General features: G+C 72.4%; 19 protein-coding genes. 15 read left to right on the top strand and 4 right to left on the bottom strand.

The features are described 5' to 3' along the window. On the bottom strand, positions 1–204 hold a 204-nt coding region (locus AB0I77_RS48660), incomplete at its 3' end, for a hypothetical protein (protein ID WP_363289414.1). A 123-nt stretch (positions 205–327) separates the two neighbouring features. Between AB0I77_RS48660 and AB0I77_RS48655 the strand changes: the two genes are divergently transcribed. The 4 genes from AB0I77_RS48655 (at position 328) to AB0I77_RS48640 (ending at position 24,856) form a co-directional block, all read left to right on the top strand. Beyond that, positions 328–18,318 (top strand): SDR family NAD(P)-dependent oxidoreductase, encoded by a 17,991-nt coding sequence (locus AB0I77_RS48655; protein WP_363289413.1) that lies wholly within the window; start codon positions 328–330, stop codon positions 18,316–18,318. Positions 18,319–18,446: 128 nt separating this feature from the next. Beyond that, on the top strand, positions 18,447–20,420 hold the full coding sequence (locus tag AB0I77_RS48650; RefSeq protein WP_363289412.1) for an ABC transporter ATP-binding protein/permease: 1,974 nt from the start codon (positions 18,447–18,449) through the stop codon (positions 20,418–20,420). 312 nt (positions 20,421–20,732) lie between these two features. Next, positions 20,733–23,429 carry a BTAD domain-containing putative transcriptional regulator gene (locus AB0I77_RS48645; protein ID WP_363289411.1) on the top strand — a complete coding sequence of 899 codons (2,697 nt, stop codon included), beginning with the start codon at positions 20,733–20,735 and terminating at the stop codon, positions 23,427–23,429. Between the two features lie 107 nt (positions 23,430–23,536). Beyond that, positions 23,537–24,856 carry a multidrug effflux MFS transporter gene (locus AB0I77_RS48640; RefSeq protein ID WP_363289410.1) on the top strand — a complete coding sequence of 440 codons (1,320 nt, stop codon included), beginning with the start codon at positions 23,537–23,539 and terminating at the stop codon, positions 24,854–24,856. Positions 24,857–25,010: 154 nt separating this feature from the next. On the opposite strand, the gene AB0I77_RS48635 is transcribed toward AB0I77_RS48640, so the two are convergent. The 3 genes from AB0I77_RS48635 to AB0I77_RS48625 are packed head-to-tail and all read right to left on the bottom strand — an operon-like array spanning position 25,011 to position 32,641. Next, positions 25,011–26,705, bottom strand: coding sequence for an AMP-binding protein (locus AB0I77_RS48635; RefSeq protein ID WP_363289409.1), 1,695 nt, complete (start codon positions 26,703–26,705; stop codon positions 25,011–25,013). After that, a complete protein-coding gene (locus AB0I77_RS48630) occupies positions 26,702–30,583 on the bottom strand; it encodes a beta-ketoacyl synthase N-terminal-like domain-containing protein (RefSeq protein WP_363289408.1) in 3,882 nt (1,293 codons plus the stop codon). The genes AB0I77_RS48635 and AB0I77_RS48630 overlap by 4 nt, the downstream gene beginning before the upstream one ends. 12 nt (positions 30,584–30,595) lie before the next feature. After that, positions 30,596–32,641: an FAD-dependent monooxygenase gene (locus AB0I77_RS48625; RefSeq protein ID WP_363289407.1), complete on the bottom strand. Its 2,046-nt coding sequence runs from the start codon at positions 32,639–32,641 to the stop codon at positions 30,596–30,598. 229 nt (positions 32,642–32,870) lie between these two features. Between AB0I77_RS48625 and AB0I77_RS48620 the strand changes: the two genes are divergently transcribed. From AB0I77_RS48620 to AB0I77_RS48570, 11 genes are all read left to right on the top strand, one after another. Next, positions 32,871–34,808, top strand: coding sequence for a CoA transferase (locus AB0I77_RS48620; protein WP_363289406.1), 1,938 nt, complete (start codon positions 32,871–32,873; stop codon positions 34,806–34,808). Between the two features lie 130 nt (positions 34,809–34,938). Continuing rightward, positions 34,939–36,033, top strand: a complete 1,095-nt coding sequence (locus tag AB0I77_RS48615; protein ID WP_363289405.1) for a glycosyltransferase — start codon at positions 34,939–34,941, stop codon at positions 36,031–36,033. A 519-nt stretch (positions 36,034–36,552) separates the two neighbouring features. Continuing rightward, complete coding sequence (locus tag AB0I77_RS48610) at positions 36,553–37,827, top strand: glycosyltransferase (protein WP_363289404.1); 1,275 nt, start codon at positions 36,553–36,555, stop codon at positions 37,825–37,827. Positions 37,828–37,853: 26 nt separating this feature from the next. Then, a complete protein-coding gene (locus AB0I77_RS48605; protein WP_363289403.1) occupies positions 37,854–38,516 on the top strand; it encodes a class I SAM-dependent methyltransferase in 663 nt (220 codons plus the stop codon). A 43-nt stretch (positions 38,517–38,559) separates the two neighbouring features. Continuing rightward, positions 38,560–39,762 carry a DegT/DnrJ/EryC1/StrS family aminotransferase gene (locus AB0I77_RS48600; RefSeq protein WP_363289402.1) on the top strand — a complete coding sequence of 401 codons (1,203 nt, stop codon included), beginning with the start codon at positions 38,560–38,562 and terminating at the stop codon, positions 39,760–39,762. 83 nt (positions 39,763–39,845) lie between these two features. Beyond that, positions 39,846–41,309 (top strand): FAD-dependent oxidoreductase, encoded by a 1,464-nt coding sequence (locus AB0I77_RS48595; RefSeq protein WP_363289401.1) that lies wholly within the window; start codon positions 39,846–39,848, stop codon positions 41,307–41,309. 59 nt (positions 41,310–41,368) lie between these two features. Beyond that, positions 41,369–42,907 (top strand): GMC oxidoreductase, encoded by a 1,539-nt coding sequence (locus AB0I77_RS48590; protein ID WP_363289400.1) that lies wholly within the window; start codon positions 41,369–41,371, stop codon positions 42,905–42,907. A 35-nt stretch (positions 42,908–42,942) separates the two neighbouring features. Continuing rightward, the gene (locus AB0I77_RS48585) at positions 42,943–44,259 is read left to right on the top strand and encodes a UDP-glucose/GDP-mannose dehydrogenase family protein (RefSeq protein ID WP_363289399.1); all 1,317 of its coding nucleotides are present in this window, start codon (positions 42,943–42,945) and stop codon (positions 44,257–44,259) included. Positions 44,260–44,310: 51 nt separating this feature from the next. Next, entirely contained in the window at positions 44,311–45,519 is a 1,209-nt protein-coding gene (locus AB0I77_RS48580; protein ID WP_363289398.1) for a glycosyltransferase, read from the top strand. 471 nt (positions 45,520–45,990) lie between these two features. Next, on the top strand, positions 45,991–46,278 hold the full coding sequence (locus AB0I77_RS48575; RefSeq protein WP_363289397.1) for a hypothetical protein: 288 nt from the start codon (positions 45,991–45,993) through the stop codon (positions 46,276–46,278). A gap of 80 nt (positions 46,279–46,358) precedes the next feature. Further along, a partial coding sequence (locus AB0I77_RS48570; RefSeq protein ID WP_363289396.1) for a type I polyketide synthase occupies positions 46,359–55,075 on the top strand: 8,717 nt, incomplete at its 3' end.

Genomic DNA, 55,075 nt, shown 5'->3' with positions numbered 1-55,075 from the left:
CGCGACACGGTCCGCTTCGCCGACGGCATCCGCACCCTCACCGGCCAGGGCGTCACCCGCTTCCTGGAGATCGGCCCGGACAGCACCCTCACCGCCCTCATCGAGCAGACAGCACCCGAAGACACCGTCATCGCCCCGCTCCTGCGCAAGAACCGGCCCGAAGAGACCGCCGCCCTCACCGCCCTCGCCCACCTCTTCACCCACGGCGCACCCGTCGACTGGCCCTCCCTCTTCACCGGCACCGGCGCCTGCCTCACCGACGCCCCCACCTACCCCTTCCAACGCCAGAACTACTGGCCCGCCGTCACCGCCTCCCTCCAGGACGCCGTGGCACTGGGCCTGACCCCTGTCGGGCACCCCCTGCTCGGCGCGGTCGTGCCCTTGGTGGAGTCCGAGGGGGTGGTTCTCGCAGGCCGCCTCTCGGCAGGTACGCAGACCTGGCTCGCCGACCACGAGTTGCACGGCAACGTCCTGCTGCCGGCAACCGCCTTCCTGGACCTGGTGCTGCGTGCGGGTGACGAGGTCGGATGCGGCCGCGTCGAGGAACTGTCCCTCAGCATGCCCCTGATCCTCTGCCCGCGTGAGGCCGTACGGATTCAGATCGCCGTGGGTGCCGCGGACGAGTACGGCCGGTGCTCCGTCGGTGTCCACTCCCGCCGCGACACGGCTGACGACGACCTGCCTTGGACCCGGCACGCCTCCGGGACGCTGGCTCCGCAGGAGCGCGCCCCGCAGATGCTCGACGTGTCGGAGTGGCCGCCCGCCGAGGCGCGGCCGCTGGATCTAGATGGTTTCTACCAGGCGCGGGCCGAGGACGGTTTCGCGTACGGGCCGGTGTTCCAGGGCCTGCGCGCCGTATGGCGCCGTGGCGATGAGGTGTTCGTCGAGGCCGAGTTGCCCGAGCATGTTCCGACCGGCGGATTTGGGCTGCACCCTGCTCTCCTGGACGCCGTGCTCCACGCCGCCGCCTTCACAGGAGGGGACGCCGAGGAGGCGGGCAGCCTGCTCCCGTTCGCCTGGGAAGGCGTGTCCCTGCACGCGACCGGCGCCTCCACGGTGCGGGCCAAACTCGTGCGCACCGGAACCGGCACCGGCACCGGCAGCATCGCCGTGACCGTGGCCGACGAGGACGGCAACCCGGTCGCGTCGGTGAGCCGTCTGGCCGTCCGCCCGGCCGACGACCGTCTCTCACCGGGCCGGACGAGCAGCGACCTGTACCGGATCGCGTGGACGCAGGTCGCCGCGACGGAGCACTACAGCGGTCCTCTCGCCGTTGTGGGCGGCGACGAAGCCGCCCGGCTCGCCGAGACATCGGGCGCCACCGCGTACGCCGATCTCGCCTCTGTCCCCGATTCGTTCCCCGGTGCCGTCCTCGCCCTCGTGGCAGCCGGCACCGCCGCTGACGACGATGTCGTCACAGCCACGCATGACGCAACGACCCGTGTTCTTCAGCTTGTTCAGGAGTGGCTCGACCAGGAGAGGCACCCTGACGCCCGCCTCGTCGTGACCACCACAGGCATGTCCGAACCGACCCTCGGTGCGGTACGAGGCCTCCTGCGCACGATGCAGAACGAACACCCCGGGCGTGTCGTCCTGTTGTCCTGGCCCGCCGAGGACGCGATCGAGACGGACCGGCTGCGCCGGGCGCTGACCCTCGACGAGCCCGAAACAGCAGTACACGAAGACCGATGCGAGGTCCCGAGGGTCGTGCGGGCCCCCGCGCCCGCCGACTCGGCCGGCCCTTGGACGGACGCCGGCCCGGTCCTGGTGACCGGCGGTACCGGCGGTCTCGGTGCGGTCCTGGCCCGGCATCTCGTGCGATCTCATGGTGTACGCGAGCTGGTGCTGCTGTCGCGGCGCGGTGCGGACGCGCCAGGGGCTGCCGAACTCGCTGCCGAGTTGGAGGAGTGGGGGGCGGACCGGGTCGACGCGGTGGCCTGCGACGTCGCCGACCGTGACGCGCTGGCCGATGCCCTGGCCGGGCGGCGGATCTCGGCCGTCGTCCATGCCGCGGGCGTACTCGACGACGGACTCGTCGGCGGCCTGACCCCCGAGCGACTGCACGCCGTACTCGCCCCGAAGGCCGACGCGGCCTGGTACCTGCACGAACTCCTGCCCGACGTCCAGGCCTTCGTCCTCGTCTCCTCGGCCGCCGGCACCTTCGGCGGCACCGGACAGGCCAACTACGCCGCCGCCAACGCCTTCCTGGACGCCCTCGCCGAGCACCGACGCAGCCTCGGTCTGCCCGCCGTATCCCTCGTGTGGGGGCCGTGGGATCTCGGCGGCACCGGTATGACGGGCGATCTCGCCCCCGCCGAACGCGAACGTCTCGCCCGCACCGGTTTCCCCGCCGTGACCCGCGAGCAAGGGCTCACGCTCTTCGACGCCGCCATGGCCCACGACGAGGCCGTCGTCCTTCCCATCCCGATGGACCTGCGCACGATCCGCGAACGCGGTGCCGTACCCGCGATGCTGCGCGGGTTGGTGCGGTCGCGTCGTCGGGTGGTCGCGTCGGGCGGCCTGCTCCAGCGGCTCACCGGTCTGGACGAGGTGGAGCGGCGTGAGGTGCTGCTGGACCTCGTGCGGGGGCAGGTGGCGCTGGTCCTGGGCCATGAGAGCCCGGCCGGCCTCGACGACTCGCGGTCCTTCCGCGACTTGGGCTTCGACTCACTGCTCGCTGTCGAACTGCGCAACGGATTGCAGTCGGTGACAGGGCTGCGGCTGCCCGCGACGCTGGTGTTCGACTATCCGACCGTGCACGCGCTCGCCGGGTTCCTGCTGGACGAGGTGCTCGGGTCGCGTGCGGCGGTCCCGGTTGCTCCGGTGGCGTCGGTGGCCGACGACCCGGTGGTGGTCGTGGGCATGGCCTGCCGGTTCCCGGGCGACGTGTCGTCACCGGAGCATCTGTGGCGGCTGGTGTCCCAGGGCGGGGACGCGGTGTCCGGGTTCCCGGAGGACCGTGGCTGGGACCTGGACCGGCTCTACCACCCCGACCCGGAGCACACGGGCACTTCGTCCGCCCGCGAGGGCGGCTTCCTGAACGCCGTCGGCGGGTTCGATCCCGAGTTCTTCGGGATGAGTCCGCGGGAGGCGTTGGCGACGGATGCGCAGCAGCGGCTGTTGCTGGAGTCCGGGTGGGAGGCGATCGAGCGGGCGGGCATAGACCCGACGTCACTGCGCGGCAGCCAGACCGGCGTCTTCGCGGGCGTCATGTACAACGACTACGCCAACCTGCTGGCCGGCCCCGAATTCGAGGGCTTCCGCGGCAACGCCAGCTCCCCGAGCGTCGTCTCCGGCCGCGTCGCTTACACCCTCGGCCTGGAAGGACCATCCGTCTCGATCGATACGGCGTGTTCGTCGTCGTTGGTGGCGGTGCATTTGGCTGCGCAGGCGTTGCGGTCGGGTGAGTGTTCGTTGGCGTTGGCCGGTGGTGTGACGGTGATGTCGACGCCGACGACGTTTGTGGAGTTCTCCCGGCAGGGTGGGTTGGCGCCGGACGGTCGGTGCAAGGCGTTCTCGGATGCGGCCGACGGGGTTGGCTGGGCCGAGGGTGTGGGTGTGCTGCTGTTGGAGCGGCGGTCGGATGCGGTGCGTAAGGGTCACCGGATTCTGGCGGTGGTCAAGGGGTCGGCGGTCAATCAGGATGGTGCGTCGAACGGGCTGACGGCGCCGAACGGTCCTTCGCAGCAGCGGGTGATCCGGCAGGCGCTGGCTGCTTCCGGGCTGAGTGCCCGGGACGTCGATGTGGTCGAGGCGCACGGAACCGGCACGACTCTCGGTGATCCGATCGAGGCGCAGGCGCTGCTCGCGACGTACGGTCAGGATCGTGAACGGCCGCTGTTGCTGGGCTCGGTGAAGTCCAACCTCGGTCACACCCAGGCCGCCGCCGGTGTCGCCGGTCTGATCAAGTCGATCCTGGCGATGCGGCACGGCATGGTCCCGCGCACCCTGCACGTGGATGCTCCGTCGTCGCATGTGGACTGGTCGGCTGGTGCGGTGGAGCTGGTCCGGGAGCCGGTGTCCTGGCCGCAGACCGGGCAGCCGCGTCGGGTCGGGGTGTCTTCCTTCGGTCTCAGTGGCACTAACGCGCACGTCATCCTGGAGGCGGGACCGGAACTCCAACCGACGTCGGTGTCGGGTGAGTTCGGCGTTCTGCCGTTGGTGGTGTCGGCTCGGTCGGAGCAGGCGCTGGATGCGCAGGTCGAGCTGTTGCGGGTGGGCGAGCCGTCGGTGGACGTCGCCTACACGCTGGCGGGCGGCCGTGCACGGTTCGCGCACCGGGCGGTGCTGTTGGCGTCCACGGAGGGTGTCACTGAGGCGGCCAGGGGAGTGGCGGCCGAGGGCCCGACGGCGTTCGTGTTCTCCGGTCAGGGTGCTCAACACCTCAATATGGGGCGGGAGTTGTATGCCCGTTTCCCGGTGTTCGCTCAGGCGCTGGATGAGGTCCTGGCCGAGCTGGACCCTGCCCTGCGGGACGTGATGTGGGGTGAGGACGAGGAGGCCCTGAACCGTACGGAGTTCACGCAGCCCGCGCTCTTCGCGATCGAGGTGGCGCTGTACCGGCTGGTGACCTCCCTCGGTGTCGTCCCGAAGTACCTGGCGGGCCATTCCGTGGGTGAGATCGCCGCCGCGCATGTCGCAGGTGTGCTGTCGTTGGTGGACGCGTGTGTGCTGGTGTCGGCGCGGGCGCGGTTGATGCGGGCGCTGCCCGAAGGCGGGCTCATGCTCGCGGTCGAGGCCACGGAGGACGAGGTCACGCCGTATCTCACCGATGAGGTGTCCATCGCTGCGGTCAACGGGCCCTCCGCGATTGTGCTCTCCGGTGTGGAGGAGGCCGTTCTCGCGGTCGCCGCCGCCCTGCCCGGCGGCCGGCGCACGACCCGGCTGCGGGTCTCGCACGCCTTCCACTCACCCCTGATGGACCCGATGCTGGAGGAGTTCCGCGCGGCGATCTCGGATCTCCACTTCCACTCACCGCGCATCCCGCTCGTGTCGAATCTCACCGGAGATCTCGTCGCTGCGGACACGGCGGACTACTGGGTCCAGCACGTCCGCGACACCGTCCGCTTCGCCGACGGCATCCGCACCCTCACCGACCAGGGCGTCACCCGCTTCCTGGAAATCGGCCCCGACAGCACCCTCACCGCCCTCATCGAGCAGACAGCACCCGAAGACACCGTCATCGCCCCGCTCCTGCGCAAGAACCGGCCCGAAGAGCCCGCCGCCCTCACCGCCCTCGCCCACCTCTTCACCCACGGCGCACCCGTCGACTGGCCCTCCCTCTTCACCGGCACCGGCGCCCGCCCCGCCGACGTACCGACGTACCCCTTCCAGCGTCGGCGTTTCTGGCCGGAGCCCTCGCCGTCGATCAAGGACGCCGTCGCCCTGGGCCTGGAACCCGTCGGACACGCGCTGCTCGGCGCGGCCGTACCCCTGGCCGGTTCCGACGGCATCGTCCTGACCGGTCGGCTGTCGCTCGCCACGCATCCCTGGCTCGCCGACCACACGGTGCACGGGCGTTCCCTGCTTCCCGGCGCCGCCGTGGCCGAAATGGCGTTGCGTGCCGGTGCGGAGTACGGCTGTCGCCGTCTCGCCGAGCTGACTCTGGGCACGCCGCTGGTGGCGCCCACTGAGGGTGCCGTACGACTTCAGGTCACAGTCGGCCCGGCCGACGCGGACGGGCGCCGGGCGGTCACCGTGCGGTCCCGTCCGGAGGGCGACGCGGAGGCGCCGTGGACCGCCCATGCGACCGGGCTGCTGGACAGCGAGCAGGAAGTACTCGCACCGGAACGGGAGTTGGCGGCCTGGCCGCCGACCGGTGCCGAGCCCGTCGCGCTCGACACCTTCTACGCCGACCGGGCGTCGACCGGGTTCGGATACGGCCCCGCCTTCCAAGGGTTGCGCGCCGCCTGGCGGCGCGGTGACGAGGTCTTCGTCGAGGCCGAGCTGCCCGAAGGGACCGGGCCGCGTGGCTTCGCTGTACACCCCGCCTTGTTCGACGCCGCTCTGCAAGGCACTTCACTGCTGGTCGGGGACGGTGTGGTGCCGTTCTCCTGGGAAGGCGTCACGCTGCACGCCGAAGGCGCCACGGCGGTGCGGGCGCGGCTGGCCCTCGTCGCGCCCGGCCGCGTCCGGGTGACCCTCGCCGACCCGACGGGGCAGCCCGTGGCCGGTGCCGACGCGCTCGCGGTCCGTGCCGTCACCGCGGAACAGTTGAACGTGGCGGCCACGGCCGGGTCGCTCTATCGCGTCGAGTGGGTGCCCGCCGCGGAGGCGGCCCGCAGCCCCGGCACACTGTGCGTCCGCGGGGACGACGACGGCACGCTCAGCGCGGCGTTGCGAGACGCGGGCCTCGTCGTGACCGAGGACGGCGCGGAGGCCGAGGTCCTGGTGCTGCCGCCGGCCGGGCCGGAAGCGCGATCCGCCGTTACGAAGGCCCTGGCGCTGCTCCAGGGTGCCCTCGCTCAAGAGCCCGGGCGCCGACTGGTCCTGGTCACGCGGGACACCGACGATCCCGCCGTCGCCGCCGTGCGCGGACTGCTGAGGTCGGCCGCGGCCGAGCACCCCGGCCGACTGGCCGTGCTCGCCGTCACCGATCCGGCACCGCGGGCGCTGCACAGCGCGCTCGGCCTGCTCCTGGACGATGCCGAGCCCGAGGTCGCCGTGCGGGGCGGGGACGTGCTGGTGCCCAGGCTGGTCCGGGTGACGGCCGGTGAAGGGCGGTCGCCGGCCTGGGACCGGGGCAGCGTCCTGGTCACCGGCGGCACCGGAGGACTCGGTGCCGCCGTGGCCCGGCATCTCGTCGAGCGGCATGGTGTGCGGGACCTGCTGCTGGTCTCGCGCCGTGGCCCTCACGCGCCGGGCGCCGCCGACCTGGTCGCCGAGCTGACGCGGGCCGGTGCCCGTGCCGAGGTCGCCGCCTGTGACGTGGCCGACCGCGACGCGCTGGCAGGGCTGCTGGCCGGGCGGACCCTCGGTGGTGTGGTGCACACGGCCGGGGTGCTCGACGACGGGGTGGTCACCGCGCTGAGCGAGGAGCGGGTGGCGGCCGTGCTGCGGCCTAAGGCGGAGGCCGCCCGCCATCTGCACGAACTCGTGGATACCGACGTGCCGTTCGTGGTGTTCTCGTCGGCCGCCGGTGTGCTCGGCAGCGCGGGACAGGGCAACTACGCCGCCGCCAATGCCTGCCTGGACGCCCTCGTACGCGAGCGGCGTGCCGCGGGGCTGCCGGGGCTGTCCCTGGCCTGGGGCCCCTGGGAGGCCTCCGCCGGGATGACGCGGCACCTCACCGACGCCGACCGTGCCCGCATGACCCGCACCGGGCTGCTGCCCCTGCCGTCGGCGACGGCACTCGCCCGCTTCGACGCCGCCCTGGCCGGCGACGAACCCGTCGTGCTGCCCCTGAGCCTCGACACACAGGCACTGAGCGCCGCCGGGTCCGCCGCACCCGCGGTGCTGCGCGGGCTCGTCCGCGACCGGCGCCGTACCGCCGCAGCGCCGTCCGTGCCCGGTGGTGAGGGGATCGGGGCGGCACTGGGCCGACTCGGGCCCGAGGAACAGCGGCGCGAGCTGCTCGGCCTGGTGCGGGGGCAGGTCGCCCGCGTCCTGGGACATCGCCGTGCCGACGCCGTCGATCCCAGGCGGCCCTTCCGCGATCTGGGATTCGACTCGCTGACCGCCATCGAGCTGCGCAACGGCCTCGCCGCCGCCACCGGCCTGCGGCTGTCCGCGACCCTCGTCTTCGACCACCCGACGGCCGCCGACCTCGCCGCGCACCTGCACGAGCGGCTGACCGGCGGCCCGGCCCCGGCCGCCGCGGAACCGGCCGCCCGGAGCGCAGCCACCGACGGCGACCTCGTGGCGATCGTGGGCATGGCCTGCCGCTTCCCCGGCGGCGTCGGCTCCCCGGACGACCTGTGGCGGCTGGTGACCGACGGCGTCGACGCGATCGGCGACGTACCCGCCGAGCGCGGCTGGGAGGAGACCAGGCGCGGCGGATTCCTCACCGATGCCGGCGACTTCGACGCCGACTTCTTCGGCATGAGCCCGCGCGAGGCACTCGCCACGGACGCGCAGCAGCGACTCCTCCTGGAGGTCTCCTGGGAGGCCGTCGAGGACGCGGGCATCGACCCGGTGTCGCTGCGGGGCAGCCGTACCGGCGTCTTCGCCGGCGTCATGTACGGCGACTACGGCACGCTCCTCACCGGTGAGCGCTACGCCGGCCTGCGTGGCGCCGGCAGTGCCCACAGCGTGGCCTCCGGCCGGGTGGCGTACACCCTCGGCCTGGAGGGACCGGCCGTCTCCGTCGACACCGCCTGTTCCTCCTCACTCGTGGCCCTGCACCTGGCCGCCCAAGCACTGCGCGGCGGCGAGTGCGCCCTCGCCCTGGCCGGCGGCGTGACGGTGATGGCGACCCCCTCGACCTACGTCGAGTTCGACCGCCAGGGCGGGCTCGCCGCAGACGGCCGCTGCAAGGCGTACTCCGACGAGGCCGACGGCGTCGGCTGGGCCGAAGGTGTCGGCCTGGTCGTGCTGGAGCGCCTGTCCGACGCCCGCCGTAACGGGCACCCGGTGCTGGCTGTCCTGCGCGGCTCCGCCGTCAACCAGGACGGCGCCTCGAACGGCCTGACCGCCCCCCACGGACCCGCCCAACAGCGCGTCATACGCCAGGCCTTGGCCGCCGCCGGACTGTCCCCGGCCGACGTGGACGCCGTCGAGGGCCACGGCACCGGCACCCGGCTCGGCGACCCGATCGAGGCGCAGGCCCTGCTCGCGACGTACGGTCAGGATCGCGAACGGCCCCTGCTGCTGGGCTCGATCAAGTCCAACATCGGGCACACGCAGGCCGCGGCGGGTGTCGCCGGCGTCATCAAGTCGGTGCTGGCCCTGCGCCACGGGGTCGTGCCGCGCACCCTGCACGCCGAGAGCCCGTCCACGCACGTGGACTGGGCGTCGGGCGCCGTACGCCCCGTGGGCGAAGACACACCGTGGCCCGAGACGGACCGGCCGCGCCGGGCCGCCGTGTCCTCCTTCGGCTTCAGCGGCACCAACGCCCACCTCATCCTGGAGGCGGCCCCGCCCCAGGAGGACGAGCCCGAGCGGGACTCCGTGGCCGTGACGCCGGGAGTGGTCCCGTGGGTGCTGTCCGCCCGCACCGCAGCCGCCCTCGACGCCCGTACCGTCCAACTCGCCTCCCGCGACGACGTCCTGGACGCCGGCTTCACCCTCGCGGCCACCGCTCGCACCGCCTTCCCCCACCGCGCCGTAGCCCTCGCCACCGACACCGGCACCGGCAGCCCCGTGGAGATTGCCCGGGGAGTGGCCGCCGAACCCGGCCCGACGGCCTTCCTCTTCTCCGGCCAGGGCGCCCAACGCCTTGGCGCCGGACGCGAGTTGTACGACCGCTTCCCGGTGTTCCGGGCCGCCCTCGACGAGACGCTGGCCCTGCTCGACCCCGGTCTGCGCGAGGTGCTGTGGGGCACCGACGAAGCCGCGCTGAACCGCACCGGCGCGGCCCAGCCCGCCAAATTCGCCGTCGCGGTCGCCCTGTACCGGCTGCTGGAGTCCCTCGGACTGCGCCCCGACGTGGTGGCCGGGCATTCCGTCGGCGAGATCGCCGCCGCGCACGTCGCCGGGGTCCTGACGCTGCCCGACGCGTGCCGCCTGGTGACCGCACGGGCCACGCTGATGGACGCCCTGCCGGAGGGCGGGGTCATGGTCGCCGTCGAGGCCGACGAGGACGACGTACGGCCGCACCTCACGGCCGGGGCGGCCCTCGCCGCCGTCAACGGGCCCGCCGCCGTGGTCGTCTCCGGCGACCTGGCCGCCGTCGAGGCCACCCTCGCCGCGCTCCCCGGCCGGCGCACCACCCGCCTCCCGGTCAGCCACGCCTTCCACTCGGCACACATGGATCCCATGCTGTCCGCCTTCCGGGAGGCGCTGGACGGCCTGGACTTCCAGCCGCCACGCCTGCCCGTCGTCTCCACCGTGACCGGAACCGCCGCGAGGGAAGGCGAGTTGACCGACCCGGGCCACTGGGTGCGGCAGGTGCGCGAGACCGTCCGCTTCGGCGACGCCGTCCGCACGCTGGCCGGCACCGGCGTGCGGGCCTACGTCGAGGTCGGCCCCACCGCCGCGCTCACGGCGCTCGTCGAGTCGATCCTGCCCGAGGACGCCGACGCCCTCGCCGTGCCGCTGCTGCGCTCGGGCCGCCCCGAGGAGAGCACGCTGGTCACCGCGCTGGCCCGGCTGTTCACCACCGGTGTGCCCATCGACTGGCCCGCGCTCTTCGCCGGCACCGGCGCCCGCCGCACGCGACTGCCCGCCTACCCCTTCCAGCACCGCCGCTACTGGCCGGCCGCCGGGGCCGCCCGCGGTGACGTCCGGGGCTCCGGACTGACCGCCGTGCACCACCCGCTGCTGGGCGCGGCGGTCCGCCTCGCCGACACCGACGCCGCCCTGTTCACCGGCCGCGTCTCGACCGCGACCCACCCCTGGACCACGGGCCACCGCGTCGCCGGCCGGGTCGTGCTGCCCGGCACCGCGCTCGCCGAAGTCGTCGCCCGAGCCGGCGCCGAACTCGGCCACGGGCACATCACCGAACTGACCCTCGCCCAGCCCCTGGATCTGCCCGACGGCGACGCCGTGACCCTCCAGGTGTCCGTCGCCGAGCCCGACGACTTGGGCCTGCGCCCCGTCACCGTCTCCTCCCGGCCCGGCGACGACCCCGACGCCCCCTGGCTGCGCCACGCGGCCGGTCTGCTCGCCGCCACCGCCGAGGCCCCCGAGTCCGGCGCGGCCGTCCCGTGGCCGCCGGGCGACGCGGAGCCGGTCGACCTCGACGGCTTCTACGCCGAACTGGCCGACACGGGCCTCACCTATGCCCCGCCGTTCGGGGCGCTCACCGCCGTGAGGCGGCGCGGCGCCGAGGTGTTCGCCGAGGCCGCCCTGCCGGACGACACGGACACCGACGGCTTCGGCCCGCACCCCGCCCTGCTCGACTCCCTGCTGCACGCCGCCGTCTTCACCGGCGGCACGCCGGGACTGCCGTTCGCCTGGCAGAACCTGGACCTGCACGGCGGCACGGGCGCACGCGTGCTGCGCGCCCACATCGTCCGCGACCCGGCCAAGGACACCGTCCGCCTCACCGTCACCGATCCCGCGGGAACACCGGTGGCCTCCGTCGGCTCCCTCGTCACCCGGCCGCCGTCCGAGACCCCTACGACGGTCCCCAACGCGCTGTTCCGGCGCACCTGGGCGCCGGTGCCGGATCTCGAAGCGGCGCCGGCCGCTCGTACGGCCGTACTCACCACGGGTTCGGCCCCGCCCTGGGCGCCCCAGGGCGCCGAGATCCTGCACGCCCTGGACGGCACCACAACGGCACCCAGCCCAGTGCCCCGACAGGCAACGTTCGCCCCGTCGCGACGCCCGGCACGCCCTCTCGCCGCACCGGCCGAAAGCCCAAGTACGTCCAGTACGAGAGCTTCCGGCCGGCACGCCGAGAGCACGCACCGAACGCCGCTCCTCAACGGGCAAACGTTGCTTGCCGGGGCACTCGTCCTCACCGAGATCACCGCCGACGACCTGCACACCACGCTCCGGCACACCCTGGACCTCCTCCACACCTGGCTCGCGGCCCCGGCATACGCCACGTCCCGCCTGGTCGTCGTCACCGCCGACGACGACAACCCCGTCCTCGAAGCCGTCCGCGGCCTCGTCCGCTCGGCGGCGAACGAACACCCCGGCCGCCTGGCCCTGCTCACCCGCGACCCGGGCACGCCACACCTCCCGCCCCCGGCCCGGCTTCTCGCCGCCTACGACACGGGCGGCGAGTCGGAGATCGCCGTCCGCGGTACGGAGCTGCTCGCACCGCGCCTGACCCGTCACGAGCCCGGCACCACGCAGGCCCGGGACAGCTGGACGCGGCCGGGCAGCGTGCTCATCACCGGAGGCACCGGCGGCATCGGCGCGGCTCTGGCACGCCACCTCGTCACCCACCACGGCGCACGCGACCTTCTGCTCGTGTCCCGGCGAGGGGCGGACGCCCCGGGCGCCGAAGAACTCCGCACCGAACTGACGGAGTACGGAGCCGGTGTGGAGATCGCCGCCTGCGACGTGGCCGACCGCGCCGCACTGGCCGACCTGCTCACCCACCGCACCATCGGCGCCGTCGTCCACACGGCGGGCGTCCTCGACGACGGCGTTCTCACCTCCCTCACCTCCGAACGCCTCTCCGCCGTCCTCCGCCCCAAGGCCGACGCCGCACGGCACCTGCACGAACTCCTCCCCGATGTCCGGGCGTTCGTCCTGCTCTCCTCGGCGGCCGGCACCTTCGGAGGCGCCGGCCAGGCGAACTACGCCGCCGCCAACGCCTACCTCGACGGCCTGGCCGCCCGCCGCCGCGCCCTCGGCCTGCCCGCGACCTCCCTCGCCTACGGGCCGTGGCAGCTGACCGACGGCATGACCGGCGACCTCGACCGCACCGACCGCGAGCGCCTGGCCCGATCCGGCTTCCGCCCGCTCTCCGTCCAGGAGGGCCTGGCCCTGTTCGACGCCGCTACGGCCGACGAGACACCGGTCGTGGTACCCGTACGGTTCGACCATGCGGCCCTGCGGTCGCGGACCGACGTCCCGCCGCTGCTGAGCACGCTGTTCCGGACCCGTACGACCACTGCCGGCGACCTCCCCGGTCGCCTGGCGGGGAAGACCGGGGAGGAACAGTGGGCCGTGCTCCTCGACGTGGTCCGCGCCCGCGCCGCGGCCGTCCTCGGCCATGACGACGCCGGGGCCGTCGAACCCCGGCGTCCCTTCCGCGACCTGGGCTTCGACTCGCTGACCGCGGTCGAACTGCGGAACGCCCTTGCCACGGCGACGGGCCTCAGGCTGCCCGCCACGCTGGTCTTCGACCACCCGACGGCCGAAGCACTGGCGACGTACCTGCGCGAGCAGTCGGCGGGTACGACCACGGATCCGGCCGACTTCCCGCCCCAGACGCACCTCTCGGACGACCCGGTGGTGATCGTGGGCATGGCCTGCCGTTACCCGGGCGGGGTCGAGTCGCCGGAGGGCCTGTGGCGGCTGGTGTCCGAGGGCGTCGACGCGGTGTCCGGTTTCCCCGAGGACCGGGGCTGGGACCTGGAGCGGCTCTACCACCCCGATCCGGAGCACAGCGGCACGTCCTCGACCCGGGCCGGTGGCTTCCTCGCCGACGTCGCCGGGTTCGATCCGGAGTTCTTCGGGATGAGTCCGCGGGAGGCGCTGGCGACGGATGCGCAGCAGCGGCTGTTGCTGGAGTCCGGGTGGGAGGCGATCGAGCGGGCCGGTATCGACCCGACGTCGCTGCGCGGCAGCCGGACGGGTGTGTTCGCGGGCGTGATGTACAACGACTACCGGGAGTTGCTGCCGGGGGAGGAGTACGAGGCCTTCCGGGGCAACGGCAGCGCGCCGAGCATCGCGTCGGGCCGCGTCGCCTACGCCCTCGGCCTCGAAGGCCCGACCGTGACCATCGACACCGCGTGTTCGTCGTCCCTCGTCGCTCTGCACCTGGCGGCGCAGGCGTTGCGCAGCGGCGAGTGTCCGCTGGCGCTGGCCGGTGGTGTGACGGTGATGTCGACGCCGACGACCTTCGTGGAGTTCTCCCGGCAGGGCGGACTCTCACCCGACGGCCGCTGCAGGGCGTTCGCGGACGCGGCCGACGGGGTCGGCTGGGGCGAGGGCGTCGGCATGCTGCTGCTGGAACGGCAGTCGGAGGCCGTGCGCCACGGCCATCGGATCCTGGCGGTCGTCCGGGGCAGTGCCGTGAACCAGGACGGCGCGTCGAACGGGCTGACCGCGCCGAACGGCCCGTCGCAGCAACGGGTGATCCGCCAGGCGCTGGCGTCGGCGGGACTCGAGGCGCGGGACGTCGACGTGGTGGAGGCCCACGGCACGGGCACCCGGCTCGGCGATCCGATCGAGGCGCAGGCCCTGCTCGCCACCTACGGTCAGGATCGCGAACAGCCGCTGCTGCTGGGCTCGGTGAAGTCCAACCTGGGCCACACCCAGGCCGCCGCCGGTGTCGCCGGTGTGATCAAGAGCGTGCTGGCGATGCGGCACGGCACGGTCCCGCGCACCCTGCATGTCGACGCTCCCTCCGCGCACGTGGACTGGTCGGCGGGCGCGGTGGAACTGGTCCGGGAACCGGTGCCGTGGCCGGACAGCGACCGCCCGCGCCGGGCCGCTGTCTCCTCCTTCGGCCTGAGCGGCACCAACGCCCATGTCGTCCTCGAAGCCGGCCCCGAGCAAGAGCCCCTCGCGGACGACACCCAGCGCGTCGTCCCCCTCGTCGTCACGGCCCGCTCGGAAGAGGCGCTCGACGCACGGATACGGCAACTCCAGCCGTACGAGCCGTCGGTGCACGTCGGCCTCACGGCGGCGACCGGCCGGGCTTCCTTCGCTCACCGCGCGGTGCTGCTGCCGTCGGCGGACGGGACGACGGCAGGCGCCAGGGGAGTGGCGGCCGACGGCCCGGTGGCGTTCGTGTTCTCCGGCCAGGGCGCCCAGCGGCTCGGCATGGGCCGCGAACTGTACGCCCGTTTCCCGGTGTTCGCTCAGGCGCTGGACGAGGTCCTGGCCGAACTGGACCCACGACTGCGGGACGTGATGTGGGGCGAGGACGAAAGCGCCCTGAACCGTACGGAGTTCACGCAGCCCGCGCTCTTCGCCGTCGAGGTGGCCCTGTACCGCCTGGCGGAATCCCTCGGCGTACGGCCGGACTTCGTGGCCGGGCACTCCGTGGGGGAGATCGCCGCGGCCCACGTCGCGGGCGTGTTGTCGCTGGCGGACGCATGCGTGCTGGTGTCGGCCCGCGCCAGGCTGATGCAGGCTCTCCCCAAGGACGGCCTGATGCTGGCCGTGGAGGCCACCGAGGACGAGGTCACTGGGCTCCTCACCCACGAGGTGTCCATCGCGGCGGTCAACGGGCCGTCCGCGCTCGTGCTGTCGGGCGCCCAAGAGGCCGTTCTCGCGGTCGCCGCCGCCCTGCCGCAGGACCGCCGCACCACCCGGCTGCACGTCTCGCACGCCTTCCACTCGCCGCTGATGGACCCGATGCTCGACGAGTTCCGCGCGGCGATCTCCCCAGTGCGCTTCGGCGAGGCGCGCATCCCCCTCGTCTCGAACCTCACCGGAGACCTCGCCGCCGCGGACACGGCGGACTACTGGGTCCAGCACGTCCGTGGGACGGTCCGGTTCGCCGACGGCGTGCACACCTTGGCCGAGCAGGGCGTCACCCGCTTCCTGGAGATCGGCCCCGACGCCACCCTCACCGCCCTGGTACAGCGGTCCGCCCCCGAAACGGCCCTCGCGGTCGCGGCCCTGCGCCACCACCGCCCCGAGGAAGAGGCGTTGGCCGACGCACTGGGGCACCTCTTCGTGCACGGTGTCCCCGTCGACTGGGCGGCGTACTTCGCGGGGACCGGCGCCCGTCTCACCGATGTCCCCACCTACCCCTTCCAGCGGCAGCGCTTCTGGCCGGAGCCCCGTACGGGTCCCGGTGCCGGCGATGTACGCTCCGCCGGGCTCCTGCCCGCCGGGCATCCCATGCTCAGCGCGGCGATGGTGCTCGCGGACGGCGACGGCGCGGTGTTCACCGGCCTGCTCGCGCCGCAGGCGCAACCCTGGCTCGCCGACCACACGGTGCTCGGCCGGCCCCTGGTCCCCGGTGCGGCCCTGGTCGAGCTGGTGATCCGGGCCGGCGACGAACTCGGTGCCGGACGCGTCGAGGAACTGACGACGGTCGCTCCGCTCGTGCTGCCCGACGACGGCGGACCCGTCGGATTGCAGTTGCGGGTCGGCGGCGCCGACGACACCGGGCGGCGCACCTTCACGGTGCACGGCCGCCCCGACCGGGACGCAACGGACGCCCCCTGGACCGCGTACGCCCACGGCGTGCTGACCAACGCCTGCGTCGAGGAGCCGGTCCCCGGCACCGCCGTATGGCCGCCGGAAGGCGCCGAGTCCGTCGAACTCGCCACGCACTACGACACGTTGGCGGACGCCGGCTTCGACTACGGGCCGTCCTTCCGCGCGCTGCGGCACGCCTGGCGGCGCGGCGAAGAGGTGTTCGCCGAGGTGTCCCTCGAACCGGAGACGGACGCCGAGGGCTACGGCGTCCACCCCGCCCTCCTCGACGCCGTGCTGCACGCGGCCGGCTTCACCGGCGCGGGCGGCGACGAGGGTACGGCGCTGCCGTTCTCCTGGGAGGACGTGGCCCTGTTCGCCTCGGGTGCCCGCACGGTGCGCGCCCGGCTGGAGCGGACGGCGGAGCGGACCGTGCGCATCGAGGTCGCCGACGGTGAGGGCGGGGCCGTCCTCACCGTCGGCGGGCTGACCGTACGGCCCGTCGACGGCGACCGGATGGCCGGTGCCGCCTCCGCCGCCGCTCCGGACGCACTGCTGCGCACCGCGTGGACGCCGGCCGGCGAGTCCGCGGCCGAGGTGCCCGCCGAGATCGCCGTACTCGGAGAACTGCCCGAGGATGTCGCCGGGGAGCTGACCGCGGCCGGCGTCAAGGCGGTGGCGTACGACGATCTCGCCGCCGTGGCCGCGCACCACGGCCTGGTGCTCGCTCCGGTGCGGGAAACCGGCGACGATCCGGCCGGCTCCGCGCACGCCCACGCTCGTGCGGCGTTGTCCCTCGCCCAGACCTTCTCGGCCGACGAACGGCTCGCCGGGGCACGGCTCGTCGTCCTGGCGCGCGGGGCCACCACGGGGGCGGAGCCGGGTGCCGCCGCGGCGTGGGGGCTGCTGCGCTCGGCGCGGAGCGAGCATCCCGGCCGTATCACCCTGCTCGACGTGCCCGGCGAACCGACCCGCCTGGCCCGGGCGTTGAGCGTCACGGAGCCCGAAGTGACCGTGGTGGACGGCGAAGTGCTGGTGCCACGGCTGGAGCGCGTGACCCTCGACACCGGCTCCAGCCGGCCGGACGCCGACTTCCCCTTCGCCGAGGGGGGAGCCGTGCTCGTCACCGGCGGCACCGGAGGCCTCGGTGCCGTCCTCGCCCGGCATCTCGTCGCCCGGCACGGCGTACGCGACCTGCTCCTGCTGTCCCGGCGTGGCGCCGACGCGCCCGGCGCCGCGGACCTCGTCGCCGAGCTGACCGGGCAGGGCGCCCGCGTCGAGGCGGTGGCCTGCGACGTCGCGGACCGGGACGCCCTCACGGCCGCCCTCACCGGCCGGAGTGTCGGCCACGTGGTGCACGCGGCGGGCGTCCTCGACGACGCCACCGTCGCGCATCTCACCCCCGAGCGCGTCGCCGCGGTCCTGCGGCCCAAGGCCGACGCCGCCTGGCATCTGCACGAACTGCTGCCGGACGTCCTCTCGTTCACCATGTTCTCCTCCGCCGCCGGCACCTTCGGTAACGCCGGGCAAGGTGCGTACGCCGCCGCGAACGCCTTCCTGGACGCGCTCGTACGGCACCGTCACCGGCTCGGCCTGCCGGGCCGCTCCCTGGCCTTCGGACCGTGGCAGCAGCCGGACGGCATGGCCGGCGCGCTCGGCGCCCGCGACGTCGAGCGGATGCGTGCGGCCGGCTTCCCGCCGCTGCGTACCGACGAGGGCCTGGCCCTGTTCGACCGGGCCGCCTCGACCGCGGAGTCCGTGCTGCTGCCGGTGCGGATCGACGTGGCCGCGCTGCGCGCCCGCGACGACGTGCCCGAGCTGCTGCGAGGGCTGGTACCGGTACGCCGGTCCGCGGCCCGGGCCACCGATCCGGGGCTCGTGGCACGACTCGCGACGCTGGACGAGACCGAGGGGCGTACGACCGTACTGGAGCTGGTGCGCGACCAGGCCGCCCGCGTCCTCGGCCACCGGCCCGGCGGCACGACGGACCTCGAACCGGAACGGGCGTTCCGCGACCTCGGGTTCGACTCGCTGATGTCGGTGGAACTGCGCAACGCGCTCAGCGCCGCGACCGGCCTGCGGCTGCCGGCCACCCTGGCCCTGGACCACCCGACTGTGGAGGCGGTCGCCCGGCACCTGTACGCGCTGCTCGCGCCCGAGGCCCAGCGGACCGGGGCCGACGGCCTGCTGGCCGCTCTGGAACGCGTCGAGCGGATGATCGCGGCCCTGCCGGAACCGGCCGCCGACTCAGTGGCGCACCGGCAGATCGCGGGACGGCTCGACGTCCTGCGGACGCGCTGGTCCGCCCTCGCCGCCTCGGCGGCCACGGCACCGGAGCGGGCTGCGAACGACCCGGAGCGGGCGGAGGAGCTCGACATGGACACCCTGTCGGACGACGAGATGTTCGCCTTCCTCGACGACGAACTCGACGGCGGGTGACCGAGGGATGGAGAGCTTCCACTGATGTCCCCCGCCGCGCCCCGCCTAGCGTGGGCGAAACCGGTACACGAACAGCGGACCAGCGGCACGGCCGGGTCCCTGAGCCGAAGAGGCGATGAGACGTGGGCATGGTCAAGACGGACGACGGTCCGGCCATCGAGGTGCGTGATCTCGTACGCGCCTATCGCGGGCGGGGCGGTGAACTCATCAGAGCCAACGACGGGTTGACGTTCGACGTGCCGCGCGGGCAGGTGTTCGGCCTGTTCGGTGCCAACGGCGCGGGCAAGACGACGCTCGTCCTGCAGATGCTGGGGCTGGTGCGCCCCACCTCCGGCTCCATCACCGTCAACGGCTTCGACGTGGTGCGCCACCCCGAGCTGGTGAAGTCCACCGTCGGCTTCCTGCCGCAGCGCGGACTGTCGATGCGGCTGATCGAGGCGCGCCGGGCCCTGCACTACACGGGGCGGCTGCGCGGCCAGAGCGAGGCGGACACCCGGCGCCAGACCGACGAACTGATCGACGAGCTGGGTCTGGGGCCCTACGCCGACCGGCAGGTGGAGCGGCTCAGCGGCGGGCTGATGCGGCTGGTGAACTTCGGCATGACCCTGATGGGCCGGCCCGAACTCATCGTGCTCGACGAGCCCACCAACGAACTCGACCCGCACAACCGGCGGTTGATCTGGGACATCGTGCAGCGCCGGGCCGCCGAGGACGGCACGAGCGTCGTCCTCGTCACCCACAACGTGCTGGAGGCGGAGAAGGCCGTCCACCGGGTCGCCGTCATGCACGCCGGCCGGATCACCGCCATGGGCACCCCCGGCGAACTCAAGGAGCAGACCGGCGCTCGGGCGCGGCTCGAGCTGTTCGTCCGCGACGGCGGCAACCTCACCGACGTGGAGGCCGCCCGGCTCGGCCGGCTCGGACTCGTCACGCCCGGCGACCGCCCCGGCAGCTACCTCGTCACGGCACCGCCCGACCGGATCCAGCCCCTGCTGGAAGTCCTGGTCAACGACCTCGGCGTGACCCGCGTCGACGACTTCCGCTTCGCCCGGCCCACCCTGGAGGACGTCTACCTCAGCCTCAAGCCCGCACCCGTCGGCGAATCGGAGCAGCCGGCCGAGCCCGAGCCGGCACCCCAGCCGACCGACTCACCCGAACCACCGCCCCCCGTCAAGGAACTCGCCGCCGTCGGCGCCCTGGGCACCGAACCCGAAGCGGCCCCCGACGCCACCGCACCCGCGACCACCCCACCCGCCCCTGTCCGGCGCGCACCGCTGCCCGCCGCCCGCACTCCCCGGCCGGCACCGCCTTCCCCGGCCCCCGCCCGGCCCCCCCGGCGCACCCTCGGGTCACGGCTGGCCACCTTCGGCAGGTCCTTCAAGTACCTGTGGTTCGAGCACATGCTGATCGTGCGCACGTCCTGGCACGTCCACATGGTCTTCGGCATCTTCATGCCGCTGACGATGGTGTTCGGCTTCTCCCGCATCGGCAGCGGGCTCACCGACCAGTCCAGCCTGCTGTACATCGCCAGCGGCTCCGGCGTGTTCTCCATCGCCGCGCTCGGCACCACGGCCATCGCCCAGCGCATCGGCGCCATCAAGGCCGAGGGCTCGATGATGTACTACGCCTCGCTGCCCATCAGCAAAGTGGCCTTCGTGATGGCGTTCGTCGCCGCCCGCCTCCTGCTCATCGCGCCCGGCCTGCTCACCTCCCTGCTCGCCGTGGAGGTGCTCTACGACATCAAGCTCACGCTGTCGCCGACGCTGGTGTTCGTGTATCCGCTGACCACTCTGCCGCTCGCCGCGCTCGGCCTTGTCATCGGCAGCCTCATCGACAGGATCGAGCTCATCTCCATCGTCACCTACATGCTCAACTTCCTGCTGCTGCTGGGCGCCCCGCTGCTCATCCCGATGGAGTCCCTGCCGCTCGCGCTGCGCGTCATCAGCTACGCCATGCCGACCAGCTACGGCGCCGACGCCATCCGGCACAGCGTCACCGGGGACATCGACGGCACCTTCGTCCTCGACGTGGCCGTCCTGGCCGTCGCCTCGGTGGCGTCGCTGTGGATCGCCGACAGGGCACTGCGCTGGCGGGCCTCCTGACGTCGGTCCACGACCAGTGTTTTCCCCAGTGACCGCCCCACCGGATCGCCGATAGCATCTTTTCCGTATCCAGAGGGTGAATGTCCGACGGCCGTTCTCCGGGCTTGGTGCGAGACCCGGAGAACGGTCGTACGGGTTCATCGAAAACACCTCGGAGAACGGCAAGAACGGCACCGGAAATCGGCTCGGCGCATTCGGGGAAACCGGACGGGAACACCGGAAGAGGGAGCCGTCCCTTTTCATCGTGTCTTTCGTCTCCTGCCGGTCCTTACGATTGTTTTGCGGGCCGGAGCGGACGGGAGCGACACCGGCATGAAATTCCAGGTGCTGGGCCCGCTGACGGTACTCGGCGACAGCGGCCCGGTCGTGCTGAGCGGCATCAAACAGCGGGCCACACTCGGCCATCTGCTCCTGCACGCCAACGAGGTCGTCGCGACCAGCGCCCTGATGCGCGCCCTGTGGGACGGCGAACCACCGCCCACCGCGCGGAAGATGCTCCAGAACGCGGTGTCCGCCCTGCGCGGCCTCCTCGCCACCGAGGACACCCGCGGCGGCCCCGTCCTCCTCACCCACGCCCCCGGCTATCTGCTGCGCGTCGACGGCGACGACCTCGACCTGACCACCTACCGCGCCCTCGCCGACCGCGGCCGCGCCGACCTCGCCGCAGGCGCCTGGACCTCCGCCGCCCGCACCCTGCGCGCCGCCCTCGACCTGTGGCGCGGCCCCGTCCTCGCCGACCTCGCCGAGTCGGGCACCGACTGGCCCGAACTGCGCACCCTCGCCCAGGCCCGCTCGGCCACCCGCGAGGACCTGTACGAGGCCGAACTCGCCTGCGGTCGGCACTTCGACATCCTCGGGGACCTGGAGACCCAGGCCCAACAGGAACCGGCGCGCGAGCGGATCTGCGCCCAGCTGATGCTCGCCCTGTACCGCTGCGGCCGGCAGACCGAGGCCCTGGACGCCTACGGCCGCACCAGGACCGCGCTCGCCTCCCGGCTCGGCCTGGAACCCGGCCGGGCACTGCACGCCGTGGAACGCGCCGTGCTCGATCACGATCCCGTCCTCGGACAGCCCGACGCGCTCGCCATTATCGCCCTCGACGGCGAGACCCGCCGAGCCCTTCCCCGTCCCACGGGCCCGTCGGCCGCACCTCGCCCGACGCCGCCCGCGGTGCCCGTCGCCCCGGTCGGCTACGGACCCCGGCAGACGGCCCGGCCGACGGTCCCCGCCCCGTCCACCGCTGTGGGCCCCCCATACCCCGCCGCACCCGCCGGCGCCCTCACAGAGCAGCGCAAACAGCTGTCGATGCTGTTGGTGCGCACCACTTTGGGCAAGGGGCTCGGTGGCGACCCCGAGGACGAGGCCCGGTTGTCCGGCGATCTCGCCGCCGCCATCCGCGACGAGGTCGCCCGGCACGGCGGAAAGGTATCCGGCGTCCTCGGCCCCGTCACCTTCGCCCTGTTCGGCGTCGTCCGTACCCGCGAGGACGATGCCGAACGCGCCGTCCGGGCCGGCCTGGCGATCCTGCGCAGACTGCGCCAGTACGGCGCCGGCGGCCCCGTCCCCGTCCACGGCCGCTCCGCGCCCCGCGTGGCCGTCGCCACCGGCGAGGTCGTCGTCACCTGCGCCGCCGACGGCACCGGCGCGGTACCCGTCGTGAACGGCGCTGTACCCAAGAGCTGCACCGATCTCCTTCAGATCGTGCCACCCGGCGGCATCCGGGTGTGCGCCACGACCCGTGCCGGCAGCGAACGCGCCGTTGCCTACGGCCCGGCCGGACCCGACGGTGCCTGCGAACCTCTCGGACCACGCCCCGCCGGCGCGGGCGCCCCGCCCCCGCTGGTCGGCCGGGACCGGGAGACGGAACAACTGCGCGGGGTGCTCGACGACGTCGTCCGCAAGCAGCGGCCCTGCCTCGTCACCGTCCTCGGCGTGGCCGGCGCGGGCAAGACCCGCCTCGGCGACGAACTGTCCCGTCTCGCCCGCCGTTCCCCGCACGGCTACGGTGTCGTCATCGGCCACAGCTCCTGGTACGACTGCGAACGGCCACTGGCCCTACTGGAACGCACTCTGGCCTCCGCCACCCGAACCCACCGCAACGAGGACGAGTCCGACCGCGACGCCCTCACTCGCACCGTCCACGCCCTGTTCGGCACCGGTGACCGCGGCGCCTGGCTGATCGACCGCCTCGCCCCACTGCTGCGCACCGAGCCACCCGCCCCTGCCGAATGGCCCGACCTCGCTACTGCCTGGCGGCTGCTGCTCACCGGCCTCGCCGCCGAGCGCCCCCTCCTGCTCCTCCTGGAGGACCTGCACCGCGCGCCGGACCCCGTCCTGGACCTCATCACCGAACTCGCCGACGCCGCCGGCCCCGTGTCGCTGTTGGTCGCCGTCACCGCGCGGCCCGAACTCCTCGACCGCAGGCCCACCTGGGGAGGCGGCCGGCGCGACGCCCTCACCCTCACCCTCGATCCGCTCGACGGGACCTCCACGGCCGCACTGCTCGACGCCCTACTGGCCCCCACCGGCCGCGACCTCACCGTTGACCTCCGGCGCGACCTGCTCGCCCGCATCGGCGGCAACCCCCTGTACGCCGTGGAGTACGCGCGCGAACTGATCACCGTGGCGCCTGCCCGCCCGGCGGGACCGCCGCGACTTCCGCGCCACGTACGGCAAGTCGTCGCCTCCCATCTCGACACCTTGCCGCCCGTCGCCAAGGCCGTCCTCGTCAACGCCGCCGCTCTGGGCGGCGTGTGCTGCACCGAGGGCGTCGCCGCGGTCGGCGGACTCGACTGCGCCGAAGTGGCCTACTGGCTGGAGCACCTTGAGCGTCGCGGCTTCCTGCGCCGCTCCCGGCACCCGTCGGTCACGGGTGCCCTGCGCTACGCCTTCCGTCATCCGGCCACCCGTGAAGTGGTCGACGAACTCGTATCCCGCACAGTGCGCGAGAACCGCAGGAGGCGCGCCGAGGCCTGGGCCAAGCAGACGGCGGCACAGCTGTCCGGCTGACCCCGTACGTCCATCCGTGGACCGGAAGGCATGGCCTTTTTTACTAGGCATAACCCTTCTTGACCGCTGACAGCATCGAAGCGATTCGCCCACTCATGGAGGGCCATATGCCGCAGGCCAGTCAGCCATCCGTCCCGGACCACATACCCCCTTCGACTACTGCCGGTTCCGCCGATGCCGATGGTTTTGGCGAACCCTCGGACCGTACCCACCGTGGTTCCACCCAGCGCCGTACGAGCCTCCTCACGACGTTGGTGCTCGGCGGGCTGACCGCTCTTCCCCCGCTCTCCACCGACATGTACCTCCCGGCCCTGCCGAAGGTCACCGAAGCGCTGCACAGCTTCCCCTCCGCCACCCAGCTGACCCTCACCGCCTGCATCATCGGCCTGGCCCTCGGCCAGCTCGTCGTCGGTCCGATGAGCGACAGGTGGGGGCGGCGCCGCCCCCTCCTGGGAGGTCTGCTGGTCTACGTCATGGCCACGGCCATCTGCGCTCTCGCCCCCACCGTCGAGCTTCTGATCGGCTTCCGCCTGCTGCAGGGCCTCGCCGGGGCCGCCGGCATCGTGATCGCACGAGCTGTCGTCCGTGACCTGTACGACGGTGTCGAGATGAGCCGCTTCTTCTCCACCCTGACTGCGATCTCCGGGGCCGCTCCGATCCTCGGTCCCGTCCTCGGTGGCCAGCTGCTGCGGTTCACCGACTGGCGGGGCGTCTTCGTCGCCCTTGCCGTCCTCGGACTGCTGCTCGTCCTCGCCGTGTGGCGCTGGCTGGACGAGACGCTGCCGGCCGATCAGCGGCACGACGGCGGTGTCCGCCGGGCACTGCGTACGATGGGTGGCCTGTTCGCCGACCGGATCTTCACCGGATACCTCCTCACCGGCGCGTTCGGGTTCGCCGCGCTCTTCACCTACGTCTCCGGGTCGTCGTTCGTGGTGCAGGGGGTCTACGGTGCGTCCGCGCAGACCTACAGCCTTCTGTTCGCCCTCAACTCCATGGGGTTCATCGTCGTCAGTCAGCTCAACGGCAAGGTGCTGGTCGGCCGGTTCCGCACGGGCAGTCTGATGGCGGTGGGCCTCGGGCTGATGACCGTAGCGGCGACCGTGCTCCTCACCATGGCATCCGGGGTCCTCGGCGAAGTGGGACTCGTGCCCATGGCGGCCGGACTGCTCGTCCTGTCTTCGGCGATGGGCCTCACCCAGCCGAATGCCAACTCTCTCGCGATGAGTCGGACGGGGCACGCCGCCGGGTCCGCCTCCGCCCTGCTCGGCTCCTCGTTCTTCCTCATGGGTGCGGTCGCCTCCCCGCTGGCGGGGATCGCGGGGGAGGACACGGCGGTGCCCATGACCGCCGTACAGTTGGTGTGCGCGTTCGCAGCGGTCGCATGTTTCGTGGGACTGTGCCGTCCCTGGCAGCCGAGCGGCAGCTGAACGCGGGCACGACACGCGTGACGCCCCGCGTCGGCTGTCGCGCTCGCCCCCGCCCATCGCCCGGACCCGCGACAAGCCCACTGCCGAACGGCGTGCATGTTCGGCAGTGGGCTGGGCCACCTGACCCGCGCGGTGCGGCGGAACCGGCGCGACGTCACCGCGGACGGGCGCTGATCAGTGAGCGTATGGCCTGCTTGTGCGGCTTGCCGATGGGGGTCAAGGGGATCGCGTCGAGCACCTCTACCTGTTCGGGCACCTTGTAGTGCGCGACGCCGTGTGCGGTGAACGCGTCGCGAACGGATTCCAGCGTGGGGGGTGGCTGGCCTTCGGCGGGTACCACGACAAGGCAGACACGTTCCCCCAAGTGGGCGTCCGGCACAGGCACGGTCACCGCATCCCTGACGGTGAGCATCGCCCGCGCCAGGCTTTCGACTTCCTCGGCGGAGATCTTTTCGCCGCCACGGTTGATGAGGTCCTTGTTGCGCCCCTCGACGACAAGGTTGCCGCTCGGATGCGTGCGTACCAGATCACCGGTGCGGTACCAGCCGTCCGTCGTGAACGTCCGTCGGTTGTGCTCCGGTGACCGGTAGTAGCCCCGAGGGGTGTACGGGCCGCGGGTGAGCAACTCGCCGACGGCACCCGGCGGGACCGCCACACCGTCGTCATCGACGATCAGTAGTTCGTCGCCCGGGCTGATGGGACGTCCCTGGGTGCCGAAGACCACGTCGTCATCATCGTCCAGCCGGGTGCAGTTGAGGAGCCCTTCCGCCATCCCGAACACCTGTTGCAGGCGGCAGCCGAGCGTGGCCTGGATCCGTCTGGCAAGAGCGGGGTCCAGAGGTGACCCGCCGACCTGCACGACCTCCAGGCTGCTGAGATCCCGCCAGGTGGCCTCGGCTGCCTCCACCCAGCGCCGTGCGATGGCGGGCACCAGCGACGTCACCGTCGGGGACTCGCGCTCGATCATGGTGAACGCCGCGTGCGGCTCGGGAGAGGGCAGCATCACCACGCGCCCGCCGACGGCCAGCGTGCCGACGATGCCCGGTCCGCCGAGCGGGAAGTTGTGTGCCGCGGGCAGGGTCACCAGGTACGTGGTCTCCGGTCCCACGTGGATGATCTCGCCCATGCGGCGCGCCGCGTACGTGTAGTCGTTGTGCGTCCTCCCGATCATCTTGGGCTGTCCGGTGGTGCCGCCGGACAGCACGAACAGCGCGATGTCTTCGGCGGCCGGGGCGGTGCCGTCGATCCGCCTCCGGCGGGCCGAGACGTCCCCGGTGACGCGCAGCATGTGCCGCAGGTCCAGATGACCGGGGTGCGGGTGGTCGCCGACCACCGCGACAGGGAGCGGGCGGCCGAGCTGCTCGGCCAGCCGGGCGGCCATGGCCTGATGGTCGAAGGCGCGCCAGCGGTCCGGAACCACGATCATGCGTGCCTCGGCATGGCGCGCGAGGTAGTCCAGCTCGTGTTCCCGGTGCGGCACCAGGGCCAGCACGGGTGCGATGCCGGTGCGGGCGCAGGCCAGCACGAGTAGCACGAGCTCCCAGCAGTTGGGCAGTTGGACCAGGACACGGTCACCCCGGTCCAGCCCTTGGACGAGCAGAGCCTCGGCCAAGGCATCGGCATGCTCGGCCATGGCCCGGTAGGTGATCCGGCGGTCGCCGTCCACCAGCGCTGTGCGGTCCCCGTGTTCCTCCGCACGACGCCACATCCAGCTCCCGAGCGGTTCGTCCCGCCAGTAGCCGGCAGCGCGGTAGCGAGCCGCGAAGTCCGCAGGCCACGGCGGGACACCGATGGCGCTCGCCGAGGACTGGTCTGCCGTCAGTTCTTCCGGCGATGTCCGCTCGGTCATGCGACGCCCCCCGGGACCAGCAGGCCGGGCGGCTCGGGAAGGCGGCGGTCGGCGGAGAGCTCTCCGGCGAGGTACACACTCAGCGCCTCGATCGTGGGGTGGTTCCACAGCAGGCTGGCGGGCAGGCGGACCGGGAACAGCTTCTCCAGCCTGCGCCGGACGCCGAGTGTCATCACGGAGTCCAGTCCCATCTCCGCCAGCGGCTTGCGTATGTTGATGTCCGTGGGCGGCAATTTGATCTCGTAGGACACCTGGTGGCTCACCTCGGTGACCAGGTGGGCCAACAGTTCTTCGGCGGCCAGGTCCTTCCAGGGCGTGTCGGCGCGGTCCACCGCGGCCGGCTCGTCGTCGAGCAGTGCGCCGTCCGGCACGCCGAACCGCAGCCCGCTCAGTTCGATCAGTACGCGACCGGCCTGGTCGGCGACGGTCACGGCCACCGTGTCCGGCGCGTCGGGTGCCGCCAGCCGAACATGGATCATCACGGTTTCCTCGGGATCCCCCAGCACGGCCATCCGGTCGACCTCTGCCGGCATGCGCAGGGTGGGCGGGCCGGGGAAGACCGCGGTGGGCAGGGAGAGGGCCGCATCCAGCACCGAGGCCCAGGTTGCCGGCCGTGGCGCGCCGCCGGACACCACTGCCAGCAGTTCGCCCTCCGCACGCCACAGCTCCTCGAGCCGCCACGGGAAGCCCATCGCCGGCACATCCAGGGTCGCGAGCAGTGAGAACACGTGGTCGTCGGGAAGCCGCTCGGTGATCCGGTCGCGCAACTCCCCGATGTCCAGTTCCGTCGCCGGGACCGCGCCGCTCTGCCTGGTCCTGGCGGTGGTGTGCGTCAGCCACGATTCCTCGTCGACGGCTCCGTCCGCCAGCCGTGAAACCAGGCGCAGGACGTCGTCCTGGTGGACCACGTGGAGCTCGCGCGGCGCGGCCAGCGATATGGGTACACGCAGGACCATGTCGGTGAGCACCGACGAGCCTTGGCCGGCCACGGCAGCGTGAAAGGTGTTCAGCAGCACCGCGGCCGGAACGATCTCCACGCCGTGTACCGGGTGACTGCCGGGGTAAGGACGACAGTCGTAGTCGAGGTAGGTCTGCCACAGCCGAAGCAGGCTCGTTCCGGTGACCGTTGTCAGACCACCGAGCAGGGCGTGGCTGTCAAGGTCGTGCTGGAGCGTCTGAAGGGTTCCGGTATGGGTCCCCCCGCGCCAGAACCGGCGGTGCTGCCACGCCTGCGTGGGGAGGTCCACCAGCTCGCGATCGGGGAACAACGCCCCGAAATCGACCTGGACGCCGTGACAGTGCAGTGCGCCGAGGTTCGCCAGCAGTGCCTCGACGTCGGGTGCGCCGCGGCGCAGACTGCCGGTTGCGAACCCGTTCCCCGCACGCGCCTCGGCGAGGATGTCCCAGATCGAATGGGTGACGACGGGATGGCTAGAGAGCTCCAGGAACACCCGGTGCCCGTCCTCGACGGCCGCCGAGACGGCCTCCGCGAAGCGCACCGGAACCTTCAGCTGGACCGCCCAGTACCGGGCCGGGTCCGCCACGACGGCCCTTGGATCGTCCGCCCCCGTACGGTAGATGGGGAGCACCGGCTCGGTGTGCAGGACGCTTCCTGCCGCCTGGGCCATTTCCTCGACGAGTGGGTCCATCTGCGGAGAGTGGAAGGCCACGTCCGAGGAGACCCGGCGGATCGCGATGCCCTCGGCCTGCCACGCCTCGGCCAGTTTCCCGACGGCGTCGGGTTCGCCGGAGAGTACCGTCCACTGCGGCGCCGCGGAGATGGCAGGCACCACGTCGGAGCGTCCGTCCAGCCGCTCGGCGGCATCGTCGAACGGCATGCTGACCATGACCATCGCGCCCTTGCCCGCGAGGCCGCGAAGAAGCAGCGAGCGGCGGCAGACCAGCCGGGCACCGTCCGACAGGTCCAGTGCGCCCGCGGTGACGGCGGCGGCGATCTCGCCCACCGAGTGACCGATCACTGCCGCCGGCTCGACCCCGTAACGACGCCACACCGCCGCGAGTCCGACCTGAACGGCGAAGATGGCGGGTTGGATCAGTTCGACCGCTTCCAGCCTGTCGAACGAGAGGATCTGACGTGGAGTGAAGCCGATCTCGGTTCGGAAGATTTCGGCGATGTCATCCTGTACCTGCGCGAACACCGGCTCGGACGCAAGGAGCTCGCGGCCCATGCCGACCCACTGAGATCCATGGCCGGAGAACACGAACACCGGCCGGCCCTGAGGCGGAGTCAGCGGGCTTCCGAACGAGGTTCCGTCGGGCTCCTGACCCGTGCTGATGGCCCGTAGCCGCTGGACGAGCCCGGCGTGGTCGGTGGCGATGACCGTCGCTCGCTGCGCCAGGTGCGTCCGGCGAGCGCTGAGGGTGTGCCCGACCGTCCCGAGCGGGTGCGGCTCCGTTCGCTCCAGCCAGCCTGCCAGCCGGGCGGCGTTGGCGCGCAGGCCCGCATCGGTTGCCCCGGAGATCGGGAAGACCAGCGGCGCGCGCTGCGGTGTGTCGGACAGTGCCGCCGTGCTGTGCCGCTGTGTCTGCGGGGGGAGGGGCGCCTGTTCGAGAATGACGTGCGCCAGGGTGCCGCCGTATCCGTAACCGGACACTCCGGCCCGCCGGGGGTGGTCCATGACCGGCCATGGCTCGGTCTTGGTGCTCACTCGCAGGCCCGAGGTGTCCCAGGGGACCAAGGGCGTGGGCGTCGCGCAGTTGAGGCTCGCCGGGATCGTGGCATGGTGCAGGGCGAGCGCTGCCTTGATCACTCCGGCGACGCCGGCAGCGCCCTCCAGATGCCCTGTGTTCGACTTCCCCGAACCGATCAGGCACGGTGAGCCCGGGTCCCGTTCAGTGCCGATCACGGTGGCGAGCGCGCCTGCCTCGATCGGATCGCCCACCGGGGTGCCGGTGCCGTGCGCCTCGACGTAGTCGATCGTCGCGGGGTGCACGCCTGCCGCCCGGCAGGCGCTGCGCAGCAGATGGACCTGGGCCTGCTCGCTGGGCGCCATGATGCCGTTGGTGCGGCCGTCCTGATGCACGGCCGCCCCCCGGATGACGGCGTGGATCACATCGCCGTCCCGCTGCGCCTCGGACAGTCGCTTGAGCACGACCACGGCTGCTCCCTCGCCACGGCCGTAGCCGTCCGCCGAAGCGTCGAACGACTTGCACCGGCCGTCGCTGGACAAAGCTCCGGCGGCGTCGAGCATGACCGTCAGCCCGGGCCCGAGGATCAGGTTCACCCCGCCGACGATCGCCAGCGAGGACTGGCCGGCGGCCAGCTCCCGGCAGGCGAGGTGCAGGGCGACCAGCGATGCCGAGCATGCCGTGTCGACGGTGAGGCTCGCCCCCCGCAGGTCCAGCGAGTAGGAGATCCGGTTGGCCAGACCGCTCAACTGGGTACAAATGCCCGTCCACGCCTCGATACCGGGGAGGTCCTCCAGCAGTCGGCGTTCGTAATCGTCGGAGACGGCCCCGATGTACACGCCGGTGTCGGTTCCGGCCAGGCTGCTCGCGGGAATTCCGGCGTGTTCGAGAGCCTGCCAGGTGACCTCCAGAAGAAGCCGCTGCTGCGGGTCCATCAGCTCGGCCTCACGCGGAACCACACCGAAGAACTCGGCATCGAACTCCGCCACGTCGTCCAGGAACGCACCGTGGCGGACGGTCTTGCTCAGCAGCGCGGCGTTGCGCGGGTCCGCTGCGTACTCCGCCCATCGGTCGTCCGGCATCCGTGAGATGACGTCTCTTTCGCTGAGCAGCAGGTTCCAGTAGTCGGCGGGCGACTCGACGTCGTCCGGGAACCGACAGCCCATGCCGACGATCGCCACGGGCTCCGGCAAAGGGGCTTCAGCCCCCGGCGCGCTGTGCAGGTTCATTCTGTCCGTCCTTCAGGAGGGGCGGGGACATCGTCCCGGCCACTGGCTTTCACTTGGTTGCGTGGGCATCGGGTCATCGGACGGAGCTCGCCCCATGACTCCGATCAGGTCCACGCGGCCACTCAGGACCGCCACGCGAAGGGTTGCCGACCAGCCGTCGGCGCCGTCACCGTCACTCATGTCCGGCCTCCAGGCGACGGGCGCGTCGACGAGAGTAGGGACGTCTGCCTCCGTCCTGATGCGGTCTGCGCATGCCAGGGTTTCCTCCACGTCGTGACCGGTCGGCTCGCCGCCGTACACATGCACGGCCGCGACACCCCGGGCCCGCAGTGCGCGGCAACGGCTCACCAGAGCGTCGACCTCAGCGGACCACGCGCCCTGCGCGGGCCTGCTGATGCCGGCGCACACGGCGACGTCCCACGCCGCCGACGTGCCGAACACGGCATCGAGCACCTTGTCGTCCGTGGAGGCGTCCGGTTCGAGCAGAACTTGCACCACGCGGACGCCGGCCGCCCAGGCGTCGGCCGCCCTGCCGCCCAGGGCATCCGCCGCGTTCAGCAGTACTCCGGGCACGGGACCGGGCCCGGCCGACTGCTCGGCGGTGGCTGTCCAGGGTGCGAGAGCGGCCGCGGGGCCGTCGCCCGTTCCTCGCCAGTCCGTGAACACGAGCGCGCTCTCCGTCGCCGGATGGGCACCCCACTGGGCCCTCTGCTCGTCCGCGTCACCCGAAAGTCGCGTGACCAGACGGTTTCGCAGCACGACGGGACCGAGCACGAACGGTGCCGCCGGCGCGCTCGTCACCGCGGCCCTGCCGGACCCCGCGGTGTGGAGTTCGGCCTCGGCCTCGTTGAGGCGGTCGGCGTGCCTGTTGCGCAGACCCGCGTAGCTGATCGCGCCCGTGCGCGTGATGAAGTGGAGACCGAACTGGTGTGGGGGAAGGTGCAGGCGGCGGCCGAACGTCGCCCACCACCTCATGCTGTGCTCGGCAAACGACTGCGTTCTCGCCACTGCCTGGCGTCGTTCCCGTTCATATGCGCCAAACGCTTCGGTGGTGGTGCGGCCATGGGCGAGCGCGGCGGCCAGAGCTGCCGCATCCGCCATGGCCATGCTCGTGCCGGAACCGACCGAGAAGTGCGCCGTGTGTGCGGCGTCTCCCAGCAGCACCATGCGGCCGTTCCACCAGCGTTCGTTACGCACGACCTGGAAGTTCAACCACCGGCTGCCGGGCCCGCTCACGAGTGGTCGGCCGCCGAGGTGGTCGGCGAAGATCTCGGTGAGCAGCCGGCGCGAGTGCTCGTCGGCGCGGTCCCCGGGCTGTCGTGGCACGGCAGCGAAGCCTGCCATCCCGGCCGCCGTCCACGTCTGTTCGTCGGTCTCGACGACGAAGCTGCTGACACCCTCCCCGTAGGGGTGGGCATGTGCCGCGAACGCGCCGTACTCAGTGACGGCGAACGGAAATGTCATGGCGTCGAACCGGGCTGCGGTACGGAACCAGATGTACTTCGCCCGGCCCGTGTCCACCTGGCTTCCGAAATGATCCGAGAAAGCCCTTCGGCTGCTCGAGTTGACACCGTCCGCGATTGCGACGACATGCGGGGCATCGCCGCGGTGCAGCAGTTCACCAGCGGTGCGCGCATTGTGGAATTCCATACGGGCACCGACGCTGCGAGCCTGTTGCCGCAGTATGTCCAACAAGTCCCGGCGCGAAATCGCCGTGAAATTGTATCCGGCGTAACGCAGCGTTTTCGCGGGAAGCCGAAGCTCGACGTCCGACCAGGTGACACTGGCCTTACTGATCAGTTCAGCGGTTTGCGGATCCGCGTTGTGCAGCATTGCCATCGTCCGGTCGGAGAAGACCAGCCCGAAGCCCTCCTGACTGTCCGGGCCATTCCGCTCATACAGCCGGACATCAGCGGAAGGGTCTGCCAGGAGTACCAGACGGGCCAGGAAGAGGCCCGCCGGACCGCAACCGATGATCCTGATCCTGAGCGGCCGGCCGAGTTCTCGTGTCTCCTTTTCGGACCCGCTTGTCCGCGATGAAGTGTCGATAGAGGTCATCCTCACTCCGTCCGCTTCCTCCGCGTCAAACCGACGCCATTCGCAAAGCAGAGATCCCGAGCCCAAGGGCCCGGAAACTAAAGCACGGGGCGCCTTGAGTATGCAGCGAAAAGAGGTCGAGCGGACCATGGAGCACGCTTTACTGGGGATTTCGCCAGACTTTCATCCACCCGGGTTGCGGCCGGGCGCCGACATCGCAACTCTCTGAATCCTCCATATCAACTATGCCGTGACCGCAAGAATTGAGGAAGAATTGAGCATTCATGCGACCGACTCCTTGCATAATGCGACGCGCCCGCTGGCCGGCTTCGAGGCCGTGACGGCCCGCGCTGCCTGCGCGTCGCTTCGCCGGACCAGCGCTGTCGTCCTGGACCATCTGCGACTGCTGGGCGCGCGGGTGAGAGAGGACACGACGCCCGCCGACCGCTGCGACGACGACGAGTGGCGGTTGGAACTCCTCGGCGACGGCGTGGCGGTGGACTGCGTGGTCAGCGGCTGGGGCGATCTGGACAACGGACCCTTCGACGAGGCTCTTGCCCAAGCGGCATCCGGTGTCATGGCGGTGCACGGCCGTGCCACGGGCGGTCCGCGCCGGCTCGGCGTCGACTACGCGGCCGTGTTCGCCGGAGTACTCACCGTGCAGTCGGTCCTGGCCTGCGCGCTCGGCCAACTCCGCGGAGTCCCGGTGCGCCGTGTCGAGTTGGACGTGGCACGAGCGGCAGCGTTCGCGCTGCTCCAGTACGTGGCGCACGCCACAGCGGACGAGGAGCCGGACGTCATCCTCGCTGGGGAGATGACCGAGCGCGACCGCCCGCCCTTCAGCTCTTCCGACGGCGTCTGGTTCGAGCTGGAAGCCCTCGACGCGGTGCCCTGGAGGGACTTCTGGGTCCTCCTCGGTGCCTCGCCCCGTGCGGCACAGAGCAGTTGGCGACCGTTCATGCTCCGCTACGGACGCGCCACCTGCCCCCTGGAACCCGAATTGTTCCGGGCCGCGCGCGAGATCACGTTCGAGCGGATCCTGGAAGTGGCCGCGACCACGGGCATGAGCGTGTGCCGGATACGCTCGGTCGACGAACGCCGCAGGGACGCGGGGCTGTGGCCCGCCACCGGCAGCTGTGCCCCGTGGACCCTTGTGCCGTCACAGGGCCGACAGGCCGGTGGCACGGCCGCCCCGGGCTCCTCGGCGCCACTGGCCGGGGTGCGGGTTCTCGAGTCCGCCCGGCGGATGCAGGGGCCGCTGGCCACCCGGTTTCTCACGTTGTTCGGTGCCGACGTCACCCGGATCGAGCCCCCCGGCGGCGAGCCGGCACGCGGCATGCCACCGCTGGCACGAGGCCGCGCCGCGGGGTTCCTGTCGGCCAACCATGGCAAACGGTCTGTTGAGATCAACCTCAAGACGGCAGACGGACATGCTCGAATCCTCGGCCTCGTCCGTGACGCCGATGTCTTCCTGCACAACTGGGCTCCCAAGAAGGCCGAATCACTCCGGCTGGACGCGGGTGACCTGCATGAGATGAACCCCGGCCTTGTCTATGCCTACGCCTCAGGGTGGGGCGACGCTCTGGGCGAGAACCCTCCGCTGGGCACGGACTTCCAGGTCCAGGCGCACTCTGGGCTGGCAGAGCGGATCAGCGCGGGAGAGCCGGGGCCGCCTCGCCCCACTCTGCTGATCATCACCGATGTGCTGGGGGCCGCCGTGTCCGCCGAAGGCGTGCTGGCCGGGCTGGTGGCCAGACAGCGCTTCGGCACAGGGATGCGGGTGACCAGCTCGCTGTTCTCCGCGGCGACGACACTCCTTGCCGAGGAACTGAAGGCGGCACCGCCCGCCGTTGCCCCCGAACCCCAGCTGGACAAGGTCTTCCGGACCTCGGATGGCCATATCGCCGTCTGCGCGAGGACCGACGAGCATCTCGGCCGGCTCGCGGCCCTTGTCGGCCCGACCACCGGGACGGTGGAGGAGATCGCAGAACGTCTCGAGAAGCTCCTGGCCGGCGGGATCAGCGAGGCGTGGGAGAAGAGGTTCCGAGCCCTGGGTATCCCCGCGGTCACCGTTCTGGAAGACGTGTCCATGCTGCCCCGGATGGATCACTTCTCCTCGATGTTCGACTATGACGGGTGTTTCATCGCCATGGCTCCTTGGCGTTTCCGGCAAGAGGCGGACCGATGACCGGCATGGGACTCCCCACCGCGGTCGCCGAGACGCGCCTGCGCACAGCGACCATGCCCGTTCTCGGGGCGTCGGCCACCAGGACGGAGGTACACGGTCAGTGAGGATGCTCTTTACCACGCCTCCTGGGGTGGGACACATACTGCCGTTGGTGCCGACGGCGCAGGCCGCGCTGGCTGCCGGGCACCAGGTCCTGTTCGTCACGACCGGGCCCCATGCCGACATCCTCCGCCGTCGGGGAGTGCAGACCGAGGACGCAGCTCCGCACGCCGACGTCTCCGCGCGGTTTCATCGGCTCAACCAGGAGACGAACCGTCCCGGCATCACCGCGGAAGAGGTGCTGTCCGCCGCCACGGCGGCGTGGGCCGAGATCGGCGATCTGATGCTCGGCGGCCTGCTGCGCGCCATTCAACGATGGCGGGCCGATGTGGTCGTCTACGAGCCGTACCACGTGGCCGGCCTGGCTGCGGCAAGGCTGACCGGGGTTCGCGCCGTCCTGCACGGAACCGGGCTGCCGATGGGGACCTTCCGGCGCGCGCTGGAGAAGATGGTGCGGCCCCGGGAGCACTACGGGGCCGCCGAAGTGTCCGGGACCCCGGACGCGGTGGTGAACGTGTGCCCCTCCAGCATGACGTCCCCGGACCGGAACCGCGGCTGGCCTATGCGCTACGTGCCGGCCGATGTGGGCGCGGTCGCTCCGGGCTGGGAGAACACACCGCCCTCGATGCCCAGAATTTGTGTGACCTTCGGCTCGGTGCTACCCGGCATGGCTGAGCATGTCGTCCGCGCCACGGTCGAGGGGTTGCGTGAACTGGAGGCGGAGATCCTGGTGTCCGCCGGTGGCGCCGCCCTCGACGGCTGGGGGCCGTTGCCCGCGAACGTGCGGATGGCGCGTTGGCTGCCGATGGTGGATGTGCTGCCGAGTTGTGCCGCTGTGATCCACCACGGCGGATCGGGAACGATGTTCGGGGCACTTGCCGCAGGCGTTCCCCAGGTGGTGCTGCCGCTCGGTGCTGATCAGCCGACGAACGCAGAGGCGGTGGCCCGGCGGGGGGTGGGCCTCGCCCTGGACACGGCGGCCGACGGCATGCAGACGGTCGGGGAGGCCGTCCGGCAGGTCCTCGCGGACCCCTCGTACGGCCGGGCGGCGCGGGACGTGGCCAGGGAGAATTGCGCACGGCCCGCACCCTCCGCCGTGATTCGGCAGATCGCCCGGCTGACCTGACAGGTCGCCGTCCGCGGCACCACCGCCACCGGCTCGACACCTCGATCGCCGACTCCACCCCAGGCCCAAGGCCGTGTCCATGGAGGTGGTGTACCGGCCGGCACCCCGCAGCGGGTATCGCACACCGGCGGGCACCGCAGGCGACGTCACCCACTGCCGCCTGCTGCCGCTGGATGCGTCAACTCAACGGCTGTCCTCGGGCATCTTGGTGATCCAATCGTGTCTCGCCGTCGCTGCAGGCCAGGAGCCGGCGGACGTCGGCGCTCCACTCGTCGGCCGCGAGGTCTGACCTTGCCCTCCCGCAGATTACCCGCCAGTGGAAACACCCCACTGGGAGCAGGCACGGTGTTCGCCTAGGTTCGGTGCCGAGCGGCGCGGAAAGCGCCGAACACTCGGGAAAACACCGAGAGCGGCGGCGCATCATGACACGGCCGACGGCCCGGCGGCGCGTAGCGCCCGACTTCCCGCCCCGTTCCGCCGAAGTCGCCGAACGCCGCTTCCGTACGGAAAGGAATGGTTGTGCGTATTCTCTGCAGCCTCGCGCTGTCGCCCTCCAACGCACGCGCTCTGCTCCCGCTGGCCCGCGCCGCGGCGGAGGCCGGCCACGAGGTCACCGTGGTCTCCCCGCCGGAGATGGCCGGCGTCTTCGAGGGTGAGAACATCCGCGTCCTGCCGCTGTTCACCGACATGGCCGAGATCGTGCTCAGCCTGCTGCACCAGAAGCGCATCGACTTCGCCCCCTCGGACCCGTTCTCGCCGCAGACCCTCCTCGCCACCGCCTGCGGCCCCCACATCACCGGCGCCTATCGTCAACTTCTCGACGTCGCCCATGAGTTCAAGCCGGACATCGTCCTGCGCAGCGGCGTCGAGTTCGCCGGCCAACTGGTCGCCGAGACCCTCGGTATCCCGCACGTCACCGCGCCCTCCGGCGGCGGCCAGTACCTCGACGCGAACCTGGTCATGGCCGAGCTGAACCTGCGCCGCGCCGAACTGGACCTGCCCGAGAGCGACTCGGCCGAGGCGATCCACGCACACGGCCGCTTCGACTGCATGCCGCCCGAGTACGCCTTCACCGCCCACGAGATCGGCGGCACCTTCGCCTACCAGCAGCCGTCCGCCGTCGTGCGCACCGAGACCGGCCCTGAGTGGCTGCGCGACCTCCCCGGCGACAAACCGCTCGTGGTGGTCTCCAGCACCAACGTGTTCGCCTCGCTGATGCACAGCGAGGTCTTCCCGCGCATCCTCACCCTGTTCCTTGACGGCATGGTCACCGGACACCTCTTCGAGCGCATGGACATCCAGGCCGACCCGGCACTGGTCGTCGGCGCCCTCATGCCCGGCGACGCCAACCCGCTCACCACTGTCGTCAAGGGCCTCTCCCAGGTGGACTGCACCGCCGTCGTCGCCACCCGCGGCATGCCCGTCGACCCCTCCGCCGTCGGCGACAACGTGCACCTCTTCGACAGCATCCCGCAGCCGCTGCTGCTGGAGACCGCCCAGCTCCTGTTCACCCACGGCGGCTACAACAGCGTCCGCGAGGCCGTCCGGGCCGGCGTCCCCATGGCCGTCCTGCCCGAGCTGAGCGACCAGGCGCACAACGCGAGCCGCGTCGAGGAGCTCGGGCTCGGGCTGCGGGTGCCCAGCGCCGGACCCGACGACGTCGCCGAGACCGTCAACCGGCTGCTCGGCGACCCGAGTCACACCCAGGCTGCGCGCACTGCGCAGCGGCACATGCTCGCGCTGCCCCAGGTCACCGCCGCCGTCGACCACCTCGTCGCCCTCGCCGGGCACTGAACCGAAATACAGACAGGAGCAGGCAGATGGACACGCAGTTCATCCGGGCGTTCTACGACCTCGCCTCATGGATCCGGCTCGCCCCGCTGCTGAACGGCCCGTACCTGCCGTTCTCCGTGTGGTCGCTGCGACCCGGTGCACTGATCAAGCTGCTCGACGACATCGCCCTCGGCGACCGCAAGGTCCTCGTCGAGTGCGGCAGCGGCACCTCCACGATCCTCGTCGCCCGATACCTCGCCCAGCGCGGGTACGGCAACATGCTCTCCCTCGAACACGACGAGAAATGGACCCGGTGGGTGAACAACCAGCTGGCGCAGGAGGGCCTGAGCGAGATCGCCCGCGTCGTGCACGCCCCGCTCGCCGAGCACCCGGCCGCGGTCAAGAGCGTCGACTGGTACGAGCCGCGGACCGTCACCGACGAGGTCGGCGCCTTCACCGACAAGCACGGCCCGATCGACCTGCTGCTCGTCGACGGTCCGCCCGGCTGGGAACAGGGCCGCAAGATGGCCCGCTACCCGGCCGTACCCGTCCTGAAGGACCACCTCGCCCCCGGCGCCAGCGTGATGCTCGACGACGTCCAACGCTCCGAGGGCGTGGAGATCACCAAACGCTGGGAGGACGAGTGCGGGCTCGCCATGGAACTCGACCCGTACGGCACCCGCACCGCGTTCGGCACCTACGCCGGCTGACCCGCCCCCGCCCCCGCGGCGAACACTCCGACAAGGAGAGGCCATGCTGGCCTTGAACGGCGGGCCCAAGGTGCGGACACAACCCTTCCCGCGCTGGCCCGAGTACGACGAGACCGAGAACCTCGCCCTCGCCCGCGCCCTCCAGCAGGGCGAATGGGGGCGGCACGGCGGCAAGGAGGTCCAGGCGTTCGAGCGTGAGTTCGCCGAGTTCGGCCAGGCGCCGGCCGCGCTCGCCGTCACCAACGGCTCCCACGCCCTCGAACTCGCCCTGGAACTCGCCGGCATCGAGCCCGGCGACGAGGTGATCGTCCCCGCCTACACCTTCGTCGCCACCTCCACCGCCGTCCAGCGACGCGGCGGCGTCCCGGTGCCTGTCGACATCACCTCCGACACCCTCTGCCTCGACCCGGCCGCCCTCGACGACGCCGTGACCGACCGCACCCGCGCGGTGATCCCCGTCCACATCGGCGGCCACGTCGCCGACATGGACGCCATCACCGCCTGGGCCGAGGCACGCGGCGTCACGGTGGTCCAGGACGCGGCCCAGGCCCACGGCGCGACCTGGCACGGCAAGGGCCTCGGTGCGCTCGGCTCGATCGCCACCTTCTCCTTCCAGAGCACCAAGGTGATCACCGCGGGGGAGGGCGGCGCCCTGCTGCTGCCCGACGAGGACACCTACGAGGAGGCCTGGGTACGGCACAACTGCGGCCGCACCCGCGAACTGCACCTCGCCAGCGCCGCCTCCAACTTCCGCGTCTCCGAACTCACCGCCGCCCTGCTGCGCGCCCAACTCGCCCGGTTCGCCGACCAGAACGCCCGCCGCTGCGCCCGCTACACCGAACTGGCCGCCGCACTCGGCGAGATCCCCGGCATCCGCCTCCAGGGCCGCGACCCACGCTGCACCAGCACCCCGCACTACATGACCACGCTCGTCCTCGACCAGGACGAACTCGGCGGGCTCGACCGCGACACCGTCGCCCTCGCGCTGCTGATGGAAGGCATCCCCGCCTTCGGCAGCCACCAGGCCCTGCACCGCACCGACGCCTTCTGGACCGGCGCCACCCGCGACATCGGGCCCGAAGAACTCGCCGAGCGCTGCCCCAACGCCGAACGCGTCAGCCGCGACGGCGTGCTGATCCCGCACCAGGCCCTGCTCGGCACCCGGCAGGACGCCGACGACATCGCGACCGCCGTGGCCAAGGTTCTGGGCGAACTGCCACGCGCCGGCACCTCCCCGGCCGCCTGAAGCCGCCGGAACCCGCCGACCCCGACACCGACCCCGCACACCCCGCGCCCGGCGCGGCGGTTCACAGGATGGGAACGAATGAGATGACCAGCGACAACCCGGCCGGCCGGACCTTCGAGGTCCTCGTCGTCGGCAACGGTGTGCTCGGCCTGTCCCTGGGCCTGACCCTCGCCCGCCGTGGCACCAAGGTGGCCGTCCTCGGCCGCGCCGACCGGCTCTGGGCCGCCTCCACCGCCGCCGGCGCGATGCTCGGCACCTTCGGCGAGGTCACCTCCACCCTCGTCGCCAGCGAGCAGGGCCGCGCCAAGCTCGACCTCGGCGTGCAGGCCACCCGCCTGTGGGACGACTGGCTGGACCAGCTGTCCGAGGAGACCGGCGAGAGCGACGACCTGCGCTGCGCCGACGGCACCGTGATGCTGCTGAACTCCGTGGGCGTGCCCGGCATCGATTCCGCCAACTACGCCGCCATCCGCAAGACCCTCGACGACTACAAGGAGCCGTACGAGGACATCGACCCGGCCGAGCTCGGCTGGCTCGACCCCGACCCGCTGGCCCGGCCCCTGATGGGCATGTTCATCCCCGGCGAGCACGCCGTCGACGCCGGTCGTCTGCTGGCCCGGCTGCAGGCGGCGCTCCTGAAGGCCGGCGGCACCCTCATCGACGGCTTCGGCCAGAGCCTGGTCACCGAGGGCGAGCGCATCACCGGCGTCAGGCTCACCAGCGGCGACACCCTCACCGGCGGCCAGGTCGTCCTCGCCGCCGGCGCCGCCTCCCAGACCCTCCTCGACACCGTGCCCGCCCTCAACGGCAGCATCCCGCGGCTGTGCGCCGGAGTCGGCGTCTCCGTCGTCGCCCGCGTCGACCCCGACGTGCCCGGCCCCACCAGCGTGCTGCGCACCCCCAACCGCGCCTTCGCCTGCGGCCTGCACCTCGTGCCGCGCGGGCAGGGCCACGTCTACCTCGGCGCCACCAACGCCGTCGAGCCCGAGCCCGCCGACGTGCCGTCCATCCGCGACGCCACCTTCCTGCTCGGCTGTGCCCTGCGCCAGCTGCGCCGCGACCTCGACACCAGCGGCATCGAGAAGATCCAGGTCGGCAACCGGCCCGTCGCCTTCGACGGCTTCCCGCTCGTCGGCGGCACGGGCCTCGACGGCCTGTGGATGATGACCGGTACCTACCGCGACGGCCTGCACCTGTCGCCGCTGCTCGCCGACGAGATGGCCCGCCGCATCCTCGGCGACGACACCCGCCACGACCTGTCCGTGTTCCAGCCCGTCCGCAAGCCCACCCAGGCCCACAGCCGCACCGACGTCGTCGAGACGGCCGTGACCCACCTGCTCGCCACGGGCTACGAGGACGAGTGGAAGATCCCCAACGCCTGGCCCGCCGTCATCGAGGCCCAGCTGCGCGCCGGATTCACCAAGTTCGCCGACGTCCTCGACGACGAGTACACCCCGCCCGCCGAGATCCTCGCCAAGGCCCAGATGAACCCGGACTTCGCGCAGCAGATCCGCCAGTACTACGCCGCGAGCCGCGCGGCCCTGTGACCTGACGGGCGGCCGCACCACCCCCCACCGCACCCCCACACAAGGAGAGTCGCACCACCATGAGCTGTCCCGAACTTCCGCCGACGGTCGACCTGCTCGTCGTCGGAAGCGGCCCTGTGGGGTCGGCCATCGCCCGCCGGGTGTACGACGCCGTACCGCACGCCCGGATCCTGATGGCCGACCTCGGGCCGCGCCTGACCGGGCAGGCCGGGCTGCACCTCGGCAACCTGCCCGCACCGGAACGGGCCGCTGCCCAGGCCCGTTCCCAGGGACGCGATCCCGAGACCGCGCCCGGCGAGGACGGCGCCTTGGTGAAGAAGTACGCGGACCGCGGCACCCATCTGCTGCGGCCGCGGTGCGACGACGAGCCGGAGCAGTCCGGCATGCCGGCCGCGGTCATGTCCAGCAACGTCGGCGGGATGGGCGTGCACTGGGCCTGCACCGCCCCCCGCCCGCTGGACACCGAACGGCTGTCGTTCCTGCCCGGCGACGACCTCGACGCCGCCCTGTCCGTCGCCGAGCACCTGCTGAGCGTCACCCGCGACGCCTACCCCGCCACCCAGGCCGGCGACCTCGTCCTCAAGACGCTCGGCCAGCTCTTCGACGGCGACTACCCGGTCGGCCGCGGCGTCGGCACCATGCCGCTCGCCTGCACCCCCCGCCCGGGCAACCGGCCCCTGTGGGCCGGACCCGACACCGTCCTCGGCCCGCTCGCCCACGCCGGCGCCACCGCGGGCGACGGACGCTTCCGCACCGCCGACGAGACCATCTGCCGGCGACTGCTGTTCTCCGGGCGCAAGGTCACCGGCGCCCTCCTCGAACACCTCCCGACGGGTGCCGAGTTCGCCGTCCGCGCCTCGGCAGTCGCCGTCTGCGCCGACGCGCTGCGCACCCCGCAGCTGCTGTGGGCCTCCGGCATCCGCCCCGACGCACTCGGCCGCTACCTCAACGACCAGCCCAAGACCGTCAGTTCCATCCACGTCAAGGACGGCCCCACCGCCGGGCTCGCGGCCCGCGGCACGGTCGAGTTCGGCGGCGACATCCGCGACCTGGAGACCGGCCGCTTCTGGGTGCCCTTCGCCGACCCCGGCCGTCGCAACCACGGCCAGGTCATGACCATCGACACGTCACCGCTGGAGAGCGTCGACCCGGCGCTGTTCGTCGGCATGGTCTGGTACGGCGCCAAGGAGATCCGCGACGTGGACCGCATCGAGTTCTCCACGAGCGAGGCCGACGCCTACGGCATGCCCGACATGACCGTCCACTACGACCTCACCGAACGCGACCGCGCGGGCGCCGAACAGGCCCGCGCGGACCAGGAGGCCGTCGCCGAGGCCCTCGGCGGCGAGTTCCTGGAGCGACCCGAGCTGTTCCCCGCCGGCAGCTCCAAGCACTACCAGGGCACCGTGCGCATGGGCCCCGGCGACGACGGCACCTCGGTGTGCGACACCGACAGCCGCGTCTGGGGCTTCGACAACCTCTACGTCGGCGGCAACGGGGTCATCCCCACCGCCACCGCCGTCAACCCGACGCTGTACAGCGTGGCCCTGGCCGTCCGTGCCGCGGCGTCCATCAGCGCCCGGCTCATCGGCGTCTGACCGCAGCGAAATTACCGAGAAACGAGGTGGCCGCCGTGCACCGCCACACCATCGCCGTCATCGGCACCGGCTATGTGGGACTCACCGCCGGTGCCTGCCTGGCGTCGCTCGGACACCGGGTGGTCTGCGCCGACCTGGACCCGGTGAAGGTCGCGGAACTCAACCGCGGCGACGTGCGCATCCTGGAGGAGGGCCTGCCCGAGCTCGTGCGCGCCGGACTCGACGCGGGCCGCCTCCGTTTCGTCGTCGGCGCCGCCGACGCCGTACGCGGCGCCCGCACCGTGTTCATCTGCGTCGGCACCCCCACCGGTCCCGACGGACGCGCCGACCTGACAGCCATGGACGCCGTCGTCGAGGAGATCCGCACCCTGCTGGAACCCGACAGCGTCCTGGTCACCAAGTCGACCGTGCCCGTCGGCACCGCCGCCCGCGCCACCGCCGCCCTCGGCCGCACCGACGTCGGTGTGGTCAGCAACCCCGAGTTCCTGCGCGAGGGCACCTCCGTCAGCGACTTCCTCCAGCCCGACCGGGTCGTGATCGGCTCCGACAGCCCGTGGGCCGCCGCCCAGGTCGCCGAGTTGTACGCCGGAGTCGACGCGCCCGTCGTCATCGCCGACGCGGCCAGCGCCGAGGTCGTCAAGTACGCCGCGAACTGCTTCCTCGCCGTCAAGCTGTCCTACGTCAACACCCTCGCCGAGCTGTGCGAGCAGGCCGGCGCCGACATCGGGCGCGTCACCGCGGCCCTCGGCCAGGACCACCGCATCGGCGGCGCGTTCCTGCGCCCCGGACCCGGGTGGGGCGGCTCCTGCCTGCCCAAGGACACCCGCGCCCTGCTCGGCACGGCCGACGCCCTCGGCGTGGACTTCCCGCTCGTGCGCGCGGCCATCGACACCAACGCCCACCAGCGGACCCGGCTCGCCGAGAAGATCGCCCGGCTGTGCGGCGACGCCGACGGCTCCCTCGCCGGCGTGCGGATCGGGCTGCTCGGCCTCACCTTCAAGGCCGGCACCGACGACCTGCGCGACTCACCGGCTCTCGCCCTGGCCGCCGAACTCGCCGGCCGCGGCGCCGAACTCACCGCCCACGACCCGGCGGTCCCCGTCACCCGGCACACCGAACTCCCCGCGGACATCACCGTGGTCGACGACCCCCACCAGGCCGCCAAGGGCGCCTCCGGGCTGGTCCTGTGCACCGAGTGGCCGCACTACCGCGGGCTCGACTGGCCCCGCGTCGCGGCCGACCTGCACCGCCCGTTCGTCGTCGACACCCGCAACCACCTCGACCCGGCCGCCCTCAGCGCCGCCGGCCTCGCCTGGCACGGCACGGGCACCAGCCCGGTCGAGCCGGACTGACCGCCGTACAGAGCCGACCCTGACCGCCGTACAGAAAGGTGTTCCGTCATCATGCGGGTGCTGTGCAGCATCACCGGCTCGCCCTCCCACGCGCGCGCCTGCCTGCCGCTCGTGCGGGCCCTCGGCGAGGCCGGACACGACGTCCTCGTCGTCACGGCCGGCAAACTCGCGCCCGTGCTCGCCGCAGAGCGGGCCCGCGTCGAGGGCGTCTACACCGACATCACCGCCCAGGGCATGCGGCTGATGTTCGAGGGCAGGCTGCCCATCCCCAAGGAGTTCAGCCGCTTCGCCCACGAGCTGTGGGCCACTCTCGGCTGCGGCCCACAGCTCGCCGACGCCTACGGTCTGCTGCTGCCCATAGCCCGCGACTTCCGCCCCCATGTGATCCTGCGCGACGGCTTCGAGTTCGCCGCGCTCCTCGTCGCGGAGACCCTCGGCGTGCCCCACGTGCCCGCGCCCTCCGGTTCCGGCCAGTTCCTCGACCCGGCCCTGCTGCTCCCGCTGCTGAACGACCGGCGCCGCGAACTCGGCCTGCCCGAGTCCGAGGACCCGGTCGCCGTCTACCGGCACGGGCGGCTCGACTGCATGCCCGCCGCCTACACCTTCGCCCGCCCCCTCGCCCCCGACGCCGTCGCCTACCGCCAGCCCCGCACCGTCACCCGCGGCGAGCACCTGCCCGACTGGTTCGCCGAACTGCCCGCCGACCGGCCCCTCGTGCTCGCCTCCCTCGGCACCGGACTGCCCGGCACCGTCCTCGAATTCCTCGACAAAGCCCGCGAGTTCGGCGCCCCCATCCCCGTCTACGACCCCGCCGAACCCCTCGACACGGTCGTCGAGGCCCTCTCCGCGCTGGACTGCGCGGCCGTCGTCTCCACCCTCGGCATGCCCGTCGACACCACCAAGGCCGCGCCCCACCTCCGTGTCGTCGACCGATTCCCGCAGCAACTCCTGCTCGAACACGCCGACGTGTTCGTCACCCATGGCGGCTACAACAGCGTCCGCGAGGCCGTGCGCGCCGGCGTGCCCATGGCGGTACGGCCCATGTTCGGCGACCAGCAGTACAACGCGCTGCGTGTCGCCGACCTCGGACTCGGCGAGCACATCGCCGCTCGTGGCGCCGACCCCATGCTGGAGACCTGCCGTCGCCTGCTGGCCGACCGGACCGTCACCGACGAGGCGCGGCGCGCCCAGAAGGAGATGCTCTCCCTGCCGGGCGTCGACGTCGTCGTGGCCCACCTGGAAGGCCTGGCCGAGACGTGACGGCCACCCCCTGACATCCTGCCCACGCCGACGCGGCCCCATCGGCCCGTCGGCGTCGTCATGATCCGGGCGCGCGCTCCATCTCCTTGTGTTTCCACCAGTCCTCCGTCCGAATAATGGATCCCGAAAGGCGCACGGATCAGGCCACCCCCCCCACTTTCCCGGCTGGCGCCGGCCAGGCGCCCCCCACCAGGGCCGGTCCGGAATCCGAAGACGTGGCGACGAGTCATCCGTGGGAGAGAACGTGTCTGATCAAGCTCGCTCCACCTCGACCACCCGCCCCGTTCCTGGGCAGCCCACGCCCCTGGCTCCTCACCGGGCGGAGCACCCGGGTCGGACGGGAGCGGGTCCGCATCCTGCGGACCCGGGGGGCATGCTCATCGGCGGCCACGAGACCACCGTCGGCCAACTCGCCTCCCACGTCCCGGCCCTGCCGCAGGACCGGACCCGTTACGAACGGCGTCACCCTCCGTGCCGGCGAGGCCGTCGCTTGCTCCTCGCCGCCGCCAACGCGACGAGGACGTCTGCAAGAACGCCGACACCGTCCTCCTCGACCGCGAGACCAATCCGCACATCGCCTTCGGCCAGTGCCCGCACTACTGCCCCGGCGACCCGCCGGCCCGCGTCGAACTCCAGACCGTACTCGAGGCCCTGACCAGTCGGCTCCCCGGCCTGCGCCTGGCCGTGCCCGCCGACGAACTCACCTGGCACCGCGAGACGCTCGTCCGCTCCCTGGTCACTCTGCCCGTCACCTGGTGACGAGCGCCGCCCGGAATTCTGCCCTCCGCAGCGATTCCGCCTCCTTCCGTTTGGCTCGTATCTCTGGCTATGGAGAATCAATGACCCCGAAGAACGCCGGGCAGTACGTGGGTGACAACGACATAGCCGTCGTGGGGATGGCGTGCCGACTCCCCGGAGCCGTCAACGTCGAGGAGTTCCAACGGCTTCTGCGCACCGGCGGCCACGCCGTCACCCGGCAGTCCGACGGCACCTGGCGGGCCGCACTGGAAAACCATGCGGAATTCGACGCGGAGTTCTTTGGCATGAGCACGGCCCAGGCCGCCGCCACCGACCCCCAGCAGCGCCTCGTGCTCGAACTCGGCTGGGAGTCCCTCGAAGACGCGGGCATCGTCCCCGCCCGCCTGCACGGCACCCGCACCGGCGTCTACGTCGGTATCGCCTCCGACGACTATGCTGCCCTGGCCCGTCGCACCGTCACCATCGGCGGCCACAGCGCGGCCGGACAGCAACGGGCGATGACCGCCAACCGTCTCTCCTACCTCCTCGGCCTGCGCGGCCCGAGCATGGCCGTCGACACCGCGCAGTCCTCCGCGCTCGTCGCCGTCCACCTCGCCTGCGAGAGCCTGCGGCGCGGCGAGAGCGACCTCGCCCTCGTCGGTGGCGTCAACCTCGTCCTCACCGAGGACAGCACCACCATCATGGAACTGATGGGCGCCCTGTCCCCGGACGGCCGCTGCCACACCTTCGACGCCCGCGCCAACGGCTACGTACGCGGCGAGGGCGGCGCGGCCGTCGTCCTCAAGCCGCTCGGCCGCGCCCTCGCCGACGGCGACCGGGTGCACTGCGTCATCAAGGGCGGCGCCGTCAACAACGACGGTGGCGGACCCAGCCTCACCACCCCCGACCGTTCGGCCCAACAGGCCCTGCTCAGCGAGGCGTACGAGCGCGCCGGAGTCCCCGCCGGCCGGGTCCGCTACGTCGAACTCCACGGCACCGGCACCCGTGCCGGGGACCCCGTCGAGGCGGCAGCCCTCGGCGCCGTACTCGGCGCGGCCCGCGCCCCCGGCACCGGTCCGCTGGCCGTCGGATCCGCCAAGACCAACGTCGGCCATCTGGAAGGCGCCGCTGGCATCGTCGGCCTGCTCAAGGCGGCGCTCGCCGTCCGCGAGGGTGAACTGCCGCCCAGCCTCAACTACGAGACCCCCAACCCGGACATCCCGCTCAACGCACTCAATCTGCGCGTCCAGACCGAACTCGAGCCCTGGCACGAACCGTCCGGACAGCGCCGCCTCGCCGGCGTCTCCTCCTTCGGCATGGGCGGCACCAACGCCCACCTTGTGCTGGAACAGGCGCCGCAGACCGAACCGGCCCCCGCCGCTCATCGACTCCCGGTCCTGCCGGTGGTTGTCTCCGGCCGCACCGCCGAAGCCCTCCGCGACCAGACAGCACGGCTCAGCGCCCACATCGAACACGCCCCGGGGCCGGACCTCCTGGACATCGCCTGGACCCTCGCCGCCTCCCGCACGGTCTTCGGCCACCGGGCCGTCGTCCTGGCCGCCGACCGCGAGGAACTCCTGACCCGCCTGGAACGCTCCGCGGTGCACGGCATCGCGTCCGCCTCCGGTCGGCGGGTGTTGGTGTTTCCGGGTCATGGGGCTCAGTGGGTCGGTATGGGGGCCGGGTTGCTGGAGTCGTCGCCGGTCTTCGCGGCGCGGCTGCGGGAGTGCGCTGACGCTCTCGCTCCGTTCGTGGACTTCGATGTGGTCGAAGTCATCGGTGAGGGGCGGGAGTTGGACCGGGTGGAGGTGGTCCAGCCGGTGAACTGGGCGGTGATGGTCTCCCTGGCCGAGTTGTGGGGTTCGCTGGGCGTCGTTCCGGATGCGGTGATGGGTCACTCACAGGGGGAGATCGCCGCCGCCGCTGTGTCGGGCGCCCTGTCCCTTGAAGACGCCGCCCGCGTGGTGGCGCTGCGGGCTGCGGTGATCGGGCGTGAGCTGGCCGGTCTGGGTGGCATGGCGTCGATTGCTCTTCCTGCGGCCGAGATGGAGGACCGGCTTCAGGCCTGGAGCGGGCGTCTGGGGATCGCCGCGGTCAACGGCCCGTCGGCCACCGTGATCGCCGGGGACGCGGACGCGATCGTCGAGTTCGTGGAGGCAGTCCGGGAGGAGGGCATCCGGGCCCGTCAGGTGTCGGCGGGCTACGCCTCGCACTCCGCGCACGTGGAGCGTATCGAGGCGGAACTCCTGGACTTGCTGGCCCCGGTCACCCCGCTCCGCCCGCAGGTTCCCTTCTATTCCACGGTCACCGGCGAGCTCGCCGACAGCCTGGACGCCGCGTACTGGTATCGCAACCTGCGCAACCCGGTCCGCTTCGAGCAGACCGTACGGAAGCTCATCGAGGACGGCTTCGGTACGTTCGTCGAGTCCAGCGCGCACCCGGTACTGACCATGAGCGTCGAGGAGACCGCCGACAGTGTCGGCGTCGACGCGCTGATCACCGGCTCGCTGCGGCGTGACGACGGTGGTCTGGAGCGGTTCCTGACTTCGGCCGCCGAACTCTTCGTACGCGGCACCGACATCGACTGGGCGGCTCTGTTCGACGGCACCGGCGCGAAGAACGTCGACCTGCCCACCTACGCCTTCCAGCGCCGCCCCTACTGGCTGTCCGCAACGGACGCCGACGAGCGGACCTGGACCGCGCCCGACACCGAGGAGACCCTGCTAAGCCGCGAACTGCAGGGCCGTTCCGCCGAAGAGCAGCTCGACCTCGTACTCGAACTGGTGCGGGTCCACGCCGCCGCCGTGGCGGGCAGGCCCTCCGCCGACTCGATCACCCCCGGGAAGACCTTCAAGGAGCAGGGCTTCGAGTCCGCCGACGGCATCGAACTGCGCAACCGGCTGCGGTCCGCGACCGGTCTGCGGCTGTCCGCCACCCTCGTCTTCGAGCACCCGACCCCACTGGCCGTCGCCCGGCTGATCCGTGCCGCCGCCGTCGAGGAGGCCGCCGCCACGCCCGTTCCGGCTCGCCCCGAGCAGACGGCCCCCGACCCGGACGACGCCGTCGCGATCGTGGGGATGGCGTGCCGTTTTCCGGGTGGCGTGGGTTCGCCGGAGGGGTTGTGGGATCTGGTGGCTTCCGGTGTTGACGCGGTGTCGCCGTTCCCGGGGGACCGGGGTTGGGATGTGGAGGGTCTGTTCGACCCGGAGCCGGGTGTGGTGGGCCGGTCGTATGTCCGTGAGGGCGGGTTCCTGCATGAGGCGGGAGAGTTCGATCCCGGCTTCTTCGGGATATCGCCGCGTGAGGCGATGGCGATGGACCCGCAGCAGCGGCTGCTCCTTGAAACCTCCTGGGAGGCTTTGGAGCGGGCCGGGGTTCCGGCGACCTCGCTGCTCGGTTCCCGCACCGGCGTCTTCGTCGGCGCCATGTCCCAGGAGTACGGCCCCCTGCTGCACGAGTCCGGCCAGGGCCACGAGGGCTACCGGCTCACCGGCACCACGGCGAGCGTCATGTCCGGCCGGATCTCGTACGCGCTGGGACTGGAGGGCCCGGCCGTGACCGTCGACACGGCCTGCTCCTCCTCCCTGGTCGCACTTCATCTGGCCGCGCAGTCCCTGCGGTCGGGGGAGTGCGACCTCGCCCTGGCCGGCGGTGCCGCCGTGATGGCCAGTCCCGGCATGTTCGTGGAGTTCTCACAGCAGCGCGGGATGGCCGCCGATGGCCGCAGCAAAGCCTTCTCGGACTCCGCCGACGGCACCAGTTGGGCCGAGGGTGTGGGTGTGCTGCTGGTGGAGCGGTTGTCCGACGCCGTGCGCCGGGAGCACCAGGTGCTGGCGGTGGTGCGTGGTTCGGCGGTGAACCAGGACGGCGCGTCGAACGGTCTGACGGCGCCCAGCGGTCCCTCCCAGCAGCGGGTGATCCGTGCGGCGCTGGCCAGTGCCGGGCTCGGCACCTCGGATGTGGACGTGGTCGAGGCCCACGGGACGGGGACACGGCTGGGTGACCCGATCGAAGCCGAGGCCCTGCTGGCGACGTACGGCCAGGGCCGGGACGCCGAACGGCCGTTGTGGCTGGGTTCGTTGAAGTCCAACATCGGCCACACCCAGGCAGCCGCGGGGGTCGCCGGCGTCATCAAGATGGTCATGGCCCTGCGCGCGGAGCGGCTGCCGCGCACCCTGCACGCCGACGAGCCCTCCGCGTACATCGACTGGTCGCCCGGCACGCTGCGGCTGCTCCAGCAGGAACGCCCCTGGCCGCGCGGGGAACGCCCCCGCCGGGCCGGCATCTCCTCCTTCGGCATCAGCGGCACCAACGCCCACCTCGTCCTCGAAGAGGCACCCGCAGCCGAGGAGTCGACCGAGGAACCGGTCACGTGCCTGCCCGTCGTGCCGTGGGCGGTCTCGGCGCGCGATGAGCAGGCGCTACGCGACCAGCTGGACCGACTGACCGCACTCGACGCGGACCCGCTCGACATCGGTCTGTCCCTGGCCACCACCCGGGCCGTCCTCGAACACCGCGCCGTCGCCCTGCACCCCGGCCCCGTCGTCACCGGTGCGGTGTCGGAGGGGCGTACGGCGTGGATGTTCACGGGGCAGGGCAGCCAGCGGCCCGGCATGGGACGGGAGTTGTACGCGGCGTTCCCGGTTTTCGCGGCGGCGCTGGACGGGGTGTGCGAGCTGCTCGACGCCGAACTCCGCTTCGCACGGCCCCTGAAGGAGGTGCTGTTCGCCGAGGATCCGGAGGACGGCACCGGCTACGCGCAGTCGTCGCTGTTCGCCCTGCAAGTCGCGCAGGTGGAGTTGCTGCGGTCCTGGGGCATACGGCCGGAGCTGCTGCTGGGGCACTCGGTGGGCGAGATCGCCGCCGCATATGCGGCCGGCGTGTTCGAACTCGCCGATGCCGTACGGCTGGTGGCGGCGCGGGCGCGGTTGATGCAGGCGTTGCCCGAGGGCGGTGCGATGGCGGCGCTGGAGGCTTCCGAGGCCGAGGTCGCCCCGTGGCTGGTCGACGGTGCGGTCATCGCAGCTGTCAACGGGCCGTCGGCCGTGGTGGTTTCCGGTACGGAGACCGCCGTCGACGCCGTTGCGCAGCTGGCTCGGGACGCGGGGCGGCGGGCGACGCGGCTGCGGGTGTCACACGCGTTCCACTCGCCGCTGATGGACCCGGTGGTGACCGCGTTCACGGAGGTTGCCGAGCAGGTGACCTACCGTCGGCCGACCGTGACGGCCATCAGCACCTCGTCGGGCGCCGCGCTGGCGGACGGGGACTGGACCACGCCCACCTACTGGGCCGAGCAGATCGTCAAGCCCGTGCGCTTCCATGAGGCGTTGACCGCGGCCCGTGACCTGGGCGCCGGGCGCTTCCTGGAGATCGGCCCCGACCCGGTGCTGACGGCGCTCGCCGGTGACGTCCCGGCCGCCGCGACCCTCCGCAAGGAGCGCCCCGAGGCGGAGACGCTGCTGGGTGCCGTCGCCGAACTCTTCGTCCGAGGCGCCGACATCGACTGGGCGGCTTTCTTCGAGGGCACCGGCGCCCGCCGCGTCGACCTGCCTACCTATCCCTTCCAGCGCCGACGCTACTGGCTGCCCGACCTCGCCCGTCCCGGACGCCGGGCGCAGAGCGACGGCGTCGCCGACGGAGGATTCTGGGACCTCGTCGACCAGGGCGACGCCGACTCGCTGGCCGGAGAGCTGGGCGTGGACAGCGCCGCCCCGCTCGACGCCGTGCTGCCGATGCTCGCCGGCTGGCGTCGCAAGCGCCGTGAGGAGTCGCTGCTGGCCGGTCTGCGCTACCGGATCGCCTGGCGGCCGGTCCGTACGCCCACGTCGGGAACCCTGGACGGGACATGGCTGCTCGCGGTCGACGAGGACACTCCGACCGAGTTGGCCGACGCGGCCGAGAGCGCTCTGCGGGCCGCCGGCGCCGACGTGACAGTCGTGACCGGACCGGCCGCCGAGCCGGACGCGTCATTCGCGGGCGTGCTGTCCCTGCTCACCGAACCCGCGCAGGTGCTCGCGCTGACGCGGGCCCACCCCAAGACGCGGCTGTGGTGCGTGACCTTCGGCGCCATGGCCGTATCCCAGGGTGACGGCCCCACACACCACGAGAACGCCGCCGTATGGGGACTCGGCCGGGTCGTGGCGCTGGAACAGCCCGACCGGTGGGGCGGACTGATCGACCTGCCGGACGATCCGCGCCCCCGGCTCTGGCAGAGGGTCGTGGCCGTCCTCGCCGCCGGGGGAGCGGGGGAGGACCAGCTCGCCGTACGTGCCACGGGCATCCACGCGGCCCGGCTGGTGCACGACCGCTCGGCGCGTCCTACGCGGGCCTGGCGTCCGCGCGGCACCGTCCTGCTCACAGGGGCGACCGGCTCCCTGGGCGGGCACCTCTCCCGGTGGCTCGCGACCGGCGGCGCGGCACACCTCGTCCTCATGTCGCGGCGCGGCGCCGACGCCCCGGGTGCCGCCGAACTAGCCGCGGAACTGGGCGAGTCGGGCACCGCCGTCACCTTCGTCGCGGGCGACGTGGCCGACCGCGAGACCGTCGCGTCCGTCCTGGACGCCCACGAGCCGACCGCCGTCGTACACGCCGCGGGCATCCTCGACGACGGGCTCGCCGCCGAGCTCACCCCCGAGCGTCTCGCCCGCGTCGTGGCGGTGAAGGCCGAGGCCGCGCAGCACCTGCACGACCTGACGCGCGACCGGGAGCTGGACGCCTTCGTCCTGTTCTCGTCCGTCACCGGAGTACTGGGCAACGCCGGCCAGGCCGCCTACGCCGCCGCCAACGCCCGTCTCGACGCGCTCGCCGAGCACCGCCGCGCCGCCGGACTGCCCGCGACCTCCCTCGCCTGGGGGCCGTGGGGCGGTGGCGGTATGGCGGCCGACGAGACCGTGGCCGGGCACTTCCGCCGCCAGGGCATACGTCCCCTGGAACCGGCCCGTGCCCTCGACGTGCTGCAGCGCGCCCTCGACGAGGGCGTCACCTGCACGACCGTCGCCGACATCGACTGGCAGCGGTTCGCCGCCGCCGCGTACACCCCGCGTCCCCTGCTCGCCGACCTGCCCGAAGCCGCGCCGCCCACCGCCGCGCCGGTGGCGCCCGCAGGGGGCACGCTCGGCGCCCAACTACGCGACCGTACGGCCGCGGAGCAGGACCGGCTGTTGCTCGACCTCGTCCTCGACCAGGTCGCCGCCGCCCTGGGGCACACCGACCGGGCCGCCGTGGACGCCGCCCGTGCCTTCAAGGCCCTCGGCTTCGACTCGCTGACCGGAGTCGCCCTGCGCCACCGGCTCGCGGCGGCCACCGGACTGTCCCTGCCCGCCACACTCGTCTTCGACCATCCCACCCCGGCCGCGCTCGCCGCGTTCCTGCGCTCCCAGGTCCTCGGCGTCACCACGGACGAGATCGAGCGCGGCGGCCCGGCCCTCGAACCCGTCGGCACCGACGACGACCCGGTGGTCATCGTCGGCATGGGCTGCCGCTTCCCCGGCGGAGTGACCAGCCCCGACCAGTTGTGGGACCTGCTCGCCTCCGGTGCGGACGCCCTGACGCCGTTTCCCGAGGACCGCGGCTGGGACGTCGAGCGCCTCTACCACCCGGACCCGGGCCACTCCGGTACGACATACGCGCGCGTCGGCGGATTCGTGCACGACGCCGCGGACTTCGATGCCGAGTTGTTCGGCATCAGCCCGCGCGAGGCACTCGCCATGGACCCGCAACAGCGGCTGCTGCTGGAGACTTCGTGGGAGGCCCTGGAGCGTTCCGGGATCGACCCGCTGTCGCTGAGGGGGTCGGCCACCGGTGTGTTCGCGGGCACCAACGGCCAGGACTACCGCGAGACCACCCACGTCACAGGCGAGGACGTCGAGGGTTACGTCACCACCGGCTCCGCCGCGAGTGTCCTGTCCGGCCGGGTCAGCTACGCGCTCGGCCTGGAGGGTCCTGCCCTCACCGTCGACACCGCCTGCTCCTCCGCGCTGGTCGCGCTGCACCTGGCCGCGCAGGCCATCCGCCAGGGCGAGTGCCGCACCGCCCTCGCCTCAGGCGTGACCGTGATGGCCACGCCGGGCGTCTTCGTCGAGTTCTCCAGGCAGCGCGCCCTGTCCGCCGACGGCCGCTGCAAGGCCTTCGCCGAGGGTGCCGACGGCACCGGCTGGTCGGAGGGCGCCGCCGTCCTCGTACTGGAACGGCTCTCCGACGCCCGGCGCGCCGGTCACCCCGTGCTCGCCGTGGTGCGCGGCTCCGCCGTCAACCAGGACGGCGCGTCCAACGGACTGACCGCCCCCAACGGACCTTCCCAGCAGCGGGTCATCCGGCAGGCCCTCACCGCCGCCGGTCTGCGGCCCGGCGACGTGGACGCCGTCGAGGCACACGGCACCGGCACGAGCCTCGGCGATCCGATCGAGGCGCAGGCGCTCCTGGCCACCTACGGCCGGGACCGCGCGGAACCGCTGTGGCTCGGCTCGGTCAAGTCGAACATCGGCCACACCCAGGCGGCGGCGGGCGCGGCCGGCGTCATGAAGACGGTGCTGGCCCTGCGCGCCGAACAGCTCCCGCCCACCCTGCACGTCGACGCCCCCTCCAGCCGCGTCGACTGGAACTCCGGCGCCGTACGCCTGCTCACCGAGGCACAGCCCTGGCCACGCGGCCGGAGCCCGCGCCGGGCCGGCGTCTCCTCCTTCGGCATCAGCGGCACCAACGCCCACGTCATCCTGGAGGAACCCCCCGCCGCCGACGCCCCGGCCCCGGCCCGGCCCGTCGGCACGGTGCCCTGGGTGCTCGCCGGCCGGAGCCGGCAGGCCCTGCGGGCACAGGCCGC

It is taken from the genome of Streptomyces sp. NPDC050619 (genome assembly GCF_040654815.1).
In the GTDB taxonomy this organism is placed as follows: domain Bacteria; phylum Actinomycetota; class Actinomycetes; order Streptomycetales; family Streptomycetaceae; genus Streptomyces.
This window is presented reverse-complemented; position numbering and strand designations above follow the sequence as displayed.

Excerpts from the sequence above, each read along its gene's own strand:
- AB0I77_RS48645 (WP_363289411.1), top strand. The coding sequence starts at position 20,733 with ATGAAATTCCAGGTGCTGGGCCCGCTGACGGTACTCGGCGACAGCGGC.
- AB0I77_RS48590 (WP_363289400.1), top strand. The coding sequence starts at position 41,369 with ATGAGCTGTCCCGAACTTCCGCCGACGGTCGACCTGCTCGTCGTCGGA.
- AB0I77_RS48625 (WP_363289407.1), bottom strand. The coding sequence starts at position 32,641 with ATGACCTCTATCGACACTTCATCGCGGACAAGCGGGTCCGAAAAGGAG.
- AB0I77_RS48635 (WP_363289409.1), bottom strand. The coding sequence starts at position 26,705 with ATGACCGAGCGGACATCGCCGGAAGAACTGACGGCAGACCAGTCCTCG.
- AB0I77_RS48595 (WP_363289401.1), top strand. The coding sequence starts at position 39,846 with ATGACCAGCGACAACCCGGCCGGCCGGACCTTCGAGGTCCTCGTCGTC.
- AB0I77_RS48605 (WP_363289403.1), top strand. The coding sequence starts at position 37,854 with ATGGACACGCAGTTCATCCGGGCGTTCTACGACCTCGCCTCATGGATC.
- AB0I77_RS48600 (WP_363289402.1), top strand. The coding sequence starts at position 38,560 with ATGCTGGCCTTGAACGGCGGGCCCAAGGTGCGGACACAACCCTTCCCG.
- AB0I77_RS48650 (WP_363289412.1), top strand. The coding sequence starts at position 18,447 with ATGGTCAAGACGGACGACGGTCCGGCCATCGAGGTGCGTGATCTCGTA.
- AB0I77_RS48640 (WP_363289410.1), top strand. The coding sequence starts at position 23,537 with ATGCCGCAGGCCAGTCAGCCATCCGTCCCGGACCACATACCCCCTTCG.
- AB0I77_RS48630 (WP_363289408.1), bottom strand. The coding sequence starts at position 30,583 with ATGAACCTGCACAGCGCGCCGGGGGCTGAAGCCCCTTTGCCGGAGCCC.
- AB0I77_RS48580 (WP_363289398.1), top strand. The coding sequence starts at position 44,311 with ATGCGGGTGCTGTGCAGCATCACCGGCTCGCCCTCCCACGCGCGCGCC.